The sequence below is a fragment of the Micromonospora sp. NPDC049801 genome (assembly GCF_040656575.1).
Taxonomy (GTDB): Bacteria; Actinomycetota; Actinomycetes; order Mycobacteriales; family Micromonosporaceae; genus Micromonospora.
On the sequence record NZ_JBFAMS010000031.1, the window covers coordinates 1 to 44,020 of the forward strand.

At 69.9% G+C, this 44,020-nt stretch carries 33 protein-coding genes and 2 pseudogenes; 20 read left to right on the forward strand and 15 right to left on the reverse strand.

Translation table 11 applies throughout. From position 1 onward, the window contains the following. Positions 1 to 278 precede the first annotated feature (278 nt). From AB0I89_RS32615 to AB0I89_RS32640, 6 genes are read left to right on the forward strand one after another with little or no spacing between them, the layout of a single operon-like run. Positions 279 to 1,268 carry a PHB depolymerase family esterase gene (locus AB0I89_RS32615; RefSeq protein ID WP_357134583.1) on the forward strand — a complete coding sequence of 330 codons (990 nt, stop codon included), beginning with the start codon at positions 279 to 281 and terminating at the stop codon, positions 1,266 to 1,268. A 48-nt stretch (positions 1,269 to 1,316) separates the two neighbouring features. Next, positions 1,317 to 2,456: an ABC transporter ATP-binding protein gene (locus AB0I89_RS32620; RefSeq protein WP_357134585.1), complete on the forward strand. Its 1,140-nt coding sequence runs from the start codon at positions 1,317 to 1,319 to the stop codon at positions 2,454 to 2,456. After that, positions 2,453 to 3,283: an ABC transporter permease gene (locus tag AB0I89_RS32625; RefSeq protein WP_357134587.1), complete on the forward strand. Its 831-nt coding sequence runs from the start codon at positions 2,453 to 2,455 to the stop codon at positions 3,281 to 3,283. The genes AB0I89_RS32620 and AB0I89_RS32625 overlap by 4 nt, the downstream gene beginning before the upstream one ends. A 37-nt stretch (positions 3,284 to 3,320) precedes the next feature. After that, positions 3,321 to 4,184, forward strand: coding sequence for a 3'(2'),5'-bisphosphate nucleotidase CysQ (locus tag AB0I89_RS32630; RefSeq protein WP_357134589.1), 864 nt, complete (start codon positions 3,321 to 3,323; stop codon positions 4,182 to 4,184). 6 nt (positions 4,185 to 4,190) lie between these two features. Then, positions 4,191 to 5,117 carry a sulfate adenylyltransferase subunit CysD gene (gene cysD / locus AB0I89_RS32635; RefSeq protein WP_357134591.1) on the forward strand — a complete coding sequence of 309 codons (927 nt, stop codon included), beginning with the start codon at positions 4,191 to 4,193 and terminating at the stop codon, positions 5,115 to 5,117. Continuing rightward, a complete protein-coding gene (locus AB0I89_RS32640; protein WP_357134592.1) occupies positions 5,117 to 6,424 on the forward strand; it encodes a GTP-binding protein in 1,308 nt (435 codons plus the stop codon). The genes cysD and AB0I89_RS32640 overlap by 1 nt, the downstream gene beginning before the upstream one ends. A 61-nt stretch (positions 6,425 to 6,485) precedes the next feature. Here AB0I89_RS32640 and AB0I89_RS32645 read toward each other — a convergent pair whose 3' ends face one another. The 8 genes from AB0I89_RS32645 to AB0I89_RS32680 all read right to left on the reverse strand — a co-directional run bounded on the left by AB0I89_RS32645 (position 6,486) and on the right by AB0I89_RS32680 (position 18,595). After that, positions 6,486 to 8,360, reverse strand: coding sequence for a S8 family serine peptidase (locus AB0I89_RS32645; protein ID WP_357134594.1), 1,875 nt, complete (start codon positions 8,358 to 8,360; stop codon positions 6,486 to 6,488). A gap of 292 nt (positions 8,361 to 8,652) precedes the next feature. Next, positions 8,653 to 9,189, reverse strand: coding sequence for an FHA domain-containing protein (locus AB0I89_RS32650; protein ID WP_357134595.1), 537 nt, complete (start codon positions 9,187 to 9,189; stop codon positions 8,653 to 8,655). Then, on the reverse strand, positions 9,177 to 9,815 hold the full coding sequence (locus tag AB0I89_RS32655) for a 4Fe-4S cluster-binding domain-containing protein (RefSeq protein WP_357134597.1): 639 nt from the start codon (positions 9,813 to 9,815) through the stop codon (positions 9,177 to 9,179). Before AB0I89_RS32655 ends, AB0I89_RS32650 begins: the two co-directional genes overlap by 13 nt. Next, positions 9,812 to 11,542 (reverse strand): AAA family ATPase, encoded by a 1,731-nt coding sequence (locus AB0I89_RS32660; RefSeq protein ID WP_357134598.1) that lies wholly within the window; start codon positions 11,540 to 11,542, stop codon positions 9,812 to 9,814. The genes AB0I89_RS32655 and AB0I89_RS32660 overlap by 4 nt, the downstream gene beginning before the upstream one ends. A gap of 122 nt (positions 11,543 to 11,664) precedes the next feature. Further along, positions 11,665 to 12,975 carry a hypothetical protein gene (locus AB0I89_RS32665; RefSeq protein ID WP_357134600.1) on the reverse strand — a complete coding sequence of 437 codons (1,311 nt, stop codon included), beginning with the start codon at positions 12,973 to 12,975 and terminating at the stop codon, positions 11,665 to 11,667. Next, entirely contained in the window at positions 12,972 to 15,143 is a 2,172-nt protein-coding gene (locus AB0I89_RS32670; protein WP_357134602.1) for a protein kinase, read from the reverse strand. The genes AB0I89_RS32665 and AB0I89_RS32670 overlap by 4 nt, the downstream gene beginning before the upstream one ends. A 186-nt stretch (positions 15,144 to 15,329) precedes the next feature. Further along, positions 15,330 to 16,787, reverse strand: a complete 1,458-nt coding sequence (locus AB0I89_RS32675) for a toll/interleukin-1 receptor domain-containing protein (protein ID WP_357134604.1) — start codon at positions 16,785 to 16,787, stop codon at positions 15,330 to 15,332. A 2-nt stretch (positions 16,788 to 16,789) separates the two neighbouring features. Next, a complete protein-coding gene (locus tag AB0I89_RS32680; protein ID WP_357134605.1) occupies positions 16,790 to 18,595 on the reverse strand; it encodes an AfsR/SARP family transcriptional regulator in 1,806 nt (601 codons plus the stop codon). Between the two features lie 283 nt (positions 18,596 to 18,878). Here AB0I89_RS32680 and AB0I89_RS32685 point away from each other — a divergent pair, with 283 nt between their 5' ends. The 5 genes from AB0I89_RS32685 (at position 18,879) to AB0I89_RS32705 (ending at position 22,513) form a co-directional block, all read left to right on the forward strand. Next, positions 18,879 to 19,364: an HIT family protein gene (locus tag AB0I89_RS32685; RefSeq protein ID WP_357134607.1), complete on the forward strand. Its 486-nt coding sequence runs from the start codon at positions 18,879 to 18,881 to the stop codon at positions 19,362 to 19,364. A 217-nt stretch (positions 19,365 to 19,581) separates the two neighbouring features. Then, positions 19,582 to 20,016, forward strand: a complete 435-nt coding sequence (locus tag AB0I89_RS32690; protein ID WP_357134609.1) for a hypothetical protein — start codon at positions 19,582 to 19,584, stop codon at positions 20,014 to 20,016. Positions 20,017 to 20,230: 214 nt separating this feature from the next. Then, complete coding sequence (locus AB0I89_RS32695; RefSeq protein ID WP_357134610.1) at positions 20,231 to 21,079, forward strand: hypothetical protein; 849 nt, start codon at positions 20,231 to 20,233, stop codon at positions 21,077 to 21,079. A 295-nt stretch (positions 21,080 to 21,374) separates the two neighbouring features. After that, positions 21,375 to 21,881 carry an SRPBCC family protein gene (locus AB0I89_RS32700; RefSeq protein ID WP_357134611.1) on the forward strand — a complete coding sequence of 169 codons (507 nt, stop codon included), beginning with the start codon at positions 21,375 to 21,377 and terminating at the stop codon, positions 21,879 to 21,881. Continuing rightward, positions 21,878 to 22,513: an SRPBCC family protein gene (locus AB0I89_RS32705; protein WP_357134612.1), complete on the forward strand. Its 636-nt coding sequence runs from the start codon at positions 21,878 to 21,880 to the stop codon at positions 22,511 to 22,513. The genes AB0I89_RS32700 and AB0I89_RS32705 overlap by 4 nt, the downstream gene beginning before the upstream one ends. Before the next feature lie 68 nt (positions 22,514 to 22,581). Here AB0I89_RS32705 and AB0I89_RS32710 read toward each other — a convergent pair whose 3' ends face one another. Further along, positions 22,582 to 25,278 carry an AAA family ATPase gene (locus tag AB0I89_RS32710; RefSeq protein WP_357134614.1) on the reverse strand — a complete coding sequence of 899 codons (2,697 nt, stop codon included), beginning with the start codon at positions 25,276 to 25,278 and terminating at the stop codon, positions 22,582 to 22,584. A gap of 111 nt (positions 25,279 to 25,389) precedes the next feature. Next, a complete protein-coding gene (locus AB0I89_RS32715; protein WP_357134633.1) occupies positions 25,390 to 25,839 on the reverse strand; it encodes a VOC family protein in 450 nt (149 codons plus the stop codon). Between the two features lie 122 nt (positions 25,840 to 25,961). Here AB0I89_RS32715 and AB0I89_RS32720 point away from each other — a divergent pair, with 122 nt between their 5' ends. Further along, positions 25,962 to 26,762 carry a helix-turn-helix transcriptional regulator gene (locus tag AB0I89_RS32720; RefSeq protein WP_357134616.1) on the forward strand — a complete coding sequence of 267 codons (801 nt, stop codon included), beginning with the start codon at positions 25,962 to 25,964 and terminating at the stop codon, positions 26,760 to 26,762. A gap of 419 nt (positions 26,763 to 27,181) precedes the next feature. On the opposite strand, the gene AB0I89_RS32725 is transcribed toward AB0I89_RS32720, so the two are convergent. Beyond that, positions 27,182 to 27,874, reverse strand: coding sequence for an alpha/beta hydrolase (locus tag AB0I89_RS32725; protein WP_357134617.1), 693 nt, complete (start codon positions 27,872 to 27,874; stop codon positions 27,182 to 27,184). Positions 27,875 to 27,946: 72 nt separating this feature from the next. Continuing rightward, the gene (locus tag AB0I89_RS32730) at positions 27,947 to 29,227 is read right to left on the reverse strand and encodes an MFS transporter (RefSeq protein WP_357134619.1); all 1,281 of its coding nucleotides are present in this window, start codon (positions 29,225 to 29,227) and stop codon (positions 27,947 to 27,949) included. 414 nt (positions 29,228 to 29,641) lie between these two features. On the opposite strand from AB0I89_RS32730, the gene AB0I89_RS32735 reads away from it, so the two are divergent. From AB0I89_RS32735 to AB0I89_RS32745, 3 genes are all read left to right on the forward strand, one after another. After that, a complete protein-coding gene (locus AB0I89_RS32735) occupies positions 29,642 to 32,800 on the forward strand; it encodes a BTAD domain-containing putative transcriptional regulator (RefSeq protein ID WP_357134620.1) in 3,159 nt (1,052 codons plus the stop codon). A 69-nt stretch (positions 32,801 to 32,869) separates the two neighbouring features. Further along, the gene (locus AB0I89_RS32740) at positions 32,870 to 35,242 is read left to right on the forward strand and encodes a helix-turn-helix domain-containing protein (protein ID WP_357134621.1); all 2,373 of its coding nucleotides are present in this window, start codon (positions 32,870 to 32,872) and stop codon (positions 35,240 to 35,242) included. A 62-nt stretch (positions 35,243 to 35,304) separates the two neighbouring features. Continuing rightward, on the forward strand, positions 35,305 to 36,693 hold the full coding sequence (locus AB0I89_RS32745; RefSeq protein WP_357134623.1) for an amino acid permease: 1,389 nt from the start codon (positions 35,305 to 35,307) through the stop codon (positions 36,691 to 36,693). Between the two features lie 270 nt (positions 36,694 to 36,963). On the opposite strand, the gene AB0I89_RS32750 is transcribed toward AB0I89_RS32745, so the two are convergent. Then, on the reverse strand, positions 36,964 to 37,464 hold the full coding sequence (locus AB0I89_RS32750) for an Lrp/AsnC family transcriptional regulator (RefSeq protein ID WP_357134625.1): 501 nt from the start codon (positions 37,462 to 37,464) through the stop codon (positions 36,964 to 36,966). A gap of 311 nt (positions 37,465 to 37,775) precedes the next feature. Here AB0I89_RS32750 and AB0I89_RS32755 point away from each other — a divergent pair, with 311 nt between their 5' ends. The 5 genes and pseudogenes from AB0I89_RS32755 (at position 37,776) to AB0I89_RS32775 (ending at position 41,468) form a co-directional block, all read left to right on the forward strand. After that, positions 37,776 to 38,765: an MFS transporter gene (locus tag AB0I89_RS32755; protein WP_357134626.1), complete on the forward strand. Its 990-nt coding sequence runs from the start codon at positions 37,776 to 37,778 to the stop codon at positions 38,763 to 38,765. Between the two features lie 131 nt (positions 38,766 to 38,896). After that, positions 38,897 to 39,098, forward strand: a pseudogene (locus tag AB0I89_RS32760) (IS256 family transposase); the annotation flags it as partial. Beyond that, positions 39,078 to 39,557, forward strand: coding sequence for a hypothetical protein (locus tag AB0I89_RS32765; RefSeq protein WP_357134635.1), 480 nt, complete (start codon positions 39,078 to 39,080; stop codon positions 39,555 to 39,557). The pseudogene AB0I89_RS32760 and the gene AB0I89_RS32765, both read left to right, overlap by 21 nt. Positions 39,558 to 39,666: 109 nt before the next feature. Continuing rightward, positions 39,667 to 40,950, forward strand: a complete 1,284-nt coding sequence (nhaA, locus tag AB0I89_RS32770; protein ID WP_357134628.1) for a Na+/H+ antiporter NhaA — start codon at positions 39,667 to 39,669, stop codon at positions 40,948 to 40,950. 71 nt (positions 40,951 to 41,021) lie between these two features. Beyond that, the gene (locus AB0I89_RS32775) at positions 41,022 to 41,468 is read left to right on the forward strand and encodes a CBS domain-containing protein (protein ID WP_357134629.1); all 447 of its coding nucleotides are present in this window, start codon (positions 41,022 to 41,024) and stop codon (positions 41,466 to 41,468) included. A 3-nt stretch (positions 41,469 to 41,471) separates the two neighbouring features. Here the strand turns inward: AB0I89_RS32775 and AB0I89_RS32780 are convergent, their stop codons facing one another. After that, complete coding sequence (locus tag AB0I89_RS32780; protein ID WP_357134631.1) at positions 41,472 to 42,761, reverse strand: ArsB/NhaD family transporter; 1,290 nt, start codon at positions 42,759 to 42,761, stop codon at positions 41,472 to 41,474. A 313-nt stretch (positions 42,762 to 43,074) separates the two neighbouring features. Beyond that, positions 43,075 to 44,020 (reverse strand): annotated as a pseudogene (locus AB0I89_RS32785) (cation:proton antiporter); the annotation flags it as partial.

Genomic DNA, 44,020 nt, shown 5'->3' on the forward strand with positions numbered 1-44,020 from the left:
GGGGGGGGGGGGCGGGGGGGGGGGGGGGGGGCGGCGCCATGTGTTGGTCCCCCCCCCCCCCCCCCCCCAACGCCGCCGGTCGTCGTCCGGGCCCGCCGCAGGCCGGCCAGTTCTTATGAAACAGGCCCTAGCCGGTTGGCTCCGCTCGGGCCGCGCGTCGCGGGAACGGACGGAGCCAGCCCCGCCAAACACAAATCGGTGCAGGTCCTTACAAAGCCTGAACATTGATATGCCAGGGTGCGAATATGATGAAAATTGGTATATCTTGGACACATCGCGTGAGACCGTACCGTCGGCGGCGACACCTGCTCACGGTCCTGTCGCTCGTCGGAGCGCTCACCCTGTCGGCCGGCTGCGGGCTCTTCCGGGACGACCCGGAGCAGCACGAGGCCGGACCGGTGTCCACCGTGCCCACCGGCTCCTCGACGCACACCCTCGTGGTCGACGGGCAGGAGCGCCGCTTCCGCCTCTACCGGCCGACCAACCTCGCCGGGTCGACCCCGGCACCGCTCGTGGTCATGCTGCACGGCGCGCTCGGCACCGGCAGCCAGGCGGAAACCTCCTACGGCTGGAACGCCCGGGCCGACCAGGAGGGCTTTGTCGTGGCCTACCCGGACGGGATGAGCCGCTCCTGGGCGGTCAGCCCGGACTGCTGCGGACCACCGGCCCGGGACGGCGTGGACGACGTCGCCTTCATCCAGCAACTGGTGGCCACCGTGGCCGACCAACTTCCGGTGGACCGCAGCCGGATCTACGCCACCGGGATCTCCAACGGCGGGATGCTCGCATACCGCCTGGCGTGCGACACGAAGCTGTTCGCCGCGATCGGGCCGGTGGCGGCGACCCAACTCGGCCCGTGCTCGTCACCGGCACCGATCTCCGTGATCCACCTTCACGGGATGGCGGACCAGACGGTGCCGTTGAACGGTGGTCCGGGCAAGCGGGACAACGACGGGACCGGGCGAAATCCGGTCAAGATCGACGGGCCGCCCATCCCCGACCTGCTCGGCCAATGGCGTACCACCGACGGATGCCCGGCGCCGGCGACGACCGCCTCAGGCCCGGTCCGGACCTCGGTCGCCACCTGTCCGGGAGGACGGGCGGTCGAGTTGGTCACCGTCGAGGGCGCTGGCCACCAGTGGCCCGGTGCCGCCGGCCCCGGACCGCAGGCGCAACGCCTGCTCGGCCTGGATCCACCCACGACCGCGCTGGACGCGACCGAGACCATCTGGCGTTTCTTCGACGCACACCCCCGAACCGGCGGCTGACCCGCACCGGCGGCCACTGATCCGACAGCTCACGAGAGGGAGCAGCAGATGCCCAGTAGTGGTGGCAGCCCGGCTGCGGTCGAGGTCGCCGACCTCGTCAAACGCTATCCCGGGAGCACGAACGCAGCCGTGGACGGGCTGTCCTTCACGGTTGCCGGCGGCGAGATCTTCGGGCTGCTGGGACCCAACGGCGCCGGCAAGTCGACCACCATCGGCATCCTCACCACCCGGCTGCGGGCGTCCGGGGGCCGGGCGCTCGTCAGTGGGATCGACGTGGTCGGTGACCCGGTCGCGGCCCGCGCCCAGTTGGCCGTCGTATCCCAGCACAACAATCTGGACCGGTCGCTGACACCACGACAGAACCTGCTGTACCACGCCGCGTACCACGGCGTCAGCCGCGCCGTACGCAACGCGCGGGCCGATGAGCTCCTGGACCGTTTCGGCCTGCAGGATCGGGCGGACAAACGGATCGAGGCGTACTCGGGGGGCATGGCGCAACGGCTGATGATCGCCCGCGCGTTGATCCACGAACCAGCGGTGCTCTTCCTCGACGAGCCCACCAACGGTCTGGACCCGCAGTCCCGCCGGCTGATCTGGAGCCGGATCCGCGAGATGCGCGAGCGCGGTGTGACGGTCGTCCTGACCACTCACCAGATGAACGCGGCCGCCGCTCTGGTCGACCGGGTCGGCATCGTCGACCACGGTCGGCTGCTCACCGCGGACACGCCGGGCAACCTGGTCAGAGGGCTCGCCGGACGATCGATCCTCGACCTGACGGTCACCCTGGCCGCGCTTGACGAACCGGACGAGCTGCTGAGCGCGCTCTCCGAGGTCTCCGGCGTACGCAAGGGCGAACGGCTCGCCGACCCGCCGCCGCCCGGGGCCGGGGCCGGGGCCGCCAAACTCCGTGCCGTCCTCGGCCTCGGCGGCGGGTCGGGGTTCGGCGCGGGCACGCCCGCCGCATTGACCGCGCTGGCCCGGGAGCGGGCCGTCGCCACGCTCGCCCCCGACCCGGGCGGGCGTGGGCGCGTCCGGATCCGGCTGCATCTCGCCGCCGACCCCGCCACCGTGCTCGGACCGGCGCTCACCGTCCTGACCACACGGTCGGCGACCCTCACCGACGTACGCATCGGCGAGCCGAGCCTCGAAGACGTCTTCATCGGACTGACCGGAAGGGACCCACGGTGACCGACCTCGACACCCCGCCGGTTGTCGCAACGAGCGCCACGGCGGCACCTGCGCGACCCAGCGCCCACCGGGCCTTCCTGGCCATTCTGCGCCGGGACCTGTTGGTCACCGCCAAGGAACTCTGGGTCATCCTGGTCCAGGTCGGCCTCACCCCGTTGTTCATGCTCTTCGTCTTCGTCAAGGTGCTCGGCGGGCAGGGCGTCGTCACCCGGAACTTCGCCGACCTGTTCCTGCCCGGCATCGTCGCGCTCGCCGCGCTCACCACCGCTTTGCAGAGCGTCGCACTGCCACTGGTCAAGGAGTTCGGCTTCACCCGGGAGATCGAGGACCGGCTACTCGCCCCGCTGTCGACGAACCTGGTAGCGGTCGGCAAGCTCGTGGTCGCGATGCTGCGCGGGCTCGTCGCCGCAGCCCTCATCTACCCACTGGGGGCGCTGATGGTCGGCTCGGCCCCGTGGCAGCCCGGACGGTTACCGATGGTCCTGCTGACGATCCTGCTCGGCGGATGGATCGGCGGCGGCATCGGCATGACGCTGGCGATGATCCTGCCCATCCAACGGATCAACATCACGTTCTCGCTGGTCGTGACCCCGATCATCTGGACCGGTTGCATCCACTACCCGTGGCCGCGGCTCTCCTCGATGCCGTGGTTCCAGACGGTCACCGCCCTCAACCCGATGACCTACGTCTCCGAGGGCGTGCGCGGGGCCATGTTGCCCGGCGTCGCGCACATACCGGCCTGGGTCTGTCTGCTGGTGCTGACCGGAGTGGCCGCGCTGGTCACGGTCACCAGCGTCCGAAGTTTCAGTCGGCGTGCCGTCCAGTGAACGGCACGGTCACCGCGTCTATCGGAGGTGTTCGTCGATGAACGTGCTGGAACCCCCCAGGTCAACGGCCCCCGCGTCGGATGGCTCGTTCGCCGCCTGGTTGGCCGATCGGGCCGGCCGGCTGCTGCTGCAGGTCCGCGCGGAGCACGGTCACCACGACCCGGCCGCGTTGAAGCGCGCGGGTGATCGGGCGGCGCACCAACTGCTGCGCGTTGAACTGGCACGGCACAGAAGCGCCGACGCCGTGCTCTCGGAGGAGGACGACGGCGCCCGGCAGGCCTGGGCAACGGGTACAGCCGACCCTCTGCCGGAGCGGCTGGGCGCCGACCGGGTGTGGATCGTCGACCCGTTGGATGGGACCCGCGAGTTCTCCGAGCCGGGCCGGACGGACTGGGCGGTGCATGTCGCACTCTGGCAACGGAACGCGCCGACGGAGCACCGCCTGGTGGCGGGCGCCATCGCCCTGCCGGCCCAGCTCCGTACCCTCGGCACGGAGACACCCCCGACCCGGCCGCCGGCGGTCAGCGGTCGGACCATCCGGTTGGCGGCGAGTCGGAGTCGGCCGCCGGCGTTTTTGACGAAGTTGGCGGACGAGGTCGGTGCCGAGTTGGTGCCGATGGGATCGGCCGGGGCGAAGATCGCCGCGGTTATCACCGGTGAGGTCGACGCGTACGTGCACGCGGGTGGTCAGTACGAGTGGGATTCGGCGGCCCCGGTGGCGGTGGCGACGGCCACGGGATTGCACGCTTCCCGCATCGATGGTTCCGCGTTGAGCTACAACGAGGCTGATCCCCGGCTGCCGGACCTGGTGGTCTGCCGGCCGGAGCTGGCCGCCCCACTCCTCGCCGCGCTGCGGCAACACCTGACCCCGGTGCCGGCACCGGCCACGGCAGCCGGGTGATCCGCGATGACGACAAACGACACGACGCCCGCGGCGGCGTACCGGGTTTCGCACCTGGACGCGATCGAGGCAGAGAGCATCTTCGTCATGCGCGAGGTGGTGGCCGAGTTGGAGCGCCCGGTCCTGCTCTTCTCCGGCGGCAAGGATTCGATCGTGATGCTCCGGTTGGCCCAGAAGGCGTTCGCGCCAGCCCGGATCCCGTTCCCGGTGATGCACGTCGACACCGGGCACAACTTCGACGAGGTGTTGGACTACCGGAACCAGCGGGTCGCCGAACTCGGCCTGCAGTTGGTGGTGGCGAGCGTACCCGAGGCGTTGGAGGCAGGTCTGGTCCGCGAATCCGCCGACGGGACGCGGAACCGGATCCAGACCCCGGTCCTGTTGGCGGCGGTGGAGAAGTACCGGTTCGACGCGTTGTTCGGCGGGGCGCGGCGGGACGAGGAGAAGGCGCGGGCCAAGGAGCGGATGTTCAGCTTCCGGGACGACTTCGGTCAGTGGGATCCGAAGAACCAGCGGCCGGAGCTGTGGTCGCTGTACAACGGGCGGCATCACCCGGGCGAGTCGATCCGGGTGTTCCCGTTGTCGAACTGGACCGAGCTGGACGTCTGGCACTACATCGCCCAGGAGCGGCTGGCGTTGCCGTCGATCTACTACGCCCACGAACGTACGGTGATCGAGCGCGACGGAATGCTCTATGCGGTGAACGAGTTCATCGTGCCCCGAGGTTCGGAGGAGCCGTTCAAAGCGCGGGTGCGGTACCGGACCGTCGGCGACGCCTCCTGTACCGCGGCGGTGCTGTCCGAGGCGGACACGGTGGACCTGGTGATCGAGGAGGTCGCGGCGACCCGGATCACCGAGCGGGGGGCGACCCGGGGTGACGACCGGGTGAGTGAGACCGCGATGGAGGACCGCAAGAGAGAGGGCTACTTCTGATGGCTACGACCGGGGTCGCGGTGGTCGAGGGCGCAGCGTCCGAGGGTCGGGCGATGGACCTGTTGCGGTTCACGACGGCGGGCAGCGTCGACGACGGCAAGTCGACGCTGATCGGTCGGTTGCTCTACGACACCAAGTCGTTGTTCACGGACCAGTTGGCAGCCGTGGAGGCGGCCAGCGCGGCCAACGGCGACGAGTACACGAATCTGGCGTTGCTGACCGATGGCCTGCGGGCGGAGCGGGAGCAGGGCATCACGATCGACGTGGCGTACCGGTACTTCGCCACGCCCCGGCGGAAGTTCATCGTCGCCGACACCCCGGGGCACATCCAGTACACCCGGAACATGGTCACCGGCGCCTCCACGGCCGACCTGGCGTTGATCCTGGTCGACGCCCGTAAGGGCCTGGTCGAGCAGTCCCGCCGGCACGCGTTCCTGTGCTCGCTGCTGCGGGTGCCGCACCTGGTCCTGTGTGTGAACAAGATGGACCTGGTCGGCTGGTCGCAGGAGGTCTACGAGCGGATCGCCGACGAGTTCACCGCGTTCGCGGCGAAGTTGGAGGTGCCGGACCTCGCCGTCGTCCCGGTCTCGGCGTTGCACGGCGACAACATCGTGACCCGCTCGGAGCACACCCCGTGGTACGAGGGCCCGTCGCTGCTGCACCACCTGGAGCGGGTGCACATCGCCAGTGACCGCAATCTGGTCGACGTCCGGTTCCCGGTGCAGTACGTGATCCGCCCGCAGTCGACCACGGTCACCGACTACCGCGGCTACGCCGGCCAGGTCGCGTCGGGTGTGCTGAAGCCGGGAGACGAGGTTCTGGTTCTCCCCTCCGGGTTCACCTCCCAGATCGCGGCGATCGAGACCGCAGACGGACCGGTCGCCGAGGCGTACCCGCCGATGTCGGTCACGGTCCGGTTGACCGACGAGATCGACATCTCCCGGGGCGACCTGATCTGCCGGCCCCACAACGGCCCGGCGGTCGCGCAGGACATCGAGGCGATGATCTGCTGGATGGACGAGGCCACCCCGCTGCGTCCCGGCGCGAAGTACGCCATCAAGCACACGACCCGTACCGCCCGGACCGTGATCCGCGAGCTGCACTACCGACTTGAGGTGAACTCGCTGCATCGGGACGAGGCCGCCACCGAACTCGGACTCAACGAAATCGGCCGGGTCCGCATGCGTACGACCGTCCCGCTGCTCGCCGACGAATACCGGCGCAACCGCACCACCGGCGGTTTCATCCTGATCGACGAAACCACCAACCGCACCATCGCCGCCGGAATGATCGTCGACACCAATTGACCTACGGTAAGGGCCCTTCCCGCTACCGGAAATCGGAGCGGAAAGGGCCCTTCGTCACGTCTCAGACGGTGAGGGTCCAGGCGTTGATATAGCCGGTGTCACCGGAGAAGACGTCCCGCACCCGCAGCAGCCAGGTGCCGTTCGCCGACTCGGTGGAGAGATTCGCGGTATAGGTGGCGTTGACGTTGTCGGCGCCGTCCAGGAAGCTCTGGTTCTTCAGCCGGTAGGCGGTACCGTCCGGTGCCACCAGATCGATGATCAGGTCGCCCCGGAAGGTGTGCACGATATCGACCGCCACGGTGGACGCCGAGGAGGCGCTACGGTTACAGCCGGTGATGACGATGCCGCTGGTCACCGCCGTGTTGCTGTCCGGTATCGCCACATCGGTGCCGTTGGTGCCCGAGCAGCCGCCGCCACCCGAGCCGGTCACGGTCAACGAGTACGTGGCGCTGCGCGTGCCCGCAGTGCCGGCACCGGTGACAGTGACGCCGTAGGTGCCGGCAGGGGTGCTCGCCGAGGTGGCGATGGTGAGCGTGGACGAGCCGCCCGAGGTCACCGTGGCCGGGCTGAACGAGGCGGTGGCGCCACTCGGCAGACCGCTCGCCGACAGGCTCACCGACTGCGCCGAGCCGCTGGTGGTCGCGGTACTCACGGTGGCGCTGACCGAGCCGCCCGGCGCGGTCGAACCGGCCGTCGGCGACACCCCGACGGAGAAGTCGTCGGCCGGTGGAGTGCCGCCGCTGCCCACGTAGAGCAACTGGTTCGGGGTGCCGGTGCCGACGTTGGTCACCACGTTCGGGGTGGAGTTGCCGACCAGGTAGTCGCGGACCTGCTGCGGGGTCCAGGACGGGTTCGCCGACAGCGCCAGCGCCGCCGCGCCGGCGACGTGCGGCGACGCCATCGAGGTGCCGCTGATCGTGTTGGTCGCGGTGTTGCTGTCGTACCAGGCCGAGGTGATGTTGACGCCCGGCGCCAGGATGTCGACGCAGGTGCCGAAGTTGGAGAAGCTGGCGGCCGCGTCGTTGTTCTGCGTCGCACCTACGGTGATCGCGGAGGCCACCCGCGCCGGGGAGTAGTTGCAGGCGTTCTGCCGGACGCCGAGGGCGTTGCCGTTGCCGGCCGCGACCGCGTACGTGACGCCGGAGTTGATCGAGTTGTTGATGGCCGTGTCGAGCGAGGAGTTGGCGCTACCGCCGAGGCTCATGTTCGCCACGGCCGGCTTGATCGCGTTCGCGGTGACCCAGTCGATGCCGCCGATCACCCCGGCGTTGGTGCCACTGCCCGAGCAGTTCAGCACCCGTACGCCGACCAACTGGACGCCCTTGGCCAGGCCGTACGTCGAGCCGCCGACGGTGCCGGCGACGTGCGTGCCGTGCCCGTTGCAGTCGTCCGCCGAGCCGCCGTCGACAGCGTCGTAGCCGGAGGTGGCCCGGCCGCCGAAGTCGTTGTGGGCGAAGTTGATACCGGTGTCGACGATGTACGCGTGCACGTTGGTCGCGGTGTTCGGGTAGGTGTACGAGCTGTCGAGCGGAAGGTTGCGCTGGTCGACGCGGTCCAGGCCCCAGGACGGGGGGTTCGGCTGTGTCCCGGAGATGCGGACCGTGTGGTTCTGCTCGACGTACGCGACATCGGGGTGCGCGGCGATCCTGGCCGCCGCCTTGGCGCCGGCGGTGATCTCGAAGCCGCGCAGCGCCGTGGAGTAGGTCCGAGCGACCGCTCCGCCGTGCTGACCGACCAGCCTGCTGGCGGTGGCACCGACCTGCGCCCGACTCACCGCGCTCTCCTTGAACACCACGATGTAGCTGTCGGTGACAGCCGTGGCACCGCCGGCACTACGGATGTCGCCTTCCGGTTCGGCCGCCACGGCCGGCGTGGCCGCTGTGAGGGCCAGCATCGCGACGGCGCCCACCACAATTGATCTTTTCGGGAGACTCATTCTCCCCTCCCTCCGATTCGGCCCTTCGTCCGCTCGCCCACGACGAGGAATCGATGATGGCCGATTGAGAAGAGATTACTAAATGATGGCGGCAGAAGACAGATCCAGGGCCCCCTATACCGCTCATAAGATGGAGGTCAAGGTATGGCAATTCATTCCAGATCACGGGCTTGGTGGTCATTCCGAGACGAGCCATCGATTCGTCGCCAACCTATGCGCTTCAGCTACCCTCGCCCCGTTCGGAAGGCCGGAGGTTGACTATCCGCCGCGCCGGCGCGACCGGCCCGGGTTGTCACTCGACCTGAAACGTCGCGGTCGATGCGAGTCGCAGGGTGGCCCCAGGCCGAAGTGAGTGTCGTATGCCGGGTTCAAGCCGCCGTTGGTCCAGCCAGGTACCGTTCGTGGAGTACAGGTCGGTCACCGTCGCGGCCCCGTCCGGCGCAGTCGTGACAGCCGCGTGTCGTCGCGAGACAGCATCATGGCCGGACAGCGCGGCCGCCGCGGGCGAACCGGGGTCCCGACCGAGGATCAGGGTTACTCCGGCCTCGAGCACTGTCTGCCACGGCGGGTCGAGCAACGCGATCATCAGGACGGTTTCGAGCACACCGAGGCAGTGCGGGCACATCCGGCTCCCCGGCGGACACGCCGTTCCGCACGACGGACAGGTGATGTCCACGGCGACCGGGTCGATCGGCTGCGGGGTGACGAGGTTGTCTACCTCGATGACCGCCGAGACGGCGGTGAGGTTCGCATAGCAGTCCGGGTTGCCGCACACGATGTCACCGGAGCCGACCGGTGCGCCGCAGGCGCGGCAGATCAGCCGCTCCATGTCGATTCCCCGACGCCGATGCCGCGGGCCCTCAGATGATCGGCGATCTGGTCGAGCTCGCCGGGCCGCGGGATCCCGACCAGCCACAGCCGGCCGTCGAGCACGCCGGTCTGCAAGCCTGCCCGGACGAGCCGAGCGGCCTCGCCGTATCGCTGGTGGCCCAGCGGGCTGAGGGTGATGACGCGTTGGTTCGCCGAGCCACGCAATGGGGTGTCGCCGTTGTTACGCCGCTCGACGTACCTACCCGCGACCACGGCGTCGCAGCTTGCGCGCAGCTCTGGCAGCCGTGCCGCACGCGACCAGCCGTATCCCGTATAGAGCAGGATGTCGATCGGCCGGTTGTGCCGCCAGGTGGTTATCCCGCGCAGGAGCGCGGCGAGCGCGACCGGCTGCTGGAGCGGTTCGCCGCCGGAGATCGTCACACCGTCGATCCCTTGAGGAAGTGAGGTGAGCCAGTCGAGCACCTCCTCGACGGGGACCGACCGGTCGGGGCGGCGAGGCCAGGTGTCCCGGGCGAGGCAGCCGGTGCAGGCGAGGGTGCAGCCTTGCAGCCAGATTCCGGCCCTCCTGCCGTACCCCAGGGTGGTGACCGGGTGGTGGAGGCGACTGATCTCGATGGTCGTCATGACAGCTCCACGGTGATGACGTCGGCCTGACGCCGCCAGGCCGTCACGACGAGCGACGTCGTGTCGCCGGACGCCGGCGCGTCGCCCGCCGGTACCGCCAGCCGGTCGAACAGGGCGCGGGCCAGCGGGTTGACGAGCGCGGTCTCCAGGGCGGAGCCGATCCCCCGGCCGCCTCGGGCCAGGTCGCGCGTGCACTCCCTGAGCACGCGCGCATGGACCGGCTGGTCAAGCGTGACCGACACGTGGTGTTCTTCGCTGAGGCGCCGGAGCACGTTGCCGAGTTGGAGTTCGAAGATCTGTTCGGCCGCTTCCGGCCCGATGAAGTCGAATACCACGACATTGTCGCCGAGGCGGTTGAGCAGCTCGGGCCGACCGAGGACCCGGGTGAAGTGATCCTCGATCGCTGCCCGCACGATCGTCTCGACCTGGTCGTAGGGAGTGCCCGGCGTAGCCGTCTGCGTCAACTGGCCCGTGCCGTCGTCGACGTACATGCCGAGGTTGCTGGTGAAAATCAGGATGCATTCGGAGAAGTGGGCAGTACCGCCGCGGCCGTCGGTGAGCCGGCCGTCCTCGAGGATCTGCAGGAACTTGTCGAGGATGCGCGGGTGGCTCTTCTCGATCTCGTCGAACAGGATCACCCGAAAGGGTTGCTGACGCACGGCGTTGGTGAGTTCTCCGCCGGCTTCGAACCCGACGTAGCCCGGTGGAGCGCCGATCAGCCGATCGCCGGCGTGCTCGGCGGAGAACTCGCTCATGTCGAACCGCAGGTAGGCCGCCTCGTCGCCGAACACCACATGGGCCACTGCCTTGGCCAACTCGGTCTTGCCCACCCCGGTCGGACCGGCGAAGAACAGAACTCCGCGCGGGCGTGCCGAAGCCCGTGCCGCGTGGGCGCCGGACAGGCCGAGAGCGGCGCGTTTGAGGATGTCCAGGGTTTTGGTCACGGCTTGGCGCTGGCCGATGATCCGCTGGGGCAGGGACCGTTCCCCGTCGCGGATCCGGGTGTGCAGGTAGTCGCGGCGCCAGGGATTGTCCAATACCCCGAGCTTGAACGTTCGGGTCGCGTCGGGCCACTGCTCCGGGCTCAGCCCACGATCGCGTGCCAGCCTGGTCACCTCGATCATGCCCTGCAGGGTGAGTCCTTCGGACTGCTCGGCGAACGAGCGAGCCCGCTCGTGCAGCGTCGCGTCGGGGATCTGGCCGTGCAACAGCCGGCGGGCGCAGCGTTCCCGATCGCCGTAGTCCGGTCGGGGCAGGCTGATAACGCGGATCCGGTCCTTGCCCGCGGTCAGCCAGGCCGGCAGGTCACTTTCGTTCTCCACCAACCAGATCATCGGGTTGTACAGGCTCTGGGTCCGACCGGATTCGGCCGCGACCGGCCGCGCCGACCGGGCCAGCTTCTCCATGCGGCGCAGGAACTGCCGCTCGGCGTCGTCCGGATCGCTCGGATGCCGCAGCAGGTGCGCCGCTCGGACGATGGCTGCCGCCCGCACAGTGGTGCGTGGCTGGGCGATCGCGGCGAGCTGGACGAACAGCGCGCCGAGGTCGGGCGTCGGGCCGCCGGGACGATACCCGTCGCCGAGGAGGGCACGGGTGGCAGTCGTCACGTCGCTTCTGCCGATCTGGTGCACGACACCGGAATCGATCAGATCATGATCGAGTACGAAGGTGTAGCCGCTCCGGTCCAGCAGCTCACGTATCACGTCGGTGAGGGAGAGCAGCCGCACCCCGGTCGGTGTGTCGATGAGGTACGAATCGTGGGCGTTGCCCCACAACACGTACTGCGACTGGGTCGGCAGTGTCGCGTGCAGTTCGCGGGCGAACGCCGGCCAGCCCGCGAGGTCGTCGATCACCGTACGTCTCCCTCCGCCTCGCGGCTTCTGAGCCGCCGCCGGGGCTCAGTGCGCTGCTGCGGCGCCGTGCGGGGCGTGGGTTCGGCGCCCGGGTGACGCAGCTCGGTGTGCGAGCACGGCAATCCGGCCTCCCGGAGAGTGGCCAGTGCCTGTTCGAGGTCGGCGCACCAGCGGTGCTCGGCTGCCGTGTCGGCGTGGGGGTTCTCGCCGGGTCCGGTCCGGTAGACCATCGACTGAATCCTGCGTGCCCTTGCGTCGACTTTCAAACGCACCAGGTGGTCCGCGTCGTCGGGTCGGCTCACCGCGAGCCTGCCCGTGCTGGGTTGCCCGACGCTGAACTCGGTGCCCACGCTGTAGCCCAGCTCGGTCAGCGCGTCCGCCACAGCGTCCTGGACCGCGATCGCCAACGCTCGCTCCTCCATCTCCGACCGCAGTTGCTCAACCTCGTTCAACAATTGGTCGTTGAGCTCCGCCCGGCCGGACACCACGTCGACGAGGCCCGCCCTGGCCCGGTGTAGGGCGCCGGTGTCAAGATCCTGCTGCGCCGCGTACGGTTCCATCGCATCCAGCAGTTCCGCCGCGACGACGGCATCCGAGCGCCGGACCCGCACCAGCTTGTTGGCCTCCTGTACCCGCAGTTGCACCTGCCGCAGGCGCGGCCGTCGCTCGTCGGGCCGGCGCCAGACGTCAGCGGCGGCGGCCTCGGCTCTGGCGCGGCCCTCGGCGGCAGCCATCGGGTGCAGGCCCGCGAGGATGCGCACCACGGCGGCAGCGGGGTCCGAACCACCGCCGGGCAGCGGCTCCGGCTCGCCAATCCCGTCCGCCGCGGTCCGCAGCGCCGCGGCCGACACCGGTGGCAGCAGGTCCGCGAGACCCCGTGCCGCGGTGACCGCCCGGGCGGCGGCGGCGCGCCTGAACACTCCCGCCAGGACCCGGTCGACGTCGTCGCACCAGGCGTCCCAGACCGATTCGGACGCCGAGACGGAGGGCTCAGCCAGCGCGGGCTCCGCCGGCAGTCCTTGCTGTGCGAGGGCGGACGCCGCATACGCCGCGTCGACCCGGGCGGCGGCCCGGCGTTCAAGTCGCAGTTCCCAGGCGTGGACGGCCTGGTCCCGCTGCGACTCCTGGGCGGCGACGGCCTGCCGCCGTGCGGTGGTGTGTGCCCGGATCCGCGCGTTGCGGGCGGCTGCCTCGGCTGGGCTCACCTGGAGTAGCTCGCCGAGTGCCGCCGTGGCGCGGATTCCGACGATGGTTGCGGCGCCGATCACGGCCGCCACCGGGAACACCACCACACTGCCAGCGCTCATTCCGCTTCGCCCCCGTCTCGCCGCTCAGTGGGTTCGCTGCCGAGCAATTCACGGCTTCGTTGTCGCCGGAACTGACCGAAACGCCATATCCGGGTGCCGGTCCAGCCGAGATGCACCACCGGCCCGATGAGCGCGACCATGGCGACGGCCAGTAGCGCTGCCGACCAGAGGAACGGGCTGCCGCAGCAGCAGGCCAACGCCAGCACACCGAGCAGCAGCGGCGGAGCGCCGCCCCGGACCCGGTTGGCGCCCCTGCGAAGCGCCGCCCAGCCGGTGGGTACACGACGGACCAGCCACCGCATTCGGTCGAGCGCGGACCAGCGCGGATGGTAGAAGGATCCAGTCCGCACCGCGAGGCCGACCTCGGCCAGGGTGGGCACCAGCCATTCCGCGACGGGGATCGACATGTCTCTGATCACGAGACGTGGGTCGGGAGAGAAATGGGGCAGGAACACGGGAGCGGCGACGACCAGCGCCCAGATCATGGAGGCCGCCGCGGCGAGCGACAGGGCCTTCGGCCGCCCGGCCCTGAGCTGCTTCAGTTCCTCGTCGAGAACGCGCTGTCCCCGGGTACGGGCCTCGACGATGCCGGCGCACTCCTGCACGGCGGCGGGGACGACCGTCAACACACACAGCGCGCTGGCCACGTCGGTCACCGGAGGCAGTGCCTCGAACCAGTCCAGGTGCTCGGTGACCTCTTCGCGATCCCGAACCGCGCCGTCCAGCAGCGGTCGCAACCGATCCGGATCGGCGGCGACGCTGAGCAGGACGGCCCGGTGCTCGGTTCGACGCGCCGCCAGCATCGACGTAGCCTGTGGTGGCAGATCGACCCGGGTGGCGAGCGCGTCGAGGTCCTGTGCCGAGCTCCGCCAACGGGCGTCCACCTGCACCAGGGCCTGGCCGTCGCCGAAGTCGGCGAGCACCGGCAGGAGCGAGTACCGCCACAGGTCACGCACCGCCGAGGCCGCCCGGCCGTCCGGCTCCCGCACCGCCACAGCCGCGACATCGGCAAGGTGCTCCGACCCCACTCGTAGCCCCAGGTAGGTCGCCGGTTGCCCCCGGTCCAGCCAGCGCAGCAGGTGCACCATTCGCACATCGGGGGTGTGATCCGGGTGGGTCAACGCCTGGTCGATCAGCCGGATCCGTTCGTCGACATCGTCGTCGAACTGCTCCAGCCAGGCGCGCAGCACGCGCCACCCCTCGCCGGGGTCTCTTCGCGTGCCGACGCGTCGCAGGAACATGTCCACCGCGTCGCTCCAGTGGGCCGCCATCGCGCGTGCGACCTCCGAGCGGGTGCGGTAGGGCACCCCTTTCAGGATCAGCGGCGTCGCACGTCGCGTCGAGGCCGGACGGTGCACCTCGGGCGATCCGCCGGACAGCCACCGCCGGACCTGCGCCTCACCCCACCGATGGTCCGGGTCGCTGACCAGGAGCCCTTCGCAGAGAAGCCGCAGCCGGTGGTCCGCGACGCCGTCGACGGATGCGCCTCGGACCGTCACCTCGTGCTGGATGATCCGCTCGTCGAGACCCTCGAACGGGGCTTGGCCGGTGGCCAGTTGCCGGACCACCACACCGACGGCCCACCAGTCGCCCGCCGGGGAGTAGGCGCCGGCGAAACTCTCCGGCGCCGCATAGGCGAACGTCACGCCGCGGCTGGTGAATCGCACCGATGCTGGACCGAGATACCTGCTCAGTCCGAAGTCGGCCAGCGCCAGCCCGAGGTCCGGAGGAAGGCTCCGGACCATGATGTTCGACGGTTTGAGGTCGCCGTGCACGATGGTCGCCGAGTGCAGTTCGCCGAGCGCCTCGGTCAGCTCGGCGACCACGTGCCGCAGCAGTTCCGGCGGCACCGGGCGGGGATCCTGGCCGATGAAGTCCGCCAGGGTGCCAGCCGGTAGATACTCGGTCAGCTCCCAGCGCCGGCCCTCAGCGACGCCGAAGTCGATGGGCGTCACCAACCTCTCGCTGCGCAGCCCGATCAGCCGGTCGACCGCGTCCTCGTCGACGACGATCCCCGGCCGGTAGATCTTCAACACCCGGTCGTCGCCCGCCGCGTCGCGTAGTAGAAAGACGTCGGCCTCCGCGCCCGCCGGCAACGCCGCGAGGACCGACCAGCCCGACACCCGGTCGGGCAGCCGCAGCAGACCGGCGCTCACCGGTACGGCCACAGCGGACTCGGCCGGGTGCTCCCGGCGTGTGGCGGGAACCTGTGGCCCGGGGTCGACGGCCCGATCGGTCTCGCGGCGCGTCGGCGGCACGTCACCCTCGGCAGGCGGTCGCGGGTTCACCTGCCGCCTACCGCCCGCTCGATCGCGTCGTGGCGTGGTGACCCGTCGCGCTGGCGCCAGCCCTACTCACGGCGGATCCCCTATGGACAGCGGGTGCGAACCCACGGCCACCGACTGATGACCGGCGGCCAGCGTGGTCTCAAGCTCGCGCAGGAACGAGTCGATCTCATCCGCGATCCGGTCGGTCCGCAGTCGTTTTATGCGCACGTACAGCACCCACGCCAACGGTCCGAGGATGGGGACAACAACAGCCGCCACGACACCGCCCAGGATCCAGACCGGGCCCGCACCCTGACGACTGAATCCCCACGGAAGCAACAGGGCGGGGAGAGTGACGGTCGGAAGTTGAAGCGAGATGAGAAGGATGAAAAAAACGTCCATCGACTTGATCTGGTTGACCCAGCCTCGCCGGGTCTCCTCGCGCAGACCTTCCATCGCCTCCTCGAGGCGCCCATGCAGCCACGCGGTCTGATCGCGCTCCAGGCGGGACAACGGCAAGGATCGGGAGGCCGAACGTTGCCGGTACTGTGCCATCACCCGGAGGGCGCGGCCACCGGCGGCCTCACCGCGGGCCGGGACAGCCGGCGGCCACTGCCGTGCAGCCTGCTCAAGGATGAGGTAATAGCCACCAACAATCGGCATGGCCATAAACACCAGGACAAATGAGATCAGGAAGCTGAGGCTTTCCCCGGTCGCATAGGGGGCCACCACCACACCAAGAATCAATCCCAGGACGAAGGTCATCGCCATGCCCTGCCCCAGCAGCAGGGCTGCCGGGTTCGCTACCACGACGGCGCGTTCGAACCTGTTCAAGGATTCCGCCAGATGCAACGCCGCAGCCAAGAGGGCAACAGGCAGCAGGGCGACGAAAAAGACCGCCAGTGCGTAGGTCTGCAAAATCTCACCGAGCGAATGTGGTTCTTCTGCTCGTGAGTAGTAGTACGGAAAGGCGGCGAGGATCGCTGGTCCGACCGCACCGGCGAGAATCCTCGTCAGCCGTCCGGAAACCCCGGACTTCTTCGCGGGCTCCTCGGGCGGAATCCAGGTCGGGTGGACGTGCGCCTCCAGCGCCTCGATCAACCGGGTGACGTCGAGGCGGAACGTGCCGTGCCGGATACGCTGCGACTGGCGTGCCGGAAGCTCGCGCATGTCCGCCGGAAGGTCATCCGCCACCGGGACAGGAGTCTCGCCCAGCAGGACCGGGACGACAACCGTGCCCGGCAGCCGCAACGCCTCCGCGATCTCCCAGCGGACCCAGTCCTTCGCCGGCCAGGTCGCCCGATGCCGGGTCTCCGCCAGCCAGCCGGGACCGATGATGGCGATCAGCACCTCGGCGTCGCTCAGCCGGGCCCGGAGCTGGTTGGGGTACCGCTCGCCGACGGGGATGGACTCCACATCCAGGAACACCTCGGTGTCCCCGAAGTGCCGCCGGAGCCGGTCGGCGAGCGCCTCGACCAGAGCGGGTTCGCTGCCGTCGCCGGCCTCGCGAAAGTGGCGACGATAGTTCACGAAGATGCCGCTCATGCTCACGCGATCCGTCGGGTGGAATCGTCGGCCGGTCCAAGTCCGTACGTGTCGGCTCGCGCCGACGGCCTCAGGACCTCGGTGAGCCGGGCGGTCAACGGTGCGACCGTGGGGTCCTGGTACCAGGGGGCCAGCAGCCGACGCAGTCGGCGCAGGTCGGTCCGGATGGTCGCCGAGTCGACCAGTTCGATGCCGTCCAGCACGTCCGGAGCGAGTTCCAGGGCCGCATCGAGGTCGCCGGCGCCGACGTGGGCGAGCAGTCGGCGAACGCCGTACCGGGCGCGGGCCCGGCCCGCCGCCGGGCTGATCCTGAGCACCTCCCGGTCGAGGATGTGCGCCGCCTCCCGGTACGACCCGAGATCGACCAGCCCCCACCCCTGCACGATCGCCGCCGGATCCGGCATGTTGCCCGACCCGAACACTTGCGCCCCGCCGGCCAACTGTCGGTGCGCCCGACCCACCTCCACCACCGCCGCGTGGAAGTCGTCCGACCTGCCGATGAGGGCGGAGCCCTGAGCGACCCGTTCCATCGCCAGCCGCCGGAGTTGCGGCGGAGCGTTCGCGTCCCTCACCACTGGCGCGACAGCGGTCAAGGTGCGCGCCGGATCGTCGTCGTAGAGGGCGATGTCAGCCTGACGGATTGCGAACAACCGGCCAAAATCCCGGTCACCGCCAGCCTCGGCAAGAGCGACAGCGGTGCGGGTCCATCGCAGACAGGCCGCGTCGTCGCCGGCCTCCTGTGCCATCCAACCGGTGAACTCGGCGTACCGGGCGGCCAGGTGAAGAATCTCCAGGCGTTCGGCCAGCATGCTGACCTCGGCGAGCCCTCGCAGAGTCCGCACCTGCGCGGCGAGGGTCGGTAGCAACACCCGAGGGCTGGTCGTCTGCGCCGCCTGACGCATCCGACGCAGCAGCTCTTCGAACGGTGGCGCACCGTCAACCGAGCGGTCCGGCGGCGTCGACGCAAGCCACGCCGCGGGCAGTGGGACGGGATTCGGGTCCGCTCCCCGGGACAGCGCCACGGCAGACCGGCCTCGCGGATGCCCCGGCGACTGAGAGCTGATCTCCAGGGCCGCGTCGTTGCGGAGGATCATCACCTGCAGCCGTCCCAGGTGCGGGCTGGGAGTCAGCCCCAGCTCGGTGAGCCGGTGGGCCAGATGCTGGTATTCCCGGAGGGCGTCTGCCTGCCTACCGCCGCGGTACAGCGCGACCATCAGTTGCCCGACGAGTCGTTCCCGCAGTGGGTGTTCGGCGACCAACCCCGTCAGTTCGGAGGCCATCGCCTGGTGGTGACTCAATCGCAGGTGGACCTCCACCCGCTCCTCCAGGCCGCAGATCCGGCGCTCGTCAAGCTTGGCCGCCCAAGCCTCGATCCACGAGGTCCGCACCCCGTCGAGCGCCACCGCTCCGCGCCACAGGCTGAGTGCCTCGTCGTACGCGTCGATCGCCGCCTGGTCCTGGTGGCGCCCGCTGAGCCGACGAGCCTCGTCGAGGAGCTTGTCGAAGACCAGCGCGTCGAGGTCGCTCCGTTCGACGTTGATCTGGTAGCCCTCAGGGGCTCCACTGATCCGCTCTCCTTCGGCCTCTCCGTGGAGTTGACGCCGCAACTGCCAGACGCAGTTCTGCAGCTGTCGTCGCGCTGTCGAGGGAGGGTCGTCCCACACCACCCGGACCAGCCGATCGTGCGTCACCAGCCCGTTCGGCCTGGTCAGCAGCCCCGCCAGAATCCTTCGCTCCCGATGACCACGCAGGACGACAGGGCGGCCGTCCCGGAGAGCCCGCAGCGGACCGAGCACCGAAAACTTCACTGGAGCCTCCAGCCATGGGAGAACCCGAATATACGCGGTCATCGTTTCGACCACCTCGGCAATTCGGGCCGCCCAGACCACCCTGCTCGTTGGCGGAAGGCACATCTGCGGTATCGGCATGGCGCCCTCACTCCCTCCACCGCACGTCGACCCTTCCACCTCGACTGAAGCAGAGTCGGGCGCGGTATGGGAGCGCCGCATACCAGAACGGTGAACACGTCGATGCCGGAGAAATTCGACTCTCGCTTCTGATGGGAGCATGCGGCGGAAGAGGGGCGAACGAATGAACGACGACGTCGGGACCTGCGTGTTCTGCCAGATCGGTGCCGGCACGGCAACGGCTCTTCGGATCTATGAAACCCCGCAGACGATGGCATTCGTCCCGCTGCTACCCGCAACCGCCGGGCACACGCTGGTGATACCTCGCAGGCACGTGACCGACCTGTGGGCCTTGGCCTCGGAGGACGTCCAGCCGCTGATGGACACCGTTCTCGACGTGTCCCATGCCATCAGAGAGGCACTTGCGTCGGACGGTCTGAACCTGATCATTTCGGCCGGCCAGGCTGCCTCACAGACGATCCCGCACCTTCACATACACCTGGTTCCCCGCTGGCACGATGACCCGATCCAGGCCATCTGGCCGGCGCGGGCACCCACAATCGACAGCGCCCGGCTTGAGCGGACCGCTGAACGGATCCAGGCCGCCATGCCGCCCTGTTCCCGGGCGTCTCGGCCCGCAGCAGGGGGACGACATGTCGGCCAGGTCTGACACCCGGACCATGACGGTCAACTGCGCCTCGCCACGCGGGTAAGCCACCGACCGCGTACGGGAAATGCGGCGGTGGCCAGTCCACTCAATGCCTCCGCGGATCTCAACGTTTGCCCCATGCGCTGGCCGCTCATCGACGATCGCCAGCGGAAAGGCATAAGGACCGGACCAATATGCGAATGCCTGGCCGTATGACCAGGCACCAAGGGAGGAAACCGTGAAACTCAACCGAAAAGTCGTGCACGGACTCGTGACTGCGGCCACCGCCTGCAGCACCACGCTGATCGCCTTCCCCGAATCGGCGTCGGCCGGGGTCGAAACCAACTGCACCGTCCGCTCCGGCGGTCCGGTCGTCCTCTACTACGGGCAACAGCAGCAGGGCGCCTCCATCTGCCTCAACGGCCTGATCAACGACATGAAGAGCCCGGCTCTCTACTTCGGGCCGTCCGGGTCCGGCCACGGCACCCGGGTCTGGAACAACGCCGGCTCGGCATCGAACTACGACACGACGTGGCGGCCGGTGATCTGGTCCGAGCCCGGCATGACCGGCCCGTCGTACGCGCTGGGCGTCTGCTGCGATGCGGGCAGTGCGCCGTACAACCTCGCCGGTCTCACCAACGACAACCGGTCGCTTTCCTGGTCCCCCAACTAGCCATCATCCAGACACGTCAAACCCTCGTGGCACGTGACGCCGTCGGCTCTGTCGCCGCGGCGTCATGTGCCACCGATTACAGCCGGGGGCAGCGAACATGGCATCGCACGGACGAAGAACCGCCCGGTGGGGCGCACTCATGCTGCTGCTCGCAACCGCGGCGGCTTGCTCCCCCGACCCGGACGGCACAGCTGAGCGTGGTGGCGTGGGTGGGATGACCATCACCAGTCCGCCCGCCGTCACCGAGATGCGCAGCGCCGACGGTGCCGCGGGACTGGTCCTGCCCATCGCGGCGTACCGGCTCGACGGCGAGCAGCGCGTCACCCTGGACCGGGCTCGATCCATCCTGGTCAACGACTGCATGCGACGCTTCGGGATCGATCGCGGACAGCCCGCCGCAGCCACCGGCGGCGCGGGCCCTGAACCGATGTCGCGCCGGTACGGCGTCACCGACCCGGCCGTCGCCGCCAGGTGGGGGTACCACCTCGCACCGGGCGAAGGCAGCGTCGCTCGCACAAAGCCGGGTGCCGCCGTGCCGCCCGCCGAAATGCTCGTCTGGACCGGCAGCGAGGACGGCCGCCTGGCGCCAGCCGGCCAGCCCACCCGCACCTACCAGGGGCACGAGGTGCCCGCGGGCGGCTGCGCGGGCGAGGCGGGCCGCAAACTGCAGCTCACGAGCCCCGAGGACATCGCCGAGCACCTCGTCACCTCGATCGACTTCAACGCCTTCGAGCAGGCGCGGGCGGACCACCGGATGCGCCAGGTGTTCGGCAGATGGTCTGCGTGCATGCACGAACAGGGCTACCACTACGTCGACCCGTTGACTGCTGCGGCAGCCGCGGATCTGCGCCCGGCCACGCCCTCAACCGCCGAGAAGCGGACCGCGACCGCGGACGTGGCGTGCAAGACCCGTAACAACGTCGTGGGCGTCTGGTTCTCAGTCGAGTCCGCGTACCAGACCGCGATGATTCAGGCGCACGCCCAGGATCTGCGCGCCGCCCAGCAGAGGATCGCGGTCGTGGTCCGGAACGCGCAAGCCGTGCTCGACCACCTCGGCGGGTGATCGGGCGTGGGATACCACGACTCGGTCTGATCCCCGCAGCATCTCGACCCCGCCGGCGACGGCGACGCTGTCTGGGCGCGGGCGCTGCCGGACCGCAGCGCCGCTGCGACTCGACGAGAACCGGCCGGGCTGAGGCCGGCAGCAGGCAGGGAGGTAAGGACCTTCACCGTGGCCGGCCCACGTACCGCGAACTAGGTAATTCTTGCCGATGTGTAGCGGTTGCCGTCTTGGCACGATCGCATCTGCCGGGTGCGGATCCAGCGGCTCGCTCTCCTGCCCGGCGATCAGATGGTCGGTGACGCAGAGAGGCTTCACGATGGAGAACATTACGGACACCAACGAGGCCGGCATTGACGTGTCGGCCCCGGTGGTCAGCCGCCACAGCGTCACGGTGACCGCGTCGGCGGAAGCCGTGTGGCGGATCCTCACCGACATCGACGCATGGACAACCTGGCTGCCGGAAATCCCGTACGCACGGGTGGAAACACCCGGCCCGCTCGCCCCGGGCTCCGTGTTCCGCTGGTCGGCCGCGGGCATGGAGATCGAGTCGACGATCGTTCAGGTACGGCCGCGCGAGCGCCTCGTGTGGCGGGGATACGGCGACGGACCGGACGGGGTCCTCGGTGTCCACGTCTGGGCGCTCACTCCGGCCGGCGACGGTGTGGAGGTGTCGACCGAGGAGTCCTTCGCGGGCCCGCCTGTCGATGCCGACCCTGGGCCGTTCCAGGAGGGCCTCGACACGACCCTCGCCAGGTGGCTGGAACGACTCAAGGGCACCGCCGAGGCGGTGGCCGCCTCATGAAGAATCGTGTGTTTGCCGTCGCGACGGCAGTGGTCGTGGCCGGTCTCGTGGGCACCGCAGGTGCGCCGGCTCAGGCCGGTGCCAGGCGCGATGGCGGCTCCGAGGCCGCGACGGTGCAATGTGCGGGAAGGACAGTCGACGCGGCGGCGAAGATTCGTTATCGGACGGAGACGACGATCGACGCTCCGCTACGGACCGTCTGGAAGCTGCAGACCGACGTGGAACGCTGGCCGTCGTGGCAGAAGCCCGTTCTGTCCAGCAAGCGGCTCGATCGTGGCCCACTGCGTCCCGGTTCGTCGTTCCGGTGGACGACACCGATCCTCGAGACCGCGCTGAATCCCGCCACGACCCTCGTCGTCACCTCCACCGTCCGGCAGCTTCAACACCAGAGGTGCCTTCGGTGGGACGGCCCGGCGATCGGAGCGGGGCTGCGCATCGACGAGGGGGTGCACGTGTGGACGTTCACCGAGATCGACGGCCGGGTTCTCGTGCGTACCGAGGAGACGTGGCGCGGTGACCAGGTCGAGCAGGACGTCGATTTCTCCACCGTGGCTCTCGGGGCGGGCCTGGAGACCTGGCTGACGGAGCTGAAGACGCGTGCCGAACGGGAGTGTGATCGGGCCCGGCGCTGACGTGACCCCGGGGCCCCGCCGGTCTCGTACCGGCGGGGCCCCTTTGTCGCTCGGTCGGCCCGGCTCCGTCAGCGGAGTAGTTCTCGGAGCTGCCGGCGTGAGGTGATGCCCAGTTTGCGGTAGAGGTTGCGCAGGTGGGCGTCGATCGTTCGCGGGCTGACGAACAGCAGCGCGGCAACCTCCTTGGTGCCCGCGCCGGAGGCAACCCTGTGGGCGACGAGTAGTTCGCGGGCGGTCAGCCCCGCGAGCGGATCGGCGTCGTCGGCCAGGGTCGACTCGCCGATGGCGTCCAGTTCGCGGGCGGCGCGGCCGGCGAACCCGCGCGCGCCGATGGTGGAGAGCAGTTCGTGCGCGGCGCGCAGCTCCACCCGCGCCTCGGCGCGACGGCCGACCCGTCGCAGCCACTGCCCGTAGAGCAGTCGGGCACGCGCGTAGTGGACTCGCATCCGGCTCCCGGCGAACCGGCTGATCGAGGCTCGGTAGTGGTCCTGCGCGCCGAGCCCCGGGTCGAGCAGCGCACTCGCCAGTAGATGCGCACCGGTCGTCCACGCGTTCGGATTGACCCGTGCGACCTCCCCGATCCATTTAGCCGAATCCTTGGCCTCTTCGGGACGTCCGACGTAGGCGGCGGCTTCGACCAGCTCGTGGTGGAAGACGGAGGCGGCGTACGCCCCGCGCCGGTGCTGGTCCCGTACGAGCAGCAACGCGTCGATCGCGGCCTCATGGTCGCCGCTGCCGTTGCACAGAACGCCGATCGCGTAGTGCAGCGCGGTGGGTTTCACCCCCACCCAGTCGCGCAGCTTCTCCCGGATCTCGCGGAACCGTTCGACGTCCCCGCTCCAGGCGGCAAGCATCAGGTCGGACCCGACGAGGTTTGACGTCCCGGCGGCCTCGTCGACCGCACGCGCCTCGATGATGCAGACCTGCGCGTCGGCGAAGCGACCCATGATCGTCCGGGCGACCGCCTGGAAGCGCAACGCATGGGGAAGGATCGCGTAGGCCCCCTGCGCCCGGGCGAGTTCCACCTGACGGTCGGCGATCTGCTCCATAGCATCGCTGTCACCAATGTCGACGCTCAACACACAGGCACGTTCCATCCACCACGGATCCGCGCCGGGCGTGCGGGCGTGGTCCCGGAAGGCGTCGACCGCACGGCGCATCATGGGCATCGCCTCGTCCACCGGGCGCAGATGCTGCTCGACCAATGCCCGCAGCAGCAGGTCAACCGGACGTGGCGGCTGACGCTGGGGTACCCGTTCCCGGATGTGCAGGGCGAGCCGCCGTAACCTCCCCGGCTCGTCGACGCTGAACATGAGCGACGCGAAAGCCTCCAGGTAGGTCTCGCGGACCTCGTCGGGCCCCACGCCGTCGGCCGCGTCGATGAGCGCGATCGTCGCCGGGATGGTGCGCGCCACGTGATAGTCGATCGTGGCGCGCAGCAGCCGCGCGGCGTGGCGGTCGGCGGGGTCCGGATGGAGACGCTCGGCCTCGTCCACCAACTCCCGGGCGGCAGACGGCGCCCCCGAGCCCAACCGCGCCCGGGCCGCGGCCAACAACCGGCGGGCCCGCCGTGACCGGCCGGGTGTCAGTCGGGCCGCGCGCTCGAGGAACGCGGCCGCTGCCGCGAGTCCGCCGCGGCGCTGTGCTCGTCCGGCCGAACGCTCCAGCTCGGCCGCGGTCTCCTCATCCGGGCCATCGATCGCGCTCGCCTGGTGCCAGGCGCGACGGTCGGGATCGATGTCGGCGTCCGTACCGGCGGCGAGCGATGCGTGCGCCTGCCGTCGCTCCCTGGCGCCAGTCGACAGGTACACCGCGGAACGCGCCAACGGATGCCGGAAGTGCACCCGGGGCCCGGCCACCAACAGGCCGCTGTCCTCGGCCGCGGCCAGGTCCACGGCGTTCAGACCCTGAATCGCCATCGCGCGGCGCAGCAGAACGAGGTCGCCTGTCGGCTCCGCCGCGGCCAGCGCCAGAACCGAGCGCGTGGGTGTCGGCAGCCGCAGGAACCGACTCACGAACCGGTGTTCCACGGCGCGGTGCCCGGCCTCCCCGGGTAGCCCGAACGGTCCGGCGTCGCGGGCGAACTCCACCAGGGCGAGCGGGTTGCCGGCCGCTTCGGCGAGGATCCGTTGCACGATCGCTTCCTCGTGGCCGAACGGCGCCCGATACCGCAGCAGGGTGAGGGATTCCGAATCGGTGAGCCCGGTGAGAGTGAGGGCGGGCAGGCGACCGAGCCCCGATACCGAGGCGGCGGTACGGCCAGCGAACACCATGGCGACCCGCTCCGCCGCAACGCGTGCCGCGACGAAGGCCAGTACCTGCCGCGAGCCGGCGTCGATCCACTGCACGTCGTCGACCACGCAGAACACCGGCCTGCGCCGGCCTACGGCACTCAGCAGGCCGAGAACGGCCAGGCCGACAAGCATCGGGGTCGGCGTGACGCCGGCCTGCAGCCCGAACACCGCGTCGAGCGCGCTCCGCTGCGGCACGGGGAGTCCAGCGCGGTGGTCGAGCACGGGCGCGCACAACTGGTGCAGGGCCGAGTAGGGCAGCTCGCTCTCGAACTCGACACCACCGGCCCGCAGCACCCGCCATCCGTCGAGCCGCGAAGCAGCCGCACCGATGAGCGTCGACTTGCCGATCCCCGCATCACCGAGAACGAGCATCGCCCCGCCACGGCCCCGCGCCGCGGCTGCCGTCACCGCGGCGATCTCGCCCAACTCCGCCTCGCGGGCGACGAACAATCCCGACCTGATATCTGTCATCAGCTTCTGCGTGTCGCCGGACGAATGGTGCCCTCCGGTTGTTCGGCCCCACCGATGGTATCCGGAGCAGCGCACCGACCGGGACGGGCGCCGGGTCGGAAGTCGGCGCTCCTACGCGGGCAACTCGAACAGTTCCAACTGGATGCCGTCGGGGTCACGGAGATAGAGAATCTTCGTCCCGGCCAACGCCCCCGCTTCGACGCCGTCGCCGTCCTGGAGCACGACCGGATCGGCGTTGACGTGCACGCCCCGCCGCGCCAGATCGCGGTGCGCCGAGTCGAGGTCGTCGACCTCGAAACACAGGTGCATCACCCCAACGTCAGAGTTGCGCCCGGTGAAGGGCCTTGGCTGCGGGCTGTCGTACTGGATGAGTTCCAGCAGGACGTTGTCACCGGCCAACGCGAAGGATGCCCGCATCGACGCGTTCTCGACCTCGACAACCGCACCGATCGCCGGGTTCGTCGCCGAGATCGTCACGCCGTTCGGCGCGATGCCGAGGACGTCCTCGTACCACCTCACCGACCGCGCCAAATCGCTGACCGGCACTCCGATGTGATGCATTCTGGTCACTCTGCTCATGATCCCCATCCTGTAGCGCCGAGCCAGCACTGTGGAAGGCACAGGTCTTCCGCGTACCGCTGGTACCACCCAGTTCCCCGGACCGATAGCGGATCATGGGGTTCATGAATGACCTCGGAGCCGCGCTGCGGGCCTGGCGGGATCGCACGGACCCGGCCGCTGTCGGTATCCCGAACGCCTCTCGTCGCCGCGTCGTCGGGCTACGACGCGGCGAGCTGGCAGCGCTGGCCGGCATCTCCCCCGAATACGTGGCACGCCTCGAACAGGGCCGGGCCGCCACACCATCGGCGCAGGTGTGCACCTCCCTGGCCCGCGCGTTACGACTCTCTGACAACGAGGAGGCGCACCTGATGCGCCTTGCCGGCTTCGCCGCGGCCCCGGACCGGATACCCCAACTGATCCCCAGCAGCCTGCACCGCGTCATCGACCACCTCGGCGACACCCCGGCCGCCGTCTACGACGCCGTGTGGCGGCTGCTGCACTGGAACCGGCTGTTCGCGGCCGTCTTCGGCGACCCCGCCGGCGCCACCGCCGACGATCGCAACGCCTTGATCATCCAGTTCGAGTCCCGAAACCCCCGAGTCCGGCAGACCGACACCGAACGCGCCTACTTCGAGCAGTCGTTGGTGGCCGACCTGCGCGCCACCAGCGCCCGCTATCCCAACGATCCCGACGTGGCGGCACTGATCTCGCGGATGGCCGGGAACGACAGGTTCTGCCAGCTCTGGGCCCTCGGCGCGGTGGCCAATCACGAGAGCGCGCACAAGACCGCCGTACACCCGGACGTGGGCGCCATCCCGCTGGACGCCAACGTCTTGACCACCCAGAACACCGATCTGCGACTCGTGGTCCTCACACCTCGGCCCCACACCGCCGCTCGCGAAAGACTGGATCGACTGGGTTGACGACACGGTTCCGGTCTGTACGAAGGAACCCTGGGAGGCAGCGGCGGAGCGCACGCCGGCCAATTCCCCCTGCCCGAATAGGTAATTCCTACCGATGCGGTACGGAGCTCCGCTACCGCATCGTCGTTGTGGTCGGGGGCTGGAGGATCTGACGTGGGCGTGGTGCGCAGGCGGCTGGCCGCGATCATCGCAATGACGACGGTGTCTCCGGTTCTGTTCGCCCCTGGAACCGCCGATACCGGCGGCAGCGGTAGCGCGGGACCTGATCGTGGCGTCCTGGAACATGCAGGGCCAGAACGACGGGACCGGAGGGCCTCCGGAGTCGCGGTGGCGGACCGGTGTGCAGCAGATTCGACGGCAGGGCTGGGACAACTCGTCGAGTGGTTGTCCCAGGCCCGCGCGTCGGCGGAGCGGAACTGTCAGCTCGCGGTCTCGCGAGCCGCCTGATCGATCAGGGCCACCGCGGTCTCCGGGTGCGAGACAAAGACCAGGTGCGAAGCGCCGTCGACCACCCGGACGGTGGCCCCGGCCCGCTCCGCCATGAACTCCTGCGTCTCCGGCGGGATGATCAGGTCGGCGCCGCTGACCAGCGTGTAGGACGGGATCGTGTGCCACGCCTGCGGCCCGGCCGCCGGCTCGCCGAACGCCGCCGCTGCGGCCGGACGCTGCGCGATCGCGTACACCGCCGCGTCCTCGGCGGGGACGTCGGCCGCGAAGCGGTCGTGGTAGACCGCCGGGTCGATATACAGGTCGACCTGTCCGTCCGTCAGCGGCACCACCTTCAGCGACTCGTTCACCGTGCTGCCCGCGAACTTGCCGACCAACTCCTCGACCGCCTCACCGGTGTCCGGCACGAACGCCGCCAGATAGACCAGCGCCCGCACGTGCTCGCTACCGGCCGCGGCCGCGGAGATGACGGCACCTCCATAGGAGTGGCCGACCAGCACGATCGGCCCCGCGATGCGGTCCAGCAGCGCCTTGACCCCGGCCGCGTCGGAGGCGACGCCGCGCAGCGGATTCGGTGCCGCGACCACCGGGTACCCGCCGGCCAGCAGCCGCCGGATGACCCCGTCGAACCCACTGCTGTCCGCAAACGCACCGTGTACGAGCACGATTGTCGGTCGGCCGTCTCCACTTACCATGGTGTACCTCTTCCCTGATCCTCGGGTGCGGTCGGATCGACGCTAGGCGCGGGGTTTGGACAGCCACTGAACGCGCCGATCGTGGGGCATCAACTGGCCATCAAGTCGCACACGCCCTCGGTCCGGGCCGGCACGTCGGATGCCGGGGGGAACCTCCCGATCCGCGCGATGCCAGAGAGCAACGGGCAGGGCGGCGAAGAGGACGCTGGCAAGCCCGAGCAGACTGATGGCCGCCGCGACGCCGATCGCATCGGCGACCAGCCCGGCGAGGGCTGCGCCGAGTCCGTGCGCGGTGAGGTTCGTGGAAGCCGCCAGGCCCAGCCCTCGGCCGCGCTGGTTGGCGGGGAGCAACTCCGCGAGCGTGGACACCGAGATGACGATGAGCACCGCCCACGCCGCGCCGCTGAGACCGAAGACCAGCATGATCAGGTACGGGTCGTCCAGCGCGATGACGGCCAGCAGTGGCAGGCCGGGCGCCACGCACGCCGCCGGGAACACCCGGGGGTAATGTGCCGCGACGGCGTACCTGGTGAAGAGGCCCAGGGCCGCCACGGCGAACAGTCCGGCCGAGGCCATGAACAGGCCGACCCACCGCGGGCCGAGGCCCACCTCGGCGGCGAGCGCCACGGCCAGCGCCTCCGGGGCGATGAGGAACACGGCTGAGAAGGTCATCAGGAAGATCGCCCGACGGGCCGACGACCGCCAGATGAGGCCGAGCGTCGAAGTGATCGTCGTCGGCTCACCGGCTGCCGCGGCGGCCGGACGACGCCTGACGAACAGCAGGATGACGATCGCCGACACGGCGAACGTGAGGCCGTCGACAACCAGGCAGATGGCCGGCGTGAAGGCAGTGGACAGGAAACCGCCGGAGGCGAACCCGGCCAGCGTCGCGCCCTGGTTCACCGACTGCCGCACGGCCATCCCGGCGCCGTACCGCTCGGGCGGCAGGATGTCGCGCAGCAGCGCGAGGCGGGCGGCCTGGTAGGGGCCGCTCAGCAACGCTGACATCGCCACCAGGCCGCACAGCAGCGGCAGCGGAGCGCCGGGAATCGCCATGGCAAGGACGATCACCGCCCTGATCCCGTCGATGACTACCAGGACCTCGCGGCGAGGCCGGCGGTCGGCCGTCGACGAGAGCAGGACGCCGCCCACCACCGTGGGCAGGTAGGTGAGCCCGTAGGTGAGCCCGCTGAGCCCGGCTGACCCGGTTCGTCCGAAGACCAGCAGGGCCAGCGCCACCCGGGCGAGTTGGTCACCAAGCACCGACAACAGCTCGGTGATCGTGATGGCGCGGAACTCCCGATTGCGCAGCAGCGGCCCCATGGTGGCGTCCTTCCGGTTGCCGGCCCCGACCTGACACCCCGACCCTTACATCGACCACTGCAGATTCACTTCCGAACTGGCGAGCGCCGCGTTCAGTGCCTGTCCACTCGCCGACGGTTGACTCCGAGTCAGGTCAACGACGTCGAGGAGGTGGCCATGAAGAAGTTCACGCCGTACTGGTGACCCGGCATGCAGCCGTGACGACGGTCGGTGGAATCTCCCTCCCGGAGACGCCGCCGACCGTCCCACCCACGACGTAACAACGCCGACTCGTAGACCCGGTAGAGTCGACTGGTCCACGTACGCCGTGCAGGTGGAAGCAAGCGTCATGTCGGTTCGGGGTCGATAAGCGTGGCCGTGCCAGTCTCTCCCGACCCACCCGGCGACGAAGATCCGCCGGTTGGTCGCTCCTCGGTGTCCCTGCAGATCCTCGGCCCGCTGCGGATCTGGCGCGACGACGTCGAGCTGGCTGCCGGCCCCCGGCAACAGGCATATCTCCTCGCGCTGCTCCTGGCCCGCGTCGGCAGGCCGATCAGCACGAGTGAGCTGATCGATCTGATCTGGGGCGATGACGTTCCCACCAGTGCCCTCAACGTGATCCAGAAGTACGTCGGCGTGTTACGACGGATCCTCGAGCCGGAACTTCCCGCCCGGGGCACCGGCTCGTTCCTGCACCGTCGCGGTAACTCCTATTTGTTCGTCGCCGCCTCCAGCGCGCTGGATCTCGTCGCCTTCCGGAGACTCGTGGGTGCGGCCACGGCCGCCGCGGCGCGGCAGCACCACGAAGCGGCGCTCGACCACTACATCGATGCGCTCGGCCTGTGGCATGGCCCGGCAGGTGGCGGCATCGCCGACGGGACGGGCGCGGAGGCCACCTTCGCCGTGCTCGACAACGAGTTCTACGACGCCTGCTCGGCCGCGGCCGAGCAGGCGGTGTCGCTGGGCCGACCGGAACGGGTGCTTCGCGCCCTGCGACTGGCCGCATCGATGGCACCGTTCCACGAACCCGTGCACGCCGGCCTGGTCGGTGCCCTAGGCGCCGCCGGTCGCCAGGCGGAGGCACTGGCGGTCTTCCGGGCGGTCCGCGATCGCCTCGCCGACGAGCTGGGCGTCGACCCAGGTCCGGCACTGGAGGACGCACACCGGCGGGTTCTGGCCCAGCCATCGGTGTCGCCGCCGTCGATGGACACGGCGGACGAGGTCCAGGTGAACGCAGGAGCTGGCCTCGTCGGCCGGATCGAGGAACTCGCCATGCTGCGACGCACCGTGCTGCGCGCCGTTGCCGGGGGCGCGGCCATCGGCATCCTCGAGGGTGAACCGGGCGTCGGCAAGACCCGCCTGCTGGAAGAGGCCGCGAAGGTGGCGGACCAGCACGGCGCGCTGGTGACCTGGGGTCGCTGCCTAGAGGGCGACGGAACTCCGTCGATGTGGCCGTGGGAGCAGGCGCTGAGCGCGGTCGTCGACAGTTTGCCCGCGCTGGAGCGGGAGAAGTGGCTCGCCAGCGAGCTCGGCATCCTGCTCGGGCTGGGCAGCGACGCCGTCCGGGCGGTTCCCGACGGTAGCGCTCAGTTCCGGCTCTTCGAGCAGGTCGTCGCCCTCGTCAGAAGCGCCTCGGCACAACGACCGACACTCCTGATCCTCGACGACCTGCAATGGGCCGATGATGCCTCCCGGCGCTTGTTCAGTCATCTGGCCGGCCGGCTGCCCGACCGCACCGCAATCATCGGTGCGCTTCGCGACAGGGCGCCGGTGCTCGACTCGGCCCTCTCCCAGGTGCTTGCTACGGCCAGCCGGCTGCCCGGCCACCGCAGGATCCGGCTCGGCCCGCTCGGACTGACCGACGTCACCGCACTCATCCGCCGTGAGGCCGGCCGCGAGCCCGACGACGCCGTCGCCCGCGCCATCCACGCCCGTACCGCCGGCAATCCGTTCTTTGTCCAGGAACTGTCCCGGCTGCTCAGCGAGGACGGCGCGCTCAGCGAGGACGGCGCATCCGGACCGGCGGGGGTTCCGTCCACCGTGCGCGACGTCGTTCGCGACCGGATGGCCAGCCTCGACGACGACGCGCGCGAACTACTGCGCGTCGCCGCGCTCATCGGCCGTGACATCGACCTGCGGCTGCTCTCGCGCGCCGCTGGTGTGGACGTCGCGGACTGCCTCGAACGCCTCGAGCCGCTGCACGCCCTCGGCCTGCTCGAACCCGGTCCGGAGAATCCGTCCTCGCTACGATTCGCACACGACCTGGTGCGCGAGTCGGTCTCCGAGACCACGGCGAAACAGCAGATCATCCGGCTACATCTGCGCGTCGCGGATGCGCTCGAACGGACCCATGGCCGCGACGAGGCCGTCGCCGAACGCCTCGCCTTCCATCTGTGGGCGGCCGGTGCCCTGGCCGAGCCTGTTCGCACCGGGGAGGCGCTGATCCGCGCCGGGCGCTACGCGGCGTCCAAGCTCGCGTTCGAGTCCGCCAATCGCCAACTGCGTGCCGCCGTGCAGATCACTCGGGCATCGGGGCTCATGGAGCTGGAGTTGTCCGCCCTCACGCTGCTCGCCATCGTGGTCAGACGGCAGTCCGGCTACGATGCCTCGACCTTCGATCTGCTGGAGCGGGCCGAATATCTGGCTCGCACTCTCGCCCGGGAGGCAGAGGCCGCCGACTTCGCCTTCATCCGCCTCATGGGCGCGTACACCTGCCTGGAGAAGAGTCGTGGGCAGTTGGCCCGCCGGATGCACGAGTACGGCCGGACGTCCTCCGATTCGGGTGCCCGACGCTATGGCCGGCAGGCCTGGGGCCTGTATCACTGGGACATCGGCAACATCGGCGAGGCGTACCGCTGTTTCGCCGGAGAAGACGACGACCCCTCCGTGCCGGACGAGGAGACTCCGCTGCGGCGGGACGGCAGCATTCCGGGGGAAGGACCCGGATGGCGGGCCGTGATGACCGCGCTGAACGGTGACGTCGAGTCGGCGCTGGCCTTCGTCAACACCTGGGACACCCCGGGTGATTCGTACGCGGCCGCGGTCTGCGTCTACTACACCACCATGATCGCATCCATGGCCGGTGACGCGGCCCTGGCCAGACGTGCCGGCGAGCGCTGGGTCTCCGCCGGGCTGGCCCGCCTTCAATCCCAGATCGACCACTACATCCGGCAGAGCTGGTGCTGGGCACGGGCCCTCACTGGTGACGATCCGGCCGGCGCGGCGGCCGAGGCCGAGGAACTGCTGGCCGCCAACCTGCTCGACCCGCCGCAGTGGGGAATCGCCTACCACCATGCTCTGATCGCGGAGATGTGGCTGGCAGCCGGCCTCCCTGACCGGGCCGGGGCCGCCCTCGACCGGGCCGACCAGGCCGTCTGGGAGCACGGCCAGCGCTACAGCGAAGGCCTGCTCCTGCTGCTGCGGGCACGCCTGTCGCAGGCGCGGGGGGAACCCCACGCGGTGGTCCGGGCCGCAGCCGAACGAGCCCAGGCCCACTCCACCGCCCGCGGGGCCCGACTCTTCGCCCGACGCGCCGAACGATTCCTCGTCGAACTCACCGAGCCCTGCACCGCCCACACGACGATCCACGGATAGTGCACCACGAGGCTGGGCCCGGTGCGGGCAACGTCTCGGCCGTCCACCGGGCCGATCTATCATGACGAGGTGCCGCGCCAGACGTCCCCGTTCGGCGATTGCCTACGGGCATCGCGCCGGGCCGCCGGCCTGACCATAGAGCAGCTGGCCGAACGGTCCGGCGTCAGCGCCCGGGCCATCTCCGACATGGAACGCGGGCACAGCCGCGCACCGCAGACCCGTACCCTCGCCGCTCTCGCCGACGGGTTGGGCCTCGACGATGACGGCCGGGCCGGTCTCACGGCCGCGGCGAAGGAGGCCCGCTCCCCGAGCGCGGCCGGCAGGCCCCGGCTCTGCGAGCCACCACGCGGCGTCACGGACTTCGTCGGCCGGCGTGCCGAACTCGAGATCGTCCGGCACGCTGCGAAGCACGCCGCCGAGATCGACGACCCGCCGCCGGTCCTCGTCGTGCACGGGCAGCCGGGACTGGGCAAGACCGCGTTGGCGGTCCGGGCCGCGCACGAACTACGCGACGACTTCCCCGACGGCTGCCTGTACGTCGACCTGCGCGGGGTCGACGCCACGCCGCTCCCCACCGGAGACGCCCTGCTGCGTCTGCTGCGTGCGCTCGGCGTCCAGCCCAACCAGGTCGCCGACAGCGACGACGAGCGCTCCGCCCAGCTACGCGGGATCCTGCGTGATCGGCGCTGCCTGCTGGTCCTCGACAACGCCGGTTCGGAGGCCCAGGTCCGGCCGCTGCTACCGGCGGGCGGCAGGTGCCTCGTCGTGGTGACCAGCCGGCGCGCCCTAGGCGGCCTCGAAGGCGTACTGCGGATCGCTCTGCCGCCTCTCGCGCCGGAAGAGTCCGCCGACCTGCTGCGTGCCATCGCCAGGCAGGCCGCCGACCCACAGACGGCGCCGCAGGTCGACAGGGTCACCGACCTGTGCGGGCACCTGCCGTTGGCGCTGCGGATCGCCGGGACCCGCCTTTCCACGCGTCCGCACTGGACGGTCCGGCACCTGGTCGACCGGCTCGCCGACACCGGCCACCGACTGGCTGCGCTGTCCACCGGCGACGCCGGAGTGGCCACCGCGTTCGCGCTGTCGTACACCCAGTTGCCGGCCCCCAGCGCCCAACTGTTTCGCCGCCTCGCCCACGTTCCGGCCGCCGACTTCGCGGCGCCGCTCGCGGCGGCGCTCATCGAGGCCGCGCTGCCCGACGCCGAGGACCGCCTGGAGGATCTGGTGGAGGTCGGGCTTCTGCAGACTGAGGGCGTCGACCGTTACCGATTCCACGACCTGATCCGGCTCTACGCCGACGAGCGGCTGCACGCCGAGGAACCGAGCGACACCCGGGCGGAGACCGCGGAACGGATGAACACCTGGCTGCTGGACACCGCCGTTGTCGCCGGCCGGTGGTACGAGCCCGGCTACGGCGGGTTGCCCGACGGCTGGGCCGGCCTGGTGCCCCTGGCCAGCATGGAGGAGGCTGACGCCTGGCTGCGGGCGGAGAGCGACAGCTGGCTGCCGGCGCTGCGTACCGCCGCCGCCCAGGGCCGGCACCAACTCGTCGCCGACGTCGCGGCGGCAACCCGCTGGTACTCCGAGTCGACGCTACGCTGGCGCGGCTGGTGGGAGGTACGCCGGCTGGCCCGCGCCGCCGCCAACGCACTGCCCGACTTGCGCCAGCAGGCCTTCCACACCAGCCTCTACGCCTGGACGGCGGTCCAACTGATGGCCCTCTACGAGGAGGCCACGGAGGCGGCGATGGAGGCATACCGGCTCGCACAGTCGATCGGCGACCCCCAGGAGCAGGCCCGGGCGCTCAGTTCGGCCGGCCCCGCCTGGCTGAATGTCCGCCGCTTCGACGACGCGCTGTGGGCCCACCGCACCGGGTGCGAGCTGGCCGACCGGGCCGGCGATCACGCCCTGTACGTGGATCATGTGGTGGGCATCGGCCATGCGTTGGAGCACCTGGGCCGTTACGACGACGCGGTCGGTGAGTTCCAGCGCGCCCTGACCGAACTCGACAGCCGTCCGGTGGCGGCCCGCCCGGCCTTCACCCTCCGGGGCAGCGCGATGTACGGGGTGGCGTCCTCCTTGGTCCGCGCCGGGCGCCACCAGGAGTCGCTGCACGCGGTCGAACGGGCGCTGCCGCTGCTGATCGAGAATCGGGACGACGACTTCGTGGCCTTCGCACTCGTCCTGCGGGGCAAGGCCCGGGCCGCACTCGGCCAGTCCGCCGAGGCTCGCACCGACCTGACCCGCGCCCTGGAGATGCTCGCCGGCAGCCTGCCCAGCCGGCTCGAGGACGAAGCCCGGGCGATGCTGCCCACGCTGGACGGCACCGGTCCCACCGACCTCACCCGTGACCTGGAGGCGCTCGCCGCCAGCCTGGACAGCCGGATCGAGACCGAGGCCCGGGCGACGCGGGCCGTCCTCGACGGCACCGATCCTGCCTGACGTTCTGCGTATTTTCCTTCGTTGTTCGGCCCCGACCAGCTTGTTTGCATGGTGACATGGTTATGTCACCTTCTGTTGTCACCTCATCGCTGCGTCGCGGCCTCACGTCGGGCCAGATCGGGATGCTCACCATCGGCGGGGTCATCGGCACCGGGCTGTTCCTCGGCTCCGGCCTCGCCGTCTCCATGGCCGGACCGACCGTACTGCTCACCTTCGTCGTCGGCGGGCTCCTCGCGATCGCCCTCACCTACGCCGCCACCGAGATGGCGCTCGCCCATCCCGACCTGCACGGGTTCGGCGCGCTCGCCCACCGCTACCTCGGCCCCCTCGCCGGGTTCACCCAACGCTGGCTGTACTGGGGTGTGGTCGCGATCGGCGCCGGCACCGAAACCGTCGCCGTAGGGATCTACATCCGGTACTGGTGGCCGCAGGTGCCGCTGTGGATCCCGGTCATGCTCGCCGCCGCAGCGATCATCACGGTCAACGTGTTTCCGGTGCGGGCCTTCGGCACGGTCGAGTACTGGTTCTCGTCCATCAAGGTTGCCGCGATCGTGGTGTTCCTTGTTCTCGGCGCCGTGCTCCTCACCGTCGGGCTGCCCAACCGACCGGCGACCGGCCTGTCGGCGATCAGCGACGCACCGTCCTACCTGCCCCACGGACTCACCGGCCTCGTGGTCGCGCTGATCGTGGCGACCTTCAGCTTCGGCGGCACCGAGGCGCTCGCGCTGACCGCCGCCGAGTCGGCCAACCCCGGGCGCGACCTACCGCGCGCGGCGCGCGGGACGATTCTGCGCGTATGCCTGTTCTACCTGCTCAGCATGGTGGTCATCGTATCGGTGTCGCAGGCCGTCGGCCGGGTGCCGGACGGCGCGCTCGCCACGAGCCCGTTCGTGCTGGTCTTCGAGTGGACCGGGCTGCCGGCCGCCGCCGCGGTGATGAACTTCGTGGTGCTCACCGCCGCGCTGTCGGCCCTCAACACGGTTTTCTACGTGTCGACGCGCACGCTGCACTCGCTCGCGGTCGACGGCCAGGCGCCGGCCTGGGCGAGACGGGTCAACCGCCACGGTGTGCCGGTGAACGCGGTCGCCGCGTCGGCCGTCGGGCTTCCCCTGGCGGTGACGGTGTCCCTCATCTCGCCCGACGACGCGTTCGCGAAGCTGCTCGGCATCGCGTTGTTCGGCGCCGCCACGACCTGGGTGCTCATCTTCGCGACCCACGTGGCCTTCCGCCGCCGGCGCACCGCCGACGAGGCGCGCCGGTCGCCGCTGTCGCTGCCCGGCGGTTGGCACACCAGTGCCGCGGCGGCGGTTGCGATGGCGGCGGTGGTCGTGAGCATGCTGTTAGTCGGGACGTTCCGGGTCGCGTGGACGGTCGGCGTACCGACCGTGGTGGTGATCGTGGTGACGTACGCGCTGACCCGAAGGGTGCGGTGCACCACCCCGCAACAGTGATCCGCAACCACGGCGCCGTCCCAGTCAGCAGCCGAGCCGCCGACTGGAGACGGCGCCTCGTCGCTCCAGAGACCGATTGTCACAATGCAGCTGTACGGCCGCCTCTCACGCGTCGATCAGGCCGACGATCTGCCGAGACTTCAGATCAGGCAGGTGCGGCGGGAGATCCAGGCAGGTGCCGACTCGGCTCGAGCGCAAGGTGAGGCCCGCGCTCGGTTCGCCGCCCCCACTCGCGGCTGTTCGACCGGACGTCCCGCGCGACGCCATAGCTCACGACCGTCGGTTCCCCCAGCCGGAGGATCTGGTCACCGGTCGGCCGTCCGGATCGGGTCGTTGCACCGGGCGATCGTCGTACTCGGTGGAGAGGACGACGTGCGAGTTCATCTCTCCATGCTCGCCGAGCCGTTCGAGCAGTCCTTCGAGGTGCTGCATCGACGCCGCCCGCACCTTGAGCATGGTGCAGGAGTTGCCGGACAGCTTGTGCACCTCGTAGACCTCTGGAAGGTCGTCAGCGGTGGAGGTCCTCAGCAGGCATCGTCCGTGGGCGCACCGCATCTGCACAAAGGCGGTCAACGGTAGGCCGGCGGGTGCTGGATCAACGATGGCCCGGTAGCCGGTGATCACCCCCATGTCCTCCAGGCGCCGCACACGCTCGGCGACGGATGGCGGGGAAAGGTTGATCTGGCGGCCAAGTTGGTTGTACGACACGCGCCCGTTGCGCTGCAACTCCCCGATGATCCGCCAGTCGGTCTGATCCAGCGATCTGTTCATCTGTAAACCCAATCAGCAAAGCATCTTATGGTCGTAAACCCCTAACAGCCGAGACGAGGGAAGTGCCCATTCATTGGCGGATCTTAGCTTTCTAGCGTTGATCCATGCCAGCAGATACCTACGAGGTGACGCCGTCCACAAGAGACCACACGCGCGCTATGCCGGCCCTGTTCACGGGAGCCGCGATGATCAACGCGGCCATCTCGGTGGCAAGCGCTGTTGCCACGATCGTCGCCGCTGACCGGCTCGGTGCCGGGTGGGGCGGATTACCAAACGTGGCCGCGATTTCGGGTACTGGCCTCGGTGCCCTGATGGTGACGGCCGTAATGGGTCGACGGGGCCGGCGCGCGGGCCTCGTCGTCGGCTACCTCTGCGCCACCGCGGGCGCCGCGCTGGCGGTGTTCGCCGTCGCCCACAACGACGTCGCGGGTCTCAGCCTCGGCATGCTGTGCATCGGGCTGGGCAACGCCGCCGCCGGATTGTCCCGCTACGTCGCCGCGGAGTTGTATCCACCGCGGCGACGAGGCTTCGCCATCGGCGTGCTGACGTGGGCGGGGACCGTGGGCGCGGTGGGCGGACCACTGCTGCTCGGACCCGCCGCGGCCGCCGCCACCAGACTCGGCGGGGCGGCGGCGTTGGGACCGCTCGTGCTCGCCGCCCTGGCCGCCGGCGTCGCCGTGCTCGCCGCGACCGCCGCGCCAGCAACCGTCGTAGAACATGGAGGTCCCGCGGTCAAGGTGCGGCCTCTCCTCGCCATGCCGACGGTCCGGTCGGCGTTCGCGGTGATGGCCACCGCACAACTCGTCATGATCGCGGTGATGACCGCGGCACCACTGGACATGCACCTGCACGGTCACGGGCTCGGCGAGGTGGGCGCCGTCCTCTCGGCACACACGCTGGGCATGTTCGCACTCTCCCCGTTGACCGGTCGGTTGGTGGACCGCGTCGGCACGCGACCGGTAATGCTCGGTGGTCTGCTCACCCTGTCCCTCGCCGCCGTCCTCACCGCGGCCAACACGCATACCCAACCCCGCGCGGTTGCCCTTCTTCTCCTCGGCTACGGATGGAACCTGTGCTTCATCGGCGGAAGCACCCAACTGACCCAGAACCTGCCACAGTCGCAATGCGTCCAGGTCGAAGGTGCCGTCGACAGCGGAATCTGGAGCATCGCCGCCATCGCTGGTCTCGGCTCCACGGCGATCCTGGCCACCGGCGGATACCGGGCCCTCGCCGGCCTGGCTATCCTCGCGGTCATCCCGTCCGCGCTGCTGGTGTCCAGAACAGCAACCACCAGCAGTTGACTCTCGGCCTTCCCCGGTTCCCGCCGGCGCCTGGCTGCGCCTCGCCGTGACAGCGTGGTCAGGGTCCGTGGATCTGACGGTGTTTCTGGCCCGACCTGCCAGGCGTTGTGCCTGGTGAGGAGGGTGCCGTGATGACCGCGACACTGAACGAGCAGACCGGAGGTAAGAAGCGACCCGGACTGTCGGCGGAGGCGAAGGCTACCGCCGACCTGGTCCGGGCCGCGAAGGAACAGGGTCTGTCGTTGACCGGCCCGGAGGGGCTGCTCAGGCAGTTGACCAAGACGGTTTCTGGAGACCGCGCCGGACGAGGAGATGATCGAGCACATCGGCTATGCCATACAAGAACCCCGATATCGTTGGAGCCGGCTTCCTGGCCGTCGCTGCGTTGGCATCGGCTGGGCACGAGGAGAGACTGAGGCTGTGGGCGTTGCTGACGAAGCGGAGATTCACCGGGTCGTCCTGATCCGAGATCTGGTGACTGGTGCGGTCGGTGTCGTGGTGGCGTCGTTCGCCACGGCGGTGGTCTTTCCTCCCGAAGACCCGGTGGGAGGCGTGCTGGTGATGGCGGTCGCCTGCGGCCTGTTGGCGACGGCGCTGAGCGACTGGCGTGCGTCACTTGCCGTCGCGGTCGTGGCCGTCGGCGTGTTCGTCGGTGTCCTCGCCGACGGCGCGCCACCGGCTCCGTCTCCGTGGGGCTTCACACCGATCTTCGTGGTGGCCGTGGTGTTGGGTGCAGGAAACCGGTACCTGCGCGTGCTGAGGCGCAGGGACGAGGGGCACCGCCGGTCGTAGCTCGTAGCGAACGTTCCAGGCGCGGCTGCCGGTACGATGGGTTCCGGTGCGCCGGGAAGTCTGGTCGGCAAATGGCTCCGACCCGTCTTCCGAAAGGTGCTCGCCTGTGATGTCCAACCCGCAGTCACCCCCTCGTGTCCTCGGCCGCGGTTCCTGGGCCGAGGCGAGTCGCATCGCTGAGGTGCTGCGCAAGGAGACGATCGGCGGGGCACTGCTGCTGATCGGCGCCGCTGTGGCGCTGATCTGGGCCAATTCCCCGTGGGCGCACCGCTATGAGGCGATGACGGCGTTTACCGTCGGGCCTCACGCGCTGCACCTTGACCTCTCGCTGGCCACCTGGGCGGCCGACGGGCTGTTGGCGATCTTCTTCTTCGTCGCCGGTCTCGAACTCAAGCGCGAGTTCGTCGCCGGCGACCTGCGTGATCCGCGCCGCGCCGCGGTCCCGGTCGCCGCCGCGATCGGCGGCGTACTCGTGCCGGCTCTGGTGTACGTGGTGGTGAACTCAGGCGGCGCGCTGAAGGGTTGGGCGGTGCCGACGGCCACCGACATCGCGTTCGCCCTCGCCGTACTGGCGGTGATCGGCCGGCATCTGCCGACCGCGCTGCGCACCTTCCTGCTGACCCTGGCAGTGGTGGACGACCTGCTGGCGATCGTCATCATCGCGGTCTTCTACACCGCCCACCTGTCGGTGCTGCCGCTGCTGGCCGCGGCGCTGCCGCTGGGCTTGTTCGCGCTGCTGGTGCAGCGGCGGGTGCGCTCGTGGTGGCTGCTGCTGCCGCTGGCGTTCGCGACCTGGGCGCTGGTGCACGCCTCCGGCGTGCACGCCACCGTCGCCGGGGTGCTGCTCGCCTTCGCCGTGCCGGTGCTGCGCTCCAGGGGCACGGGTCCAGGGGTGGGCCTGGCCGAGCACTTCGAGCACCGATTCCGGCCGATCTCCGCCGGCGTCGCGGTGCCGGTGTTCGCGCTGATGTCCGCCGGAGTGGCCGTCGGCGGCCTCGACGGCCTGGCGCAGGCGCTCACGGACCCGATCGCGGTGGGCATCATGCTCGGCTTGGTCGTCGGGAAGCCGATCGGCATCCTGCTGGCAACCTGGCTCGTCGCCCGGTTCACCCGGGCCCGGCTGGACGCCGGGTTGGCATGGATCGACGTGACCGGGCTGGCCGTGCTTGCCGGCATCGGTTTCACCGTCTCGCTGCTGATCGGCGAACTCGCCTTCGGAATCGGCAGCGACGCCGACGACCGGGTCAAGATCGCCGTGTTGGCAGGCTCCCTGATCGCCGCCACCCTCGCCATGATCATCTTGCGAGTGCGGAATCGCGGGTACCGGCAGATCTACGAGGCCGAGCGGGTCGACCGTGACCATGATGACGTTCCCGACGTCTACCAGAGATAGGTCCACCGCGAGTGGAGCCGCCATGCGACATCAGCGCGATCAACGCGCGGCCCCGGGCGTATCGTCGGTGCATGCGCGCTAGCGATGTGGCGATCTCCATGGACACCGTCACCGAGGACATGCCGGCCCGAGAGGCCGCCCGGATCCTGGCCGCGCAGGATCTGCCCGGCCTGATCGTGGTGGACGCCGCAGGCCGTCCGTCGACGGTACTGGCCGGCACGCAGGTACTGCGGATGGCGCTGCCGTCCTATTGTCAGGACGATCCGGCGCTGGCGCGGGTGATCGACGAGGCTGCCGCCGATGTGGTCCTGGCGGGGATCGGTAACCGGACCGTCGCGGACCTGCTCCCCCGCAACCGGCCGGGTCTGCCGGTGGTCAGCACGGACGCCACCCTGCTCGAGGTCGCCTCGGTGATGGCCCGGACCAACGTGCCGCTGGTCGCGGTCGTGGACCGCGACCAGGTGATGACCGGGGCCATCACCCTCGACGGGCTGCTCGACCGAATTCTCGGCACCTGAGCGTCAGAAGAACCGCAGCCACAGGTACGGCACCGCGATCGCCACCGAGATCACGGTCACGATCAGGCCGTACTTGGTGAACCCCCAGAAAGTGATCTTGTGCCCGGCCCGGTCGGCGATGCCGAGCACCACCACGTTCGCCGAGGCACCCACGGCAGTGGCGTTGCCACCGAAGTCAGCCCCGATGGCGAGTGCCCACCAGAGCACCTGCGCCTTGTCGAGCCCGCCCTCGGCGTTCACCAACTCGCTCACGATCGGGCTCATCGTCGCCACGTAGGGGATGTTGTCCACGATCGCCGACAACCCCGCCGAGGCCCAGAGCAACAACATCGTGGCTGGCCACAACTTGCCCTCGACGGCCTCGGTCGCCGACCGGGCGATGCTGTCGATCACCCCGGTGGCGACCAGTGCGCCGACCATGACGAACAGGCCGGCGAAGAACACCAGCGTCGGCCACTCGACGTCCTTGGCCACCTCTTCCGCGTCCAGCCGGGACAGCACCAGCAGGAGCAGCCCGCCGAGCAGGGCCACCACCGACGGCTCCAGGTGCAGCACGGTGTGCAGGCCGAACGCGACCAGCACCGCGCCGAGGACCACCAGGCTGATCACGACGAGGCGGCGGTCGCGAATCGCGTCCGCCTCCCGCAGCGCCATCACCCGCGCGGCGCGCTCGGCGTTGTAGCGAAATGCCTTTCGGAACATGATCCGGCACAGGCCGATGAACACGACTATCACGATCAGCACCAACGGGGCCATGACGTTCAGGAAGTCGGTGAAACTCAACCCCGACCGGCTGGCGATGATGATGTTCGGGGGGTCGCCCACCAGAGTGGCCGCGCCACCGATGTTGGACGCCATCACCTCGGCGATCAGAAAGGGGATCGGCGGCACGTCGAGCCGCTCGCAGACCAGCAGCGTCACCGGCGCCACCAGCAGCACCGTGGTGACGTTGTCCAGCGCCGCCGACACCACGGCGGTCACCACCACCAGGATCACCATGATCGGGAATGGACGGCCGCGGGCCTTCTTGGCGCTCCAGATGGCCAGGTACTCGAACAGGCCGGTGCGTTTCAGCACGCCGACGATCAGCATCATGCCCAGCAGCAGGAAGATGACGTTCCAGTCGATCCCCGCCTCTTCGGAGAAGAACGCGTGCTCGGCGTCGGTGGCCCCGATCGCCAGCATGATCGACGCACCGCCCACCGCCACCGTCACCCGGTTGATCTTCTCGGTGGCGATCAGGACGTAGGCGGCGGCGAAAACGGCCACCGCGATCCAGGCCAGGGTGCTCATGGGGCGTCTCTCCGGTTCTGGTCAGCCGTCACCGCGACGCCGACCAGGCTTCCCGGCACACCTGAGATCAACCTAGCAGGCGGACCGGTCAGCCACCGTTCTGCACGGGTTCGCCGCCTTCGGGCCGTCGACGGCTCTGCCCTTTCGGCCCGCCAGTGCGATCGCTGTCCGGTACGGCACCGTCGCCGCCAGCGGACGTGGTCCGGTCCTGGCCGGGCGCGAGGTCGGCTCGCCGTGCCGAGCTCACCGTCGCGCGTCGCACCCGGCGGATCCGGCGCAGCACGCCATGCCACCCGGGAGTCTCATCCGCGTCGTCGAACGCCCTCGCGACCAGGACGTCGGTCGAGGAGTGCGCCAGGATGGACAGGACGATGGTCAGCGCTACCAGGTGAAACACGTCGTCGGCCGCGCCGATGCCGGACTCGAGGACCAGCAGGCCGTAGACCACCGAGGCGAAGCCCTTGGGGCCGAACCACATCGCGGCGGCCTGTTCCCGCAAGCCCAGCCCGGAGCGCAGGAACGAGATCCACAGCGCCACCGGTCGGGCGACCACGATGGCGAGGACGGCGAAGACCCAGCCGGCCCAGGAGATCTCGCCGAGGAACTCCACCGAGATGAGCGCCCCGAACACCAGCAACGCGGCCAGCTTCAGCAGTTCGGCGATGTTCTCCCCGAAGTGCTCGAACGCGGCCCGTTCGCGCGGGCCGAAGGTCGCCACGGTGATACCGGCGGCGAACGCGGCGAGGAACAGGTTGCCGTGGGTGGCCTTTCCCAAGGCCAGCACCAGCAGGCCGATCGCCACCCCGTTCAGTGGCGCGTACGCCGCGGACGCGGCGAACCAGCGGGTCCGTTCCAGCGCGATCGCCGCCAGCGGCACCAACACGCCGATCAGCAGGCCTACCGCCAGTTCGGTGCCGAGCTCACCCAGGTGCAAATCGTCCGACCCGGCCGCGACCGCCAGCAGCACCACCACGAACGGCAGCGCCAGTCCGTCGTTGACGCCGGACTCGACGTTGAGCAGGTGCCGCAGCCGGGCGGGAACCTTGTCGTTGCCGACCAGCGCGGCGGCGAACACCGGGTCGGTGGGGGCGAGGATCGCCCCGATCAGCAGCGCTTCCGGCCAGTCCAGGCCGGCGACGTAGTGGGCGAGTATCGCGGTGACGAGCAGGGTGAGCGGTAGTCCCCAACCGAGTGCGCGTCCGGGCAGCCGCCACGCCGAGCGGAGGTCTGCCCAACCGACCCGCATCCCGTCGGTGAAC

What these genes read in the sequence shown, in the direction of transcription:
- AB0I89_RS32775 (WP_357134629.1), top strand. Translation starts at nt 41,022, where the DNA reads ATGCGCGCTAGCGATGTGGCGATCTCCATGGACACCGTCACCGAGGAC.
- AB0I89_RS32755 (WP_357134626.1), top strand. Translation starts at nt 37,776, where the DNA reads ATGGTGACGGCCGTAATGGGTCGACGGGGCCGGCGCGCGGGCCTCGTC.
- AB0I89_RS32695 (WP_357134610.1), top strand. Translation starts at nt 20,231, where the DNA reads ATGACCATCACCAGTCCGCCCGCCGTCACCGAGATGCGCAGCGCCGAC.
- AB0I89_RS32620 (WP_357134585.1), top strand. Translation starts at nt 1,317, where the DNA reads ATGCCCAGTAGTGGTGGCAGCCCGGCTGCGGTCGAGGTCGCCGACCTC.
- AB0I89_RS32745 (WP_357134623.1), top strand. Translation starts at nt 35,305, where the DNA reads ATGTCACCTTCTGTTGTCACCTCATCGCTGCGTCGCGGCCTCACGTCG.
- nhaA (WP_357134628.1), top strand. Translation starts at nt 39,667, where the DNA reads ATGTCCAACCCGCAGTCACCCCCTCGTGTCCTCGGCCGCGGTTCCTGG.
- AB0I89_RS32685 (WP_357134607.1), top strand. Translation starts at nt 18,879, where the DNA reads ATGAACGACGACGTCGGGACCTGCGTGTTCTGCCAGATCGGTGCCGGC.
- AB0I89_RS32730 (WP_357134619.1), bottom strand. Translation starts at nt 29,227, where the DNA reads ATGGGGCCGCTGCTGCGCAATCGGGAGTTCCGCGCCATCACGATCACC.
- AB0I89_RS32720 (WP_357134616.1), top strand. Translation starts at nt 25,962, where the DNA reads ATGAATGACCTCGGAGCCGCGCTGCGGGCCTGGCGGGATCGCACGGAC.
- AB0I89_RS32710 (WP_357134614.1), bottom strand. Translation starts at nt 25,278, where the DNA reads ATGACAGATATCAGGTCGGGATTGTTCGTCGCCCGCGAGGCGGAGTTG.
- cysD (WP_357134591.1), top strand. Translation starts at nt 4,191, where the DNA reads ATGACGACAAACGACACGACGCCCGCGGCGGCGTACCGGGTTTCGCAC.
- AB0I89_RS32630 (WP_357134589.1), top strand. Translation starts at nt 3,321, where the DNA reads ATGAACGTGCTGGAACCCCCCAGGTCAACGGCCCCCGCGTCGGATGGC.
- AB0I89_RS32645 (WP_357134594.1), bottom strand. Translation starts at nt 8,360, where the DNA reads ATGAGTCTCCCGAAAAGATCAATTGTGGTGGGCGCCGTCGCGATGCTG.
- AB0I89_RS32665 (WP_357134600.1), bottom strand. Translation starts at nt 12,975, where the DNA reads ATGAGCGCTGGCAGTGTGGTGGTGTTCCCGGTGGCGGCCGTGATCGGC.
- AB0I89_RS32780 (WP_357134631.1), bottom strand. Translation starts at nt 42,761, where the DNA reads ATGAGCACCCTGGCCTGGATCGCGGTGGCCGTTTTCGCCGCCGCCTAC.
- AB0I89_RS32655 (WP_357134597.1), bottom strand. Translation starts at nt 9,815, where the DNA reads ATGACGACCATCGAGATCAGTCGCCTCCACCACCCGGTCACCACCCTG.
- AB0I89_RS32650 (WP_357134595.1), bottom strand. Translation starts at nt 9,189, where the DNA reads ATGGAGCGGCTGATCTGCCGCGCCTGCGGCGCACCGGTCGGCTCCGGT.
- AB0I89_RS32675 (WP_357134604.1), bottom strand. Translation starts at nt 16,787, where the DNA reads ATGAGCGGCATCTTCGTGAACTATCGTCGCCACTTTCGCGAGGCCGGC.
- AB0I89_RS32750 (WP_357134625.1), bottom strand. Translation starts at nt 37,464, where the DNA reads ATGAACAGATCGCTGGATCAGACCGACTGGCGGATCATCGGGGAGTTG.
- AB0I89_RS32705 (WP_357134612.1), top strand. Translation starts at nt 21,878, where the DNA reads ATGAAGAATCGTGTGTTTGCCGTCGCGACGGCAGTGGTCGTGGCCGGT.
- AB0I89_RS32640 (WP_357134592.1), top strand. Translation starts at nt 5,117, where the DNA reads ATGGCTACGACCGGGGTCGCGGTGGTCGAGGGCGCAGCGTCCGAGGGT.
- AB0I89_RS32765 (WP_357134635.1), top strand. Translation starts at nt 39,078, where the DNA reads ATGATCGAGCACATCGGCTATGCCATACAAGAACCCCGATATCGTTGG.
- AB0I89_RS32715 (WP_357134633.1), bottom strand. Translation starts at nt 25,839, where the DNA reads ATGCATCACATCGGAGTGCCGGTCAGCGATTTGGCGCGGTCGGTGAGG.